Here is a 47,038-nt window from a genome sequence, read left to right on the forward strand (position 1 = left end):
ATAGCGATTTCTGGAAATTTCAATATGTCCCAAAAATTGGGTGCAAAAGGGGTGCATAATTTCACGAACCCCGCTAAGTATATTATTTGCCCTCTTTCAAGAATGCTTTAATTCGCTTGGGTGCTTTTTGGGTAAGGCCAGGAGAAGAAGACGTTTCAAGTTATCCAAATAGAACATTAGCCCCAGCATCTTGCTCAAGAAAATAGCAGGAGGTAATTATACTCGATGACCCAGTCTAATACGATGATCAATGCAAGAATGGAGTGCTCCGCAAAGACTCTTAAGGAGCTAGGGCTGGAAAAGGAGCCGGTGGGATATGGTAGTCTTGAAGTTGATCCTTTCTTCTGCTGGTACGCTCACTTATTCTACCTAAATCGAAAGAAAAACCTGCTTTTCGTCAATAGCCTTACAAGGTATCCGGTTTTAGCAGTCGAAATTTCAAGAAAGGAGATCCATTACCTCAATGCGGTGCTTGGTGAAAGCTTAAAACCGCAACTACATGATGAGGGCGTTTCAGATTATGTCATATCAAGGTTCTTAGAGCATCTCTATAAGCCAGAAATTTCAAAGTCAAAGAATCGCTCAATTATCGGTACAGCCGTAGATTATGAACGTCTTATTCGTGCGCATCTTGAATACTCGCCAGCGTATCATCAAGGAGGAACACCGACTCAGATGAGTTTGCGACTTGCAAGAACTCCAATTTTAGCAATGCGACCACATCCATTCCCAGATCAGGTATTCAGTGCTGAGCTTCTACGCCGCTATGGAGAGACCGGGCATTTCCGGTTTGACCGAGTAGCGACAAAGTCGAGCCCACCAGATTGAGTGAAAGGCGACTCGATGGTATTTGTTGTTTATTGGCAAGTGCTTACGCACTTGCTGTTTATACCATTTACAAAAATCCTTTTTGTAAATGGTATAAATGAAAATCTTTTGCTTTTTTGAGCTGTTACGAGCAGTGGTTTTGACTAAGTTAAAGTATCCCATGGGCTCAGAGGGTTATGGGTGGGGTGCTGTGATTTGGGGTGTTGAGCCAGTAACGCGACGCACCAGAAGCCAAAAAGAAAGGGCAATGCATAAGGAGCTCAAAGCCAAAAGGCTTCGCCGATAAACGCCGGGTCGGGATTTGCATAACGGATTTCATTCCAGTAAGGAAGCATTTGCTCGCAAAGAGCGATTAGTTCATCCAGCGTAAGCTCCACTTCTGCTGAAATTAACTCCGATGGCTCAGGAAGATCCAATAAATCGTCGTCTCGTAAAGTCATTTGTTATTCCAGTCCTGTTTTATTTTCTCAAAAAGCTCACTCGAGGCATAGCGGTTGCATAGCTCTTCGACCTCGCTAAGTGACAACTGTGTTTTGCCAGATCTTAGAAGCCACAACAGGTCATTATAGTCTTTTACATGTCGGTGTGCCTGATAAATTTTGAGAGCGTGTATTTTCATTGTAGCCAAATGGCGAGCGGATACGGCTTTTACTTGAGCTAGACCAATTTGGGCAGCTGTCGCTTGAGACAAAAGTTTTTCGAACGTATTATTGTCAACAAACATCAAGTTTAGAGGCCAAACTCCCAAAATGTCCGATCTAAATCTAGCGAACTTGTCGTCATTTTGGCCTACTTGATACTTAAGTCGCGAAAACAGCTCCAACCACCAATTGCGGTCATCTCGTCGAACGACGAGATCGATATTTCCCGTTTGCCGCGACAAACCGTAGATATTAATGGCATGCCCGCCAATAAGCAAAAACTCCTTGTCCTTTGCCTCGGCATAAAATGAAATCGTTCGCAAGATCTCCATAAGGCATTAATTAGCATTTTGCTATGTTGGAGGTAAAGCGTTGATGCCATATGCGGGGCCTAAAACAAGAAAAAACCTCCCGAACCGCCAAAGTCTCTGCCGTAAAAAGCAAGCGAATCATCAAAGCCGGCGACAAAGCCCTTTCTTCTCTTTTTTGGATTAACTTTTCAAAGTCCTATGCCGCTACTTGTATCAGTAACGCGACGCACCAGAAGCCAAAAAGAAAGGGCTGTGCATAAGCAGCTCAAAGCGAAAAGGCTTCGCCGATAAAACTAGGCAATACCTCGGATCGATGCCACCGTTTGATCTCGGGTGGTAATGAACTTTTGATAGCGCTTAACAGTGCCGTAGATCTCATCCCTAGAGTCCTCAAACTGCGCCTGTTTAATCCAGAGGCATTTATCTTTAGCGCAAACCAACATCTTCCCTCTATCCTTTTTATATACTCTCCCCGCTTCGCCAAAATAGTTTTGCGAAAGCAATTCTGAAGAATACAAATTGACTCGTCTGTTGCAGTAATAAGTAAAGGCGCCTGGATAAGGTGTAGTCAATGCTCTGATACGATTATGAATCTCCTCTGCCGTTAACATATCCCATATTATCAAGCCGTCATCTGAAAACCTAAGAGGATAATAAGAGGCCTCCTCTTCGCACTGTTTCTTAAACACTATTTTATTGCTTCTTATTTGCTCCATCACTTCAAGCAGCATCTCGGGAAATGCTGCATTCGCTGTATCATGCAAATCCTTAATACTGTCATTGGGGCCAATTGGGAACGAGCGCTGCAAAACCACATCGCCTGTGTCTATGCCACCATCCACCTTAATAATTGATAGCCCAAACGAACTTTCGCCATTAATCAGTGCCCAATTAAGAGGAGAAGAACCTCTGTATTGAGGTAATCTACCACCATGAAGATTTAGACAGTATAGACTTGGGACAGATATAAGCTTTTCTCTAAATATCTTTCCATAACCTGCCAAGACAAACAAATCAGGACTAAGTGCGGATAGCTCCTCAATAAAAGCTGGATTATTATTGTCCTCGGGGCATAAAACCGGTATGCCCACTTCCAAAGCATAACTCGTAACTGCCTCGCTCTTATCGTCGCAACTTCCGGGCATTCCGATTACTAGAATAACAGATGCAGAGTTTTCAAGTAATGCCTTTAGGCAGGTTAGCCCACGAGTGCCCTTTCCAAAAAAAACTATCTTCATAGCCCAGCTCTCTCATAATTCATCTAGCCACTGAATAACCTCGTTTCTTTCAGTGTCCAGATACTGCTGAAATTCGTTAAGCCTTTTTGAATCGACTACCATAACATATACTCTGCCCTGCGAGTTTCTAACCAGCGCGGTTTTAAAGCCCTCGTCCTTGAGTCTACCGTTTACTGAAGGCGTTGCGTAATATCCCCATTCCTTAGCGCAAAAATCATAATGTCGCTCATCAGGGTTAATGAATGTAATTTGCTCATTCTCTGCAAGAAAAATTTCACCACAATCCGATATTTCTACCTGCTGCTTAAGACCGACTCTATATTTTCGAGGAGGCTGCTTCTCTATAACTTTCATCGCCAGTGCCAATCCTCAATCAAGAAATCCCTAAGTATCCAGGTTCCCCTTTCTCTATGCCATATATCGGTGTTTCGAAATTTTTCGGCAATCTCCCAGAAGTGCTGCTCGCTAATCCTTAAAAACTCACACAGGCGCTCTATGTCGTCGTATGGCACCTGCTCTCCAGTTTTCCGCACAATCTCAACTGCCTGCTCTCTGCTAATGTTTCCATTTCGGATTTCGAGCGACAGGTTGTCAAACAGTCGGGTAAAACCATATTTTAGCCATTTAAAATAATGATGCACTGATATTAAGTCACAATCAATATCAGCAAAGTTGTAATAACCGACCTTTGGCCCCTCGTCTCGTACCTTAAAACCATGCTTCAATGCTATCTCAAGACTTTCTTGGGGACTCCAGTTAAAATAGTATCCAATAAATATTGACTGTAACCCAACACGGCTAAACTCTTCTTCTGTGGGAAGCTTGTAAATCTCAAGGTCCTTTGAGTCTAGATCTGTATCAATCCAGTCTTCGATCATAGTACCTTGGAGAATTCCATGTGAGATAAGAAATGTCCTATCTAGTGAATTGCTACACCGCTGCTCCTGCGAACCACCATACTCCATGTACGGGCTCTCGCCCCAAACAACTAGTGGCACATTTAAGGCGACAGCAAATCGAAGAGGAATAATGTAGAGGCCGAAGTGCATTGGCACACCTACGCTACCTTTGTTTAATAACGCCTTGTAAGTGAATTCTCTTTCGACATCGGGGTTTACCGAATAATCTATGTGATCCACCCCAAGGCTAATTAAGTTTTCGAGATTTTTCTGTCCGATCTCCGTTCGGCTAGGCGTTTTCCACGTAATTGCTAAGACATGAAGATCATGCTCAAGGCATTTAACGACCTGATATGTGCTATCCTTTCCACCACTAACCGGTACTATGCAGTCAAAGGGTCTATTTAGTAGCTTGACTTGCTGTAGTAGATTCGAAAACTGCCTCGCTCTTGTGTCCCAATCAAAACTCAATTTCTCATCATGGCCCTTACAAGCATTGCATACGCCATCAGTTTCAATAATTAACCCTGGTCTAGTGTTTGGCAATATACATCTTTTGCAATATTTCATCAGACTGCTCCTATATCAATAGAGCTCAAAAAATAATTTGCTATTAATAAAGTTAAACAAGAATTTACTATAGCTATTGGGCAGAGCGTTGTCTTTAAGAAGATTTTCGATACGAGATTTCGAGACTAGGCGGTAAATAGGGCTATCGTCCAGCAGCCAATGCCTAAAGTCCGCCGATCCCAGATCAAAGACGGATTCAACGGATGCGTTAAAGCCTTTCTTTTGCCTGTCGAGCCTAACCTTATCATTAAGCAGTCCATTCATGGCCTCACGCAATAGGTATTTCCCATAGCCATGCTCAATCAAATGCACTGTTGGAATAGAGTAAGCAAAGTTGAATAGCTCCGTATCGAGAAATGGACTTCGGTTTTCCAAGGAATAATACATAGAATTCAAATCATCCTCATGTAGTATCACTGGCACGACCTCCTCAAACAGCTCATTAAGCATGCTGTTTCGAAGCAGCGAATCACAGAAATTGTTTTCGGTAAATTCTTCAAAAAATGGCTCTATAAGAAACTCTGAAAAAACGTCTCTATTGAGATAATGATGCTCTCTTACGGTAGGGTCTTCTACGTAAAGGAGTGGGTTCTTCAAATATGGATTTCTAACTATAGGCGCTAAATATCGCTGCCAGTCAGCTAATGCGGTTTTAAATCTCCAGTCCCGCCTAATTTCGTATAAGTGGAGACTAAAATGATCATAGTACCCAGTAAAAAGCTCATCCGCTGCTGTGCCGGAAATGACAACCTTATAGCCGCATTTCGAAATTTCACGCGACAGAAAAGAGTGAATATAGTACGAAATCGTAGAAATTGGACTATCGTGATACTTAATTAGGGCCCGTAGATTATCTATTGATGTTTCTTTTTCTAGATGAATAAGAGTATTTCTACAGCCTACATCCCTAACGGTTGTTTCTATGTTGTCTAATTCGTTATACCTCTCATCTGGATCGACGATAGAGAAGGAATGAACATTTGTATTGAAGCATTTTTTCGCAATCGATACCAATGCACCTGAGTCGACTCCGCCACTTAGACAAAATGCTATGGGAACGTCGGATCGCAATCGAAGCCTGAGGCTGTTGATTAGCTTATCCCTAATACCGCTTACTGCTTCCTCTCGTGACATCTCGCGCGGCCTAACGGATGGCGCCCAATACCTCTTGCTGGAAATCTCGGAACTAGACGTCACAACTATGTTCGTGGCATAAGGAACTTCCTTAACTGTGCAAAAAAAAGTTTCATTGCCCTTATATAGTGACTTGTATCCATTAACTAAATAGCGAAAAACCTGATTGTTATTTATAGCAAAAGTTTTATTGGCTAAGGATCTGAGAAATTTTATTTCTGAGCCAAAAAAAAATCCATCCTTGTCTTCAACGTAATATAGTGGCTTTTCAGCAAACCTATCTCGGGAGATAAATAGGCAGTGCCTATTGCGATCGTATACGGCGAATGCCCACATTCCCTCAAAATAGTTGACACATTCTTCTCCGAACTCTGCATATGTCGCTAACAACACTTCCGTATCTGATTGAGTAATGAACTCGTGCCCAAGGGTGACTAACCGAGCTCGCAGTTCCAGGTAATTATAAATTTCGCCGTTAAAAATTACAGTAAGCGCATCTCGCGTAAATGGCTGATTTGAGCGGGCCTCTAAGTCTATTATACTCAGGCGTGAGTGCAGTAGATATACTCTAGTGTCATTGTCTTGAATGTCTAGATAGGCCTGATTGTCTGGGCCTCGGTTCTGCATTAGCGCTAGAGTTTGCTCTATGTCTTTCTTTGCAAGCTCGCGTTTACCGATAAATCCAGCTATGCCACACATATGCACCAGATTGCTTTTATGCAATATCCTCGAGAATGATTCTCGTTCCCTTCCCAATGTCACGATTTAGGCGCTTGCCTATTAGTAAATGCTCCTGGCCCGGAGAAAGACCGTCTCGTGGGCGCACCCAGCTTAAGTCGGTCTCCGCAATGATGTCGTCCTTAGCGAGGTCTCTTGCGGCAACGATTGATCGCCTAACTTTATTCTTGTTCTCTAGCTCGCATTCTTGCAAAACCTTGCCCAGATGGCCAAGCATGATCTCGACATTCCTCACTTCTTCTACTAGTGCTTGTAAGTCTTTCGGGTCAGCCGACAGTTGATGATCGCGAAACGAGGAGTAATTCTTATCTATTGTGAAGTGCTTCTCAATAACTCGTGCTCCTAAGGCCACCGCACTAATAGCTGCTCGATTTCCCAGGCTGTGATCGGAGTATCCAACAACATCATGTATCTCTAGCAATTTGGGTATAGCGAGCAAATTTACCTGCTCAGCGGGAGTGGGGTAACTGCATACGCAATGTAGTATCGCTAATCCAGGATTAGCTGTGCCACATTGCTGCCATTTGGAAAGTATGAAGTTCTTTGTGACTTTTATCTCGTTAATGTCACTAAGACCGGTAGAAATGATAATTGGCTTTCCTGTTTGACAAATCTTTTCTATTAACGGGTAAAAATCATTGTCCCCAGAAGCTATTTTAAAGGCTGGAACCAACTCATTTAAGAAATCAACGCTACTCCTGCAAAATGGCGTTGAGAGGAACATGACCCCTAACTGCTTGGCCTTGTCGCTAAGGCTGGCAAACTGCTCGGGCGAAAGCTGAAACTTCGATAGCTGTTTTATTCTAGCGGAATCCTTAACTGAAACTAGTTTATCAGGAACGATTGTCTGAAACTTTACGGCATCTGCTCCGGCCTCGGCAGCCTTTGCGATGAGCTCTTCAGCTAGTGCATAGTCGCCTTCGTGACTATTGCCAATTTCAGCAATGATCAGTACTTTTTTGCAAAGGTCGAAATTAGCTATTTTCACTCGAGATCAATCCTAAAGGGATTTGTACCATTGTATATACTTTTTAAAGCCCGCCTCAATCGGAAACTGAGGGCTGTATCCCAGCAACCGTTTTGCCTTCTCCACTGATAGAGTTCCCCTATCTGGCATCAGGCGGTCTCGCTCTTTGTAGTGGATGTTGAGCTGTGGAAAATATTCCTGCACGACAAGTGCTAGTTCCGACATCGAACGAGATTCACCGTATGTTAGATTAAAGGTTTGGTTGTGAGAGTTGTCGTTCTCGATTACCAAACGAAGGCCCTGCGTCAGATCATCAATATAGGTAAAATCCAAGCGATCTGACCCATCCCCATTTACGGTAATATCGATATTATTTAGGGCGTTTTCAACAAAAATTTGTCCAACTCGCCTGCTCACGCAGCGTTCGCCATACAGGGCCGATGGCCTTACGATAGTATAGTTAAGACTAAACACCTGGTTATAGGCAATAACTATTTTCTCGCCAGCGTACTTGAGCGCACCGTAAATGCCAAGAGGACTACAAACAGTATCCTCCGTAACTTCGCCGGAAATGAAATTTCCGTACACCATGCTCGAGGAGAAAAAAATAAAATGGTTGGTTCTACTCCTAGCTAAATCCAGTGAATTTTCAAGGGTGCGCAAGCTGTGATCGAATGTATTATATGGATCCTTATTGGAGCGATCGGCATGGGCTACTGCTGCTAATAGGATTATTACGTCTGGCTCGATTTTGTCTATTAAGTGACATAGTTGATGATACTCTCTAGCATCTTGGACGATAACTGGAATGTCATATTCTTCCAGGAGGGTTAACCTAGCTCTAAGTAGATTTCTATAAAAGGACTTGTTGGCAATTTCGTTTTCGGCTGACGAAAAAGAAAGAATATTGTTTACCCCTAAACTGTCTATTATATATGGCTGATGACCATGTTCTTTTAGATGTATTGCCAGGTTGTGACCAATGAAACCAGCTCCACCGATAAGAGCTATACTCTTTGCCTTAGCCATTTTTTCAAACCCTTATAATAATGTCCTTTACCGCATTAGCTAGGTTAACAATGTCCTCTTCGCTTAAATGAGGCCCAACTGGAAGTGCAACTGATGAATTGCTAATCCAACTTGCAACGGGAAAACTACTGTCGATTGAATAACCGTACTTCTCACTATAATATGTTAGATGAGGTACTGGGTGTGGGTAGTATACACTAGAGCCAAAACCTCTTGCCTTCAGTCCTTCAATTATGTCGACTCGTTTTGGAGTGAGCCTATCGTTAAGCATGGCAGAGAGGCAATAATGACTACTTACAAAGTCCCCATGCGAGGATTGAAGCAATGTTAGTTCATCGATATCCTTCAGGCAGGATTCTAACAAGTTGTAGTTGCGTTCGCGGACTGCAAGTATGTCTGGCAATCGTTTTAGTTGTTCTATGCCTAAGGCGGCCGCAACCTCGTTCATGCGATAGTTGTAACCAAGCATGGTCACATCGTAGACTCCAGGAACTGCTCGTTCGCCCACTACCCTATCTACTCCAAAAGCTCTTGTATATCGAACGGTAGCGGCTAGCTTATCATCCTTAGTAATTAACATCCCGCCTTCTGCCGTGGTCATGTGCTTAACAGGATAAAATGAAAAGCAGCCAACATCACCTAGAAGGCCAGCATGTACTCCTTTAACATATGTTCCGGTAGCGAGGGCGCAGTCTTCTACTACAAGCAAGTGATACTTTGCTGCAATACTGCAAACGCGCGTCATATCCACAGGCATTCCCAAGAAATGCACGACTGATATGGCTTTAGTCCTATTGGTTATTGCGGCTTCAATCTGGTCTATATCTATATTGCCAGTCTTTCGCTCTGCATCTACAAATACCGGTTTTGCGCCACAGAATTCAACGGCATGTGCTGTAGCAGTATGTGTCTGTGCTGGGACAATTACTTCGTCTCCAGGCTTTAAGCTTGAATAGAAGTAAGTCAAATGCAAGGCTGCGGTGCAAGATGCTACGGAAAGCGAATAGGGCGCCTTAGTGAATAGACTGAAGCTCTCCTCAAATTGCTTGGTTTTTGGACCATGAACGAGAATGCCGCTTCTTAAAACCTCGGTCACTGCGTCTATCTCTTGCTGGCCAATCACTGGCTTGCCAAAGGGTATATTATCCATTTAGTCACCTTATGCTATATTTGTCGAACTACAACGCTATTACCTTCCTTAACTGCTTGCTCAATCGCAAAACATACTGCCATAGCTTGGAACGCATCTTCTGATGTAACTAAGGGCTTTTTCCCCTCATGCAATATAGATTCAATGAAGCTAAAAACTAGTTCGCCTTTTTTTACTCCCGGATAGGCAGTGTCGAGTTGCCTAGGAGATTCGTCCGGATTCCTGGACGTGTAAAAGAGTGCGTGTTTCAAACCATTTACGTAAGTTGCCTTAGTCCCATAAACGTTTAATGTATGAAAATGTGGATATACACAACCGTAATTTGAGCCGACTTTCCCAATTGCTCCAGAGCTGAATTTTAGTAAGGCTATAACAGTATCATTATAGCGATATTGCGTGCCCGCAGAGTGAATTTTATTTCCAAGCGCAGAAACTTCTATCACCTTGTCTCCCGTGAGCCAAAGCATTAGGTCCACCAGATGCAGTCCGCCTCCATAGACAACGGAATAAAACGGAATTTGCCCCCTCCATTCATTGGTAATCTTATGCAGTCGCCCATAGTTGTAGTCTCCCTCTATGTAGGAGATTTGTCCTAATTCCGTATCGCCAATCATCTTCTTTAGCTCAATGAATCTTGGACAACAGCGCAATATTAGGTTAGAAGAAAATCGAAGGTGTGGATTGCTTGTTAGCGATTTTTTAATTGCTCGCGCTTCTATCTCTGAAAGACAAAAGGGCTTCTCCACGAACACATGTTTGCCATTTTCAATGGCAGTGACTGTGTGCTCCATGTGATAGTTGTCAAATGATGCAATTGAAATGACATGAATGTTAGGATCGGTTAAAATGATATTCGCCTGATCGACGCATAAAATATCAGGGTATTTTTCATGTGCTAGCTGTTGCTTTTCGGCCGAGAAATCACAAATAGCCACCACCTCGCATGCAGGATGAGCACGATAGGCCTCCAAATGAGCCTCGCCAACTCCTAAACCTATCACTCCCACTCGTAGCATAAAAAATAACTTTGTATACTTATCGGCTATAGCTCAGCCTAGCTATTAAACTGCTCCTGAGTTACAAAATTTACTGTCTTATGATTAGCAACATCTACTATGAGCCGACCAATATTCTTTTGTCCCTGATAAGCCGAAAAAGGTCGCTGGCCTTTAGCAAACTTATATCCATCATGCTGCCTTTTTAGCCAGTACTCTTCATTATCCAATAAGCCATTAATCTCTGCATTCAATTGCTCATAATCTTGGACGAAGCTACAGTAATTACTCATGATGGTGCAGCCGATAAGATGCGCTCCACGTGGATACATGTGCATAGCGACACATGGACGTCCCGCTGCGCAAGCATCGAGCAATACGCTGGAGTCGGACATGCTTGATACTATTATGTCAGTTGCTGTCATAACGGAGTCTTTCCGATCTGAAATCACTACCAAGTTATTGTAATTAAGTTCTTCTCCAACTGATAATATCGCATTCACATCCTCTATCGCTGTTCGTCCGGGATTTTGCCTAACAATTATTATTGTTGGTTTACCCATTTCTTCACGTGCCTTGGCTACGCTAATAATATTCTCGAGAGTTTCAACAAACTGGAAGGCTAAACAGGAACTAGTCAAGTATAATCCCTCCATAAAAGGACAAGTATATAAAATTATGCTGGCCTTTGGATCGAGTTGCAGAAGCTCTTTCGCCGCTGCTCTTTTCAGTTTATCTTTAGAAACATCTAGAACGTCGTCGGACTCTATTGATGTAAATGGCGTTCCAGTCACATATTTTTTAGTCCCTGATACTGGAAACTGATTGAGTATTTGCAAGCCAAAGTTGTCGGCTAGCGCTACCACATCGCAAACTTCAGGCAATAATATTTCGTTAGTAATCCATGAGCCGTGTTGTAGATGTATGCTTGGAATGCCGTAAACTTTAGATAGAGCCGCTACTGCCTGATATTTGTCTAAGTACGAAGGAGAAAGCACGGAGCAGCGTATGTCGAACTGCTCCAATAGCTTTTTGAATCCGTTGATATAAGTATAATATAGTCTAAGCCCAACCTGAATGCCGCGTGCAATGACATTTTCGGAATCAGTATCCAAATATTGACTATATGGTAAGTCACCTAGATTAGAAAACAGAAAGGAAGATAACTCGTAGCAGCGTTTTTCACTCTCCAAGTTGCCAGCCGCTGTGCATGCCTGCATATCAACGACTTCATCGAGAAAAATAAGCCTGCCATTACATTGTTTCTTGAGATCTGTATCGTTGTTATTACATATTACGTAGCAATCCGACTGACCAATGATTTCTGTTATCACGCTCTTAATGCGATCAAATAACCCAAAGAATACGATAGCTCGAGTTTTCATAAATGTAGCATGATGTAGTTTGAGTTGACTATGATTTTAGTTACGCATTGCCGATTTCTTTGCTATGATCTTAGAATAAACCTCTCCCAGTGCAAGGCGTATTGAAAAATAAAGCATTGAGTAAAGGTTATTTGATGTTTCGGTAATTGACATTTTCGGACAGGGTTTTGGTCTCCACCAGTTATGAACCCATGACCATAGGAGTAGATCTAAGGCATAAAGCTCTTCGAAAGTTCCGATTTTGCTAGAATTTCGTAGATGACTCGCCACTAGTCTAGGTCTTGTAACGCATGGGTGGAAGCACTTGTCGCACGGTATAATATCAAATCTAAATAAGCTACCTTTGATAGAATAACGAAATTCATTTAGGCAACTCTTGCATCGAATAGATAAAATGACATGTATGATGTTATCCTTATTGATGGAATATGCTCTGAGAATATTTGCCTCGAGCTGACTGCTTCTGGACATTTGTAGAACTAAATCTTTCTCATTGCTCTCAACTAATTCATTCGCCCAGCTACTCGACTCAGGATTAACAACTACAAGAGCTCTTAATACTTCCTTAGCGTGTGCTGTCTGTTTGTTGGATATTAACGAAAGCGCAAAAATAGTTAACAGCGGCGCGCTATAGTTAGTTGCGTGCTTGCAAAGTTCAGCAGCTATGTGCTGCGAAAGTTCATAGTTGCCTTCTTTATATATTATTCCACAGGCGTCTATATAACTTTCTATGGTCTTAACGCTTTTAGCATGGGATAGGGCGAGCTGAGATGCTAGGTTGTAATCCAGAGCGGAAAGTGCTTTAGCAATAGAGTCTTGTAATAGTGTCATGAATTTTAGATGCTCACATGTGTAGTTTGTGGCAACTTAATACGTCATGGATAGCTGGAAAAATTTAACCGTGGAATCTTTTAGATCGCTGTTTTCTGACAAATTAGATGTTAAACACGAGCTGACGTGGCTTTATCTCCTACATGAAGGAAGAGCAACATCCTACAGGTACAAGGACGTCATTAGTCGCACTTATGATTATTGTCGATTTTTTCAGGAAAAAGGGATAGGGGAAGGCGATTCCATTCTGATTGTGTTAAAAGAATCGATTGATTTGTTCGCGAGTTTCTTTGCCGGCATATTGCTGGGCGCCAGGCCCGCATATTCCTCTTATCCATCTCCAAAACAAACAATCGACAGGTTTATCGACTCCACGGAAGCCTTGGTTCGCTACAATCGCATAAAGCTGATCGTTTGTTATTCCGAAATATACTCTCTTTTTAGCAATAAGAATGTGATCGCAGATTCGTCTTTTCTCGGGTACTTTACCCCTGAAGAAGTATTTTTGTTAGATCAATTAGACATAGGAGATATTTCAGTTGCAAGGTGCGAGGCGTTTGTTCAGTACTCTTCGGGCACAACAGGTGCCAAAAAGGGCATTCAGATATCCATAGCTGCGCTTTTTAATCAATTAGAAGCGTATGGAAAGTTCCTTTTGCTCGATTCAGATAGCAAGATAGTGTCGTGGCTGCCTCATTACCACGATATGGGTCTCGTTGCGTGCACGTTGATGCCTTTTATTAAGCGGATTCCATTATATCTTATGTCTCCATTTGATTGGGTTCGCAACCCTAAAATACTGTTTGAAGCAATTACAAAGTACCAATGTACGCATGTGTGGCTGCCAAATTTTGCTTTAGGCCATCTAACAAAAAGCATTAGATCATCTGATATACACCTTTATAACCTGGGCTCCATTAAACAAATAATTTGCTGCTCAGAACCTCTACTGAAGGAGACCTGCGATCACTTTGCCGAAAAATTCTCATCGATCGGTATAAACAATTCTAATATCTTTAACTGTTATGCAATGGCAGAAAATACCTTTGCGATGTCATCGACTAGAAAGGGCCCACCGCGTTTTCTTGCAGTTAATCGCAATTCTTTCCAAAAAGATAATCGCATCGTGCCACGGCTCGATAGCTCATTATCTTTCTCGAGCGTTGGAGAGCCACTCGATAATATTGAGATAAGTATAAGAGACGACCAAAATAACATACTTGAGGAGAATACAGCAGGAGAGATCTTTATTAAGAGCAATTGTATGCTCGATGAGTATCTAAACAACGAAGGAGAGACTAAGCGTTCGATCGTTGATGGATGGTTTCACACAGGAGATATTGGTTTTTTTCACGATAGTGAATTATATATATGTGGCAGAAAAAAAGATCTAATAATAGTTGGCGGTGAAAACATCTACCCACAAGATATAGAACTCATTCTAAATAGATGGGAAGGACTGATTCCCGGGAGAAACTTGGTTTTTGGAGTCTGCGATGAAAGAGTTGGAACTGAAAAAATCATCGTCCTGGCGGAAGCGAAAGATCCTTCGGCTAAGATCAATACGCTCGATATTAGGAGTGAAATATTTAACAGTCTAAACGTTTCTGTAGCTGATATAATAATACTTCCTCACATGACGCTAAGAAAAGGGACAGCCGGAAAGATCTCCAGACATCTAAACAAGCAAGCATATCTAGAGGGCGCATATAGTCAAGTAAATCAACAAGGCAAAGAATCAAAGAATCTACGAGATGTCGTACAACGCATAATTCCCTCAGACTACAGTTCTAGGATTCTGGAGGATACGAGCCTCTTTAAATCTGGACTGCTAGATTCGTTTGCATTTATAGAACTTATAGGCGCACTTGAAGAAAATTATGAGCTAGAAATTCCAGAACAATATTGGACTGTGGAAAACTTTGAAACACTGCGTCATATAGAATCGCTTCTAGCAAGACTTCCCATTTCATCAACGGAAACAGACCGTACGGATAGATGTAAACACGAACGCAACGAGAGCTATAATCGATTAAGATCCGTTTCAAGTGGCATTAGTTCTACTGCTCCAATATGGGAACGTATTATTAATATATGGCCAATAAGATCTTCCTTTTGTTATAGTGGGCTCTTTAAACTCGCTGGAATTAGGATAGGCAAGAATGTCAGATTTTTGGGCAAAGTATATGTAAAGCTGAGAGGGATGCCTAGCAATATAGTCATTGGCGATAATGTTACTATTGGTCACAATGTTGACCTGCGGAATCGCGAAAATGGGAAGATAATCCTGGGTGATAGAGTGATATTGGACAGCAGTGTGCGTTTAGTGGCGGCCAGAGAGGGGAGAATTGAAATAGGCTATGGCTCTGAAATTGGTTATAATACTATTATTAATTCTGGTGGCGTAACATTGATAGGGGAGTTTGCACTACTTGCTGGCAACGTAAATGTCAATTCTTCCAGTCATAAGACAGTTAGGAGTGCCTTTGTTCGAGAGCAGGCACATCAGCACGGGAAAATCACAATTGGAGACGATGTGTGGATTGGCTCTGGAGCTTCTATATTGCTAAACACAAATATTGAAGAAGGTGCTATAGTTTCTTCAAATTCGCTAGTAAGGGGCCATATTCCTGCTTTTGCAGTTTGTGCAGGAGTGCCCGCCAAGGTCATCTGTTACAGATGACATGGTAGTGGAAGTCAACAGTTGCACGTTCTCATTTTCGTGCTGCAATCAATAGCATTTTTTCACTGAGCTTTCTTTTATCGAGGCTTAGCTGAAAGTCATTGGCGAGTCCTACGATCATTTCATGCAGCTTGCTTCCTGCAAATGCACTATACAAGAAACTTAGTTGATTTAGTAATTCATAGATATCAGCGCCGAAATGCCAGACAGCGATGATATTGAGTCGACATTCGGAAAACAAATAGATCGCAGATTCTTCTGTAAACAGATGATTAGTGGTTATTCCGTTATAAAAACTTCTCGTTGGCTGTTTCGGAAAAGTTCTAACAGCAGCAGAGGTAAGGGAATTAAAGTTTGATATTTCAGCTGCTATTATTCCATTTGGTTTAAGGGCGACTAATGACTGTTTAAGAAGCTCTAGCGGGTTTACCACGCAATGCAAAACGCCAATAAAGGAAATAATATCAAACTGCCTCCCCGTGCTTAAATAATCTTCGAGAGTTTTATTCAATATATCTATTCCGAAATGTCGCTTGCCAAACGATGCATAGCTATCATTAAGCTCTAAACCTATTCCGTCCCATCCCATATTCTTGGCTGCAAAAAGTATCTCACCCGAACCACAACCTACATCCAGCCAGGCTCCAGGTAAGCTATCTTTTGTATGCTGTAGAATATATTTGACCTTGGGTTTAGCAATATTTTCAACTCTGTAATTAATCTTGTCTACACTGCAATAATTCTTGTCGCTATATTGTTCATCTTTCGCGAAAAATTTGTCTGCATAATCCCTATCTAGCAAGCTCGCAACAAATACATGTTGGCATTGTGGATTATTGCATCTTAGGTAATCGAATTTCGCATAGTTGATTACGGGTACAGTGTCCTCACTATTGCATATTGGACAAATAGAAATTCTGGCTATTTTTCCGTCTCTATTTGCAGCGCACCATAATGCCTCGGCCTTCTCCTGCATGTGTTCCATGAACAACCTATAGTCAGCAAAAGACTTGCCAAGACTGTAGTAATCGATTTGCTTTCCGAAACGACGTTTTGGTTCTGACATAATATTATCTTTTCTTTCCTACAAATAAGTAATGAAAGTTACTTCCTTCGTCAGAGCGAATTATGCAATCGTAGTAACCAATATGTAGCGGTTCGAAAATTCGGAACTTGTTAATTAAGTCTTCTTCTGAAGAAGTAAAATTAATAAAGGAGACGTTATTTTGCCTATTTATTAACTCAACTCTGCTTATGCCATTACCTACGTCTAGGGAGTGGTCAAAAAACCAATTCTTAGTTCCCATCATAGTTGCCACTATGATGCCATTGGCGCCCAGTTGATTTGCCAACGACTCTAAACATAGCTCCAGTGCTCCATCGGATAAATAATAGAGAGTTTGGTTTGATAAAATAAAACGGAATTCAATTCCAAAAAAACTAGTGGAATAACTCTCGGGGTTAGGAGGAACCACCGAAAACTTATTGTGAATACTAGGAAACCTCTCTTTGCATATTTCTATAGCTCCCTTATCGGCATCTACCCCATGCACATCAAAGCCCTTCTCGTTAAAATACTCGCAGTGCGTTCCATTTCCGCAACCGAAATCTAACATGGCCTCCCCAGCGCTACCTGATAAATTAAATTCATATTTTAGTATCCGCTCATATACCCGAATCACATGACTTTCAGGAAAGCGAATGCCGTAACCCGACTCATAAGCTTTCATATGGTGCTCTACGTTCCGTGACAGGTAGTCCATGACAATAATTTTCTCCCCAAGTTTGTATTTGCTAAAGCAAAGTGTCGTAGATTTCGCATTTCTGCTTAAGTGCATAGTAGTAATGCGGTTTATTCAATATATGTATAAACTTAGTCATTCGTTCCATGTCTTCCATAGTGTCTATGGCAAATTTATAGCGGTCGGTATTGTTCAATATTCTTGGAAAACCACTTATCGTATATAACTCCTTGTTCTCATAAAAATATCTCGTAACATGCTCAAAGTGCTCCGGCTTTGCGAAGCTGTTATACGCTTTGATAAAAGTTTCAGATTTAATAACTTCTACATTCATGCCAGATGGTAACGACCCGTTAATAACAGACGATACAATATCCACTTCGCTATTACAGAAAAGTTCTTCTGCTTGTGCAACAAGTCTGTAGTCCAATAGCGGGCTATCTCCATTAATACGAACAAAACAACTCGCCCTAGGGCGTTCTATTAGTATATCTCTGAATCTAGAGGCGACATTTATAGGGTCGCCTCGAAATACATAAACACCACGACTGTTCCCGAATTCTTTTATCTTATCATCTTCGATATTTGTGCTTGTGGCGATAACTAAAGAATCTAGACTTGCGTATTGAATCAATGAATCCAGTAAATATTGTAGCATAGGTTTGCCTTTTATCAGATATAATGATTTCCCTGGCAACCTAGTGGAACCCATTCTAGCCTGTATTATGTGAACAAGACTATGTTTCAGGAGAGGCATAAGGATTTCATTGCTATGCTAATGAATCGGTATCTACGACAAGTTGTTACATGTTAGCTTTCCAGAGGTTAACCAGCTTTGCAACGTTTGTGTGTATATTGAAATCTTGCTCTATCTTTCGTCGTCCCGAGTGGCCCATAGCTGTTCTTAAGGAATCGTCTAACAAAAGCTTGTGAACAGCGCTTGTTAACGCCTTAACATTACCTGGTTCTACGAGAAAACCGTTTTCTCCGTCGTCGACGAGTTCTGGAATCCCGCTTAAATTAGACGATACAATTGGTGTTTCTAGATACATCGCCTCAGTGATTGCAGTTGGAGTGCCGTCACGGTCACCATCGGCCCCAATTACGCAAGGGAGCAAAAATACGGCGGCCTGTCTAATTACTGAACAAGTGGCTTCATTTGTTATATGGGATACAAAACCTACTGTTTCGCCTAACCCTAGGGCTTGGGATTCTTCAAGCAGATTCTGTTTTAGTGGCCCATCGCCCATAATGATATATTTTATATCTGGGATATCTTTTTTTAAGGCCGCGATAGTCTTTAGCGCGTCCGAAAACCCTTTAATCGGATGCAGTCTTGCCGCAGAAACAACTAAATTTCGCATTCTCGGCTTTGCTGGGATTGAATCTAGCATGAGTTTGTTCGGTGCAATGTGAACTATGTGTACCTTATTCTGAGGAGCACCGAGAGCGTTGACTAGGAAATTTTTGTTATATTGAGATATTGTTGAAATGAATGACACAGTTGAAAATTTTTCTTGAGAAAAAGGGAAGTCGACAAATAGGTCAAAGGCATGGGTTTCAAAACTAAATGGAGTGCCGCATAGACTAGATAGAATCATTGCGGCGGTTGCTGGTCTGTTGCCTAGAATTCCGTGAATAAAATCGAATTTTTCGGCCTTTATTTTTTCGGCGATCGGTCGAAATGCACGTATATTATCCCTAAAGTACGATGAATATTTTTCTGAGACTATGGTGTCTCCGTGATTGCTTAATAGATATTCGTCAAAATAATGTGTGTTTCTAAGAAGATCATATTTTATTACATCTTCATTAATGGCGCGATCCATTGAGCGATTGATGGAGAAGATATGAACGGTATGACCTTGGTTAATTAATTCTGTGATCTCATTTAGGATAAAGGTATTGTAAAGCCTAGGAAACACATGCGCAATGAATGCGATTTTCATTGTTTTCCCCCGATCTGAGTTGAGAGATTTGATAAAGGTGACTAATGGTTTTTAGGAGTATCGCAGTAGACGCTCGAAATCAAGGGTGATTATCGCAGTACGAAGAATGGGATCCCCCCGAATAAGTGCTCATTTTTCATGGGGAACATTAAACAATTTTGAAACTACGGGAAAAACTTAGCATTTTATTTTCAATGAGAAGAAGTAATTATGGGCTCGTAAAGCGGGGGATGATTCAATGGTTAACTCTTTTCTTGAGAAGGCTTGCCGCTGGTTACTGGATCCCACCATTAAAGTTGCATTAGGTGAGGAGTTATATTCGAAGCTATTTGGAAAAATATTTAGCGCAAATTTCCATACTGCGGATCTGGAAAAAAATTTGAATGCGGTACCAGGTGAGTTGAGCTCTAGTGAAAAGCTCTTTCTTTATAATTTTCTTGCGACTATTTGGACTGGCAACAGGAATGTGCTCGAAATTGGTCCATTTCTCGGCTCAAGCACAAGAGCGATAGCGCTAGGGATGTTTGCAAATGAAAAGCGCGATCCTAATTGCCAGTTGCACACTTATGACCGTTTCGGGAAATACTATGATCGTCAGGCTCTGTTGCAAACATTGAGCCCACTGTTTAGCTCGGCGATGCTTGCATCTGAGGTTCGAGTTCGTCTGGAAAACGCTGCGGATTTCCCTGATTTTCTGGAGGTTTTTACGGAGCTGCATCGGAATCAGTCGTACTCAAACTTGCTCTCAGTTCACAAAAAGAACCTACCTGGTAGCAGGGAAGGGATCGGATCCCAGGAAAGTCTATTAATATTGGATCCAAATATCAAATTCGAGGTTGTCTTTAATGATGGCTGTAAATCGTGGTACTCGATTAAGTACCTAACCCTAGAAATGAGCAAATGCGTAGAGCCAGGCGCCTATGTTATTTCCCAGGACTACAGATGGAGGTCTTGCTTCTGGTTGCCAGTTTTCTTTTCGTTATTCGAGGATTTTTTTGAGCTTGTTGCGTTTGTGCGAACAACTTATGTGTTTCGGTTAACGCGTAGCTTGGATCCTGGAATCATAGAAGCTCGATTTCCCGACACTCCTATTGGCTTCGGAATTGATAACTTTAACCGTCTCTTCCCTGTTCTGATTAGAAAGGCGAGCGAAAGGGGAGATCTTCAGACAACAGTATATGCCACATTGCAGCACGCAGCAGCTCTTGCGTATGTTGGATGCAAAGACGAAGCGATACGAATAATCGAAGATCTTGAAAAGCAGCCCATAGCACAGTCATTTCTTGCTAACATTAAGAAACATCGCATCAATCCAACTTATTACCCAGATGGACAAGAGATCCTGTTGTCGTAGCAGCCGCTAAGCACCAACAAGATCTTCTGCTCGTCCTTTGTTAGCAAAAACGCCCAAGAACGATTTCTAGGTGCTTAGCTAAGGAATTGACGCTTGACAGGGCTGAATGTTTAGCTGCCTGACGCTTCGCCCTGGCTATAAGTTGTGTTAGCTCTGTAGTCTGTTTTAGCAGAGAGTCTACATCCGTTATGCGTTCCGCTAAAGAAGCCGAATCGCCTACGCGAGCGAGAAATCCGGTTTTTTCTGGTATCACGAGATCGGTAACGCTTCCAACGTCTGTACAAATTACTGGTGTGCCGAGCAACATTGCTTCAGATAACACCGTTGGTATCCCATCTGAGTCGCCATCCACGGATACTATGCATGGCATTATAAGGACGTCGGCATCTTTAATTTTTTGTAAGATTTGAGGATGTGGCGTTTTTGGAGTAAATCTTATGAAAGGGAAATTTTTGGCGTATTGCATGAGAATTGGGGCTAGGTCTCGCTGAAGATCAGAACCAAAAACTATTTCAAGTTCCATTTCGTTGTACCCTCTTAGGTGTAAGAGCCTGAGGGCATCTATGGCCACAAAAAACCCCTTTTTTATAACTGGTCGGCCAACTGCCATTATTTTTTTTACGGAGTTTGCGTATTGTGTTTTAGGCTCGGGGAGGCAGCGCTCGTCTACGCAGTTAGGGGTGACAATAATTTTCTCCTCGGGAACGCCACACCAGAGCAAGTAATTGCGATGTTTACTGCCTTCGCATGCCGCAATGACACAGAGTGGGTGGTTAGCGATGCGATTTATTTCTTCGGGCTCAATCCTCGCTCCGCGTAGCCAAATATCGTAGGCGTGAACCATAAAGCCAAATGGGATGTTTAGGCGCTCGGCCACGGGCAAGGTGTAGCGCTTGGCCTCGGTAATAAAATGACTGTGTAGATAGCGAGGATTTTGTTTTTTTACTTCGGCAGTAAGGTTATCTAATTTGATTGTTGGATCGTCGGACCAAGTAGAGGCAAAGATATGCTCCCGATAAGCGCATTCATTTAAGCACTCTGGAATAATTTTTGGCGTAACGACGGCTACGTCGTAATTTCTCGAATAGAGTTCATTGATTTCAGCGCGAAGAAATGATTCAGTAAAATTGGGGTGCTGTTCCTGAATGTAAACTATGCAATTTCCCATAAAAAGGTTCTTTTATCTATCGTACGTAACGCGCTTTTTTGCTCGAACCTTTTAGATGGTTGGGGGACAGGTATCTTTTCTAATAAAGTGAATTTGCCCTAAGCCTACACCGTTTCCAAAAAGTAAGTTAAATATTTTACTTTTTGGAAACGGTATTTGTTGTTTATTGGCAAGTGCTTACGCACTTGCTGTTTATACCATTTACAAAAATCCTTTTTGTAAATGGTATACACTGCCGCTTTTTTTTCCTACTAAAATCCAAGCTCTTGTAGGCCTTTGTGCCAGGGAAGAGCATGTAGATGGGAGGGATGAGGTGGAGCTAACAGACCGGTTAGTATGCCACAAAGCTATAAGAGCTCGTCGTTCCATAGCTGTTTCATGAAAATGTTCCAAGGGATTATGTCTATCTTGTCGTCGGTGCGCCTAAGTTTGGCATCGAGAGACACTACGATATAGCGTCTAAACAAATGTTCCTCCTTAAAAGCACGGAGTCCCTTGAGGTGTGTATTGTTAACTTTTTCGGTGGATTTTACTTCAATCGCGACCTCTTCATCGCCTAGAACAAAATCGACCTCAAAGCCGCTACTTGTTCGCCAATAGGAGATTGGATAATGCCGTTGTCGGTAGCTCGAATGGGCAATGAGTTGTTGGTAGATGAAATGCTCAAATGCAGAGCCGTATGACGTCGAGCCGCGCTCAATTTTTTGCCTTTTTGCTAGGTGGTTGACTAAACCAAGATCGAAGAAATAAAATTTTGGCGATGCTATGAGTCGACGTTTTGCTCTTTTTTGATACACTGGTAGGTAGCTTCCTATGAGGGTATCTACCAAAATTTGAAAATATTGTTTTACACTTGAGGAGCTTACGCCTACATCGCTTGCGATATTAGTGTAATTTACGATCTCACCATTCATCACTCCCGCAACTTCAAGAAAGCGCGAAAAAGCAGGCAAATTTCGCACTAGTGCCTCAGAGTGAATTTCTTCTTTTAGATAATCGTCTACGTAGGCACGCAAAAGCTGAGGGTAGTGTTCGCTACTATAATGTCGTGGCAATAATCCGCGATTAAGTGCTTGGTCTAAAGAAAAGTTGTCGATTTCGGGAAAAACTAACGGATACAGTTCGTAACGCACTGCGCGCCCACCTAAAAGATTGGCATGTCCGCGTTTTACTTTTCTGGCGCTTGAGCCGCATAGCAAAAACCTTAAACCCTTGTTTTCTATGAGCCAGTGAACGGTATCTAGTAACTCCGGGATTTTTTGAATTTCGTCAATTATTATGGGTTCGACTTGAGTATCGGCGCTAAGTCCTAGGGCCAGGCACTCTTCTCGAAGAATGTCGGGGTCTTGTGTTAAGCGCCGAAATTCCGAAGACAAAAGTAAGTCATATCGCTTTGCCTTGGGAAAAAGTACGCGAAGCAAAGTGCTCTTTCCGGTTTGTCGCGGCCCCCAAAGAAAACAAGTCTCCTTTTGCGACAAATTTAAATCTAAGATTCGTTTATGCATGTATTATTGAAGTAGTAAACTATAATTACATATCTAAGATATTGTAATTATAGCAAATCGATATAAAAAGCGAAAGCCAAACCGTTGCTTTGCTGGAACCCGATCGTTGCGGCAGTTGCAACTTTTGCATTGACCACACTAAAATTTACGGTAAAATTTAGGGTCATGTATGCACGTTTGTTAAAACCTCAAGATAAGGCCTTTTTTTTGTTTGGGCCGCGGGGGGTGGGAAAGAGCACTTGGCTTAAGCAGCAGTTTGGCGACGCTTATTTTGTCGATCTGCTAACGGCAAATACCTCTCTAAAATATGCACGCGATCCCAGTTTGCTTGCCGCAGAAGTTCGGGCCCAGCCGAAAAATCGCTGGATTGTCATCGACGAGATCCAAAAAGTGCCGGCGCTTTTGGATGAAGTTCATGGCTTAATGGAAAACGACGGCCACAAAAAATTTGCACTGTCTGGCTCGTCTGCGCGAAAGCTTAAGCGTGGAGCGGCCAATATGTTAGCGGGAAGAGCAAATACTAAGGCGCTTTATCCACTGACATTGGCGGAAGTCGATTTTCAAGTAAGGCCCGAAGAAGTTTTAGAGTATGGTTTGCTTCCTCTAAGTGTTGGTGCATCGCGAAACTATGATAAGGAAGATTTTCTTAAGAGCTATGTAACTATTTATCTTAGCGAGGAGATTAAAGCGGAAGGTCTAGTGAGAGATATTGGCCACTTTTCGCGTTTCTTAAGTCTTGCGTCTTTAGTTGCCGGGACGCAAGTTAACATTTCCGCCCTGGCGCGAGATGCGGGAATTGGGAGGGATACGGTTGAGGGATATTTTAGCATTTTTGAGGATACGCTACTGGGAAGTTTTTTACCGGCTTATCGGCCGCGCGCCAAAGTAAAGGAGGTCTCTAAGCCAAAGTTTTATTGGTTTGATAGTGGAGTGCTTCATGCTGCGGCGGGTGGTTTTGACGCGCAAATGCCCAAGGATTGGCGTGGCGTACTGATGGAGCACTGGATATATCACGAGTTAAGAGCGTACCTCGATTATAACCGCGTTCGCGGTCAGCTTGGATTTTGGCGCACTCCATCGGGAACCGAAGTTGATTTTCTCTGGTGGTATGGCAATCGCGCTATTGCCATCGAGGTTAAGAGCAGCGAAAGTTTTCGCAGAGAGTTTTTAAAAGGCATTTATTCGCTTGGCGCTAGTATGGACGTAGAAGCGAGCTATTTGGTTTATCTTGGCAAAGACAGGCTGTTAGTGGAAAACGTAAATGTCGTGCCCGTAACTGACTTTTTGCGCGATCTTAGCGAGGGTAGGGTGATATAGCGCTACAAGGTAGCCATAATTCCAGTGGTGCTGTCGTATGTAAACGTATCGCCACTCTGAGCGTGCTTAGACATAGCGGTATAATCCTCCGGATTTGCCACAAAGCTAAAGACAGCCATAGGCGAAGTCCCGTCACTTTTTCTGCTCGCGCTAAATTCAGGTAACACTAGCTCACAGGCGAGTGCATCGGCACAATTGACATAACTACTCGTATCGACATATCGCGCTTCTTGAGCTGTAATGGCATTCCGCAAGTCCGACTGAGCTGTGGCATTGTATGCCCTAATTCGATATTCCTCGAGTTGGCTCACGGCAATGCTCGAAAGAATTCCCACAATGCCTACTACCACCATGAGTTCTATCAAGGTAAATCCATTTTCGGATTTCTTTAACTCTGACATATGGGGCGCTGTATTTGTCTTCACGACTTTGGTTCCTCAGGAGACGCGCAGCTTAGAGATTCTTAATATCAAAACGAGAATCGGCTGGTATTGGCTTTTTCTTTAGAAGTTCAGTCGGTTTTGTTGTTTGCCGGCCGAAAAAAGCCTAAGTGGCGCTAATTGCAACGAAAAACGGCAGTAGAGACTTGCCTTTGGCAGTCCTAGGAAGCAATTTCATTAGCTATTGGCAACATATACGCTCGTTCTCGTTAGGCACTTCATTACGCGTTCAATGGGAATGTGAAAATCTGACTCCTTTATAATGTCGCTAATGAACGATTCGCGGTTGGGGTCAACTGGCAAAAACATTATGCATGACTCAGTGCCTAGAACTGGATCTGTGTAAGCGCTCCCGTCGCATAAAACATATCCCATCGCCTCGTAAAGTCTGGCATAACTCTTTTCAATGTTGATTACATCTATCCCAGCACCTTTTGAAATTTGCTCGCGCCATGCCTCGCGTACTATCTGACGCGACAGACTAATACCAGGAATAAGGGTGGAGGATCTGCGGTATTCTTTCTTGATGCGAAAGCGATAAGCTGAAACTAAACTATCGTGAAATTCTTCTAGGAGTCGAGGTGGACAGTATTCTGCCATAAATATTTCTCCATCCAAGGCTCTAGTAACGCCTAAAGAACCAACAGGCAAATTATCTACATACATGCAGTAGTGATCGGAATGATAATCAACACTGGTTCGCTGATCCGGCCAACGATCGTCAGTTGCATTTCTAACAGTCAAAATATCTCTAAAAAGCTCCTCATCGCCAATCCTGCCAGACTTAAGAACACAGCTTTTCGGCTCCTCGGTCATCCAGATACTTCTTACATCAGACTGACCGTCAGGCCTCACGGTACCGCAATTGCATCCACTAATATTTGACATTATTGCAACTCCTATCGTTCTTTACACGCCGACTTAACGCCCCAACACATAGCATATACCAGTCAGAAAATCCTGTTCCCACGCCCCTTAAACTAAATTGGTTATGACTTTTATGAATAAATGTGTTGCCATTATTATCCATAATCGAATTTTAAATTGTTCAGAATCTCCTTGGCTAGTTGTAAGATGCCAGTATAATTCACAAAACGGCCGCGAATAGCCCAGCAAACTTTTCTTCTAGCTCTACTTCAAGAGCCCTCCTAAGTAAGCAGCCGCTTTCTCATGCGCATGTAAACCCTCTATGGTAGCAAGGCGCTTTGCATCGGCAACGATAGAGGCTGCGGCCGGAACATTGTCAATTCGAAGCCATGTGCGCAAAGAGAGAAAGGAAAAAACGGAAAGCCCACCGCAAGTTCGCGCCATGCCACAAGTGGGCAACACATGATTTGGGCCAGCGCCGTAATCTCCAAGCACTTCAGGCGTAAACTGTCCAATAAAAAGCGCACCGTAATTGCTAAAAGCAGAGGCCATCCTTCCTGCATCAGAAATTACTAGCTGCAAATGCTCAGGCGCAATTTTTTCAGCAATCGCCACTGCCTGTCTAAAATCCTCTACGACTAACGAAAATCCATGCTGCAGTGCTTTGCGAGCAGTGCTTGCGGTGCGGAGTTCGGCAAGCTGATTTGCTAGTTCGCTGTTTACCTTAGCAACGAGTTTGTCGGAAAGTGAAATTAACATCGGCATTGCATCTTCGTCGTGCTCGGCCTGTGCCAGCAAATTCGCCGCAACTAAAGACGCATCGGCACTGTCGTCCGCTACAATGAGTAACTCCGTGGGCCCAGCGAGCATATCAATTTTTACACCTGCCGAAACAATTTGCTTTGCAGCCGTTACCCAGCGGTTTCCCGGACCGACTATGATATCAGAGCATTCAACCGACTCCGTGCCGTAGGCCATTGCTGCTATGGCCTGAGCACCCCCCGCTGTCAAAAGTGCGTCGGCATTTCCTACAAAAGCCGCCGCAAGAGTGTGCAAGGAAGGTTTTGGCGAACACGCCCAAACCTTTTTCACGCCAGCTACTCGCGCAGTTACGACAGTCATTAATACCGATGATGGCAAAGGGAATCTGCCTCCTGGGGCATAACAGCCAGCCACCTTGAGCGGCGCCCATGTGTGTCCGGCCATGCCACCATCTATAAGCACTGATAACTCAGTAGCGCAGCCTAGCTGAGCTTTTGCGAAACAGCGAATTCTATCTGCTACCCGCATTAATAACTCTTGATCGCAGGTTGGTAGCGCCTTAAAAGCCGCCTCTAGTCTGTCTCTCGTAAGAACGTGGCTATCCCCAGAATCGCTTAAATCACCAAATTCCCGAGACCACCGCAACAGCGCCTCGTCTCCGTTTGTTCGCACATCTTCTACTATTTCACTAGCGCGAGAAAGCGTAGCCTCATCGATGACATTTATGTTTCTATCCGCAAGTTGCCCCAGAGATATTCGCCTTAACAGTTGCTCGCTCATGCAAGGCCTCCCTCTCTAACCTTTTCCTGCCTCCTAGTAACCCTTGAGGCCCGCCTAGCAAGGTTGTCCTCAACTTCGCTAAACTCTATCCCCGCCTTAGCGAGCGCTGTTAGAGTAAAATACAAAACATCGCTAGCTTCATCGATTATTTCGCCTCTCGTCCGTGCGCGAGTTAGCTCATTTGCCTCCTCGATTATCTTTGCATTCAAATACTTTTGGTCGTCAATTAACTTCCTCGTATAAGAGCCATCCGGTGCATCCAAAACTCTCTGAGCCAGTCTGCGTGATAAAGTTACCACTCCATCATGTGACTCTCCCCAACAGGTCCTAGTTCCTCGGTGACAAAAACCACTGCCGTGCTGTCTCACTACGAAGCAGAGACAATCGCGATCGCAGTCGATTTTTATCCTTAATAGCTCTTGCTCTGCGCCGGAACTCTCGCCCTTGACCCATAACCCCCTGGAACGCGAATGATAAACTCCCTTTCGGATAGACAAGGCCTTGGCAAGACTTTCTTTGCTAGACCAGGCAAGGCCAAGCGCCATGCCATATTCGTCAGTTATGACCGTTGGCCAAAGGCCATCCGCGCGATCCGAATTAAGAACGGCGCAAAATGCATCCGCTAGCGACAAGACGCCGGTATAAAGAGCCATCCCAACTTGAGCATCCGCACCTAGTCTGTCCAAAATGGCCACCTCTTCTGCCGCGGCAACCCCGCCTGCGATAGTCAACTGAATCCGTCGGCCTTCAAAATCTCTTAGAAGCTCGACTAAGTCTTCGACTCTCTTGATTGAGGTTCCCTGCATGCGACCCTCTAGTTCAACGAAGGTGATAAGAAAATTGTCGACAAACTCAGCGAGTTCTAAAAGCCGATCCTTAATACTTCTACCCGTAAACTGAGTCCACCCATTTACAACCACCTCGTCATTTTGGGCGTCGAGCGCCACTACTACGCGATCGCGTGGTAACTCCCTTAGGAATTCAGGATTAGCGGCTGTTCCTATCATAACCTTCTTCGCTCCCGCATCGAGCCACTGAATCGCCGTCTTAACGTCTCGTATGCCGCCACCGACTCGACAGGGAGCCAGCCTAATTAACTCCTTGATGATGTTTTCATTACTGCCCCTGCCCATGGCGGCATCTAGATCAACTACCGCAATTTCGCCGATGAGCCCAAAAGTCCTAGCTATCGAAACAGGGTCGCCAGCTTCAAGAACTTTCTCCCTTCCGCCCACCAGCTGAACGGCCTGACCTTTGCTAATGTCTATCGATGGAATAATCACAATCTAACCTCCACGCAATTGTCTCGCAAATAGTTCTTTATCGCTTTAACGCTGAGTACGCCCTCGTGAAAAACCGAGGCAGCTAGGATTGCATCTGCTCCAGCCCGGATAGCCTCAAGAAAATGCTCAAGCGTCGCAGCGCCACCCGAAGCAATTACGGGAATCGAGACTGCTGCGGCTATGCACTCAAGTAACGCAATGTCGTAGCCGAGCCGTGTGCCGTCTCTGTCCCAGCTGGTAAGCAATATTTCGCCTGCTCCCTTCGCTTCGGCGAGGCGTGCAAACTCAAGAGCATCGATGCCGGTGCGTTTCCTGCCTGAGTTAGTGACAACCTCCCACGTAGTTGGACTATTAGCGGCCGCGTCGAGGGCAACAACAGTGCACTGGCGTCCAAATGTCTCGGAAATATCTCGCAAAAGTTGTGGTTGGCTTACCGCCGCAGTATTAATGGCGACGCGATCCGCCCCTGCTACGAGTAGTGCCTCCGCATCGCCAACCGATGTTACGCCACCACCGACCGTTAGTGGGATACAAAGAACTTCTCGTACGTCTTTAATCGTCTGAATCTGTGTGCAACGTCGCTCTAAAGTAGCAGATATATCGAGAAGAACAATTTCGTCAGCGCCCTGAGACTGATACTCGGCGGCAAGTTCCGCCGGAGAGCCCGAATCGCGCAGGTTGGAAAAACAGACTCCCTTTACTACTCGAGCGTCTTTGACATCCAGGCAGGGAATAATTCGAATAGCTAACATATTACGCCGCTCCATTTAATGGTTGCCACCGAAAAACCGCTTAAAAACTACTTAACCACCTCTTTAGCAAACTAACACCCCAATCCCCAGACAATTCCGGATGGAACTGACACCCAAGCACAGCACCACTCTCAATAGCCGAAACAAAAGTGTTCCCATGCGTTGTCGCTGCAACATTCCAGCCTGGGGGTTGCTCCAGTATGCGATAGGAATTAGCAAAATAGGCATATCCAGATTGCAAAAGTCGACACTGCGAACTAGCTTCTACCATGTTCCAACCTAGGTGAGGAACGGAAACAGAATTTGGGAAACGCCGCGCACACTGACTGAGTATACTAAGCCCATACTCGCCAGGAGACTCTTCACTAGTCTCACACAAAAGTTGTAAGCCTAGGCATATTGCGAGCGTTGGCCGCTTGGCCAATATGCGTGTCTTTAGCACCTCGACAAGGTTACGGGCTCTAAGCTGAGTCATTGCGGCAGAAAATGTTCCCACGCCAGGGAGCACAACGGCCTGAGCAGTCGCTATCTCCGATAAGTTGTCAGTAACTCTGGAGGTGGCTCCTGCCCTGGAAAGAGCACTGATCACCGAAGCAAGATTTGCAGTCGATGTGTTTACTATAAGCACTGTGGCGCCTCTCATACGAGTCGCCCCTTAGTGCTGGGGACGGAATCGTTGGCGGTGACCAAGACGCTTTGCCTAAGTGCTAGGGCAAAGGCCTTAAAAGCTGCCTCCGCGCGATGGTGATCATTATAGCCCCTAAGAACGTCTATGTGGATGGCAGCCTTTAGACCTACGGCGATCGAGGAAAACCAGTGCGCTATGTTTTCACTAGCAAGCGAGCCCAAGAGGTCGCGCTTAAGGTGAAGATTCACCACCGAATACGGTCGCCCCGATAAATCGATTACAGCTCGGGCCAAAGCCTCATCGAGCGGAGCATAGGCATAGCCAAAGCGCACAATCCCACGGCGCTCGCCTAATATGTCGGAGAGGGCCTCGCCGAGCGCGAGGGCGCTATCTTCAACCGTGTGGTGATCATCGACCAATATGTCGCCCTTTGCCGATAGCGTCAAATCAAAGTTCGCATGGCGAGCGAGGGTCGATAACATGTGGTCTAAAAAACCAATTCCAGTGTCGATCTTACTTAAACCACCACCGTCAATATTTAACTCTAAGTCAATTGTCGTTTCTAATGTAGCTCTACGGTTACTTATCGTTCTCTTGTTCATGGCAATAGTTCCCTTAACTTATCGAGCGACTCAATTATGCGTGCCGCACCGGCATTTAGTAGTGCCTCCGATGCAAGCGGAGCCTCTGCGCCGGGAGGTATTATGCCGATGGGAACGACAGCCGCACTGCGTGCCGCCGAGATGTCTGCAATATTATCTCCGACCATCCAGGCTCTCGATACACCTAGTTCAGAAAGAACCTGAAGGACACCAGCGGGGTGAGGTTTTGAAGGCGCGTCTTCCATGCAACTCATAGCGGAAAAATACTCTCTAATGCCGCTCACTTCCAAAAAATACTCCGCATCAGCCCTTGGCCTTCCGGTAACTACGGCGAGTGGCAAATGCGACGCCAAATCGCGAATTAACTCAACGCTAGGGATGAGCGACTCGGTATACTTTAAACCATTAAGCCTATCAGTTCCTTGATAGAATGTCTCAAACACCTCTGTGACTTCCTGTAGAGAAGTGCCTATGCCAGCGCGCGATATTAGGCGCGTAGCGACAACCCAATCGTTATTAGAGTTTGGCTCGGACTTTGCGCTGTCGACATCGCTAGGAGAGAGGGTAAGTCCAAAGTGCGACGCAGTGCTGATAATTGCAGTCCTGTATGAATGTGAAACATCGGCCAAGACACCATCCATGTCAAAAACAATTGCTTCGGGAGCAAGGCAGGTCGACAAAGCAGCAAGCAAGCGCTTAAAATCTCCATTGTCGGCTGGAACCGTGATTCGTACCGAGTTAAGTAAGGAAGCATTATTGGGAAAAATGCGGATTGCTATTCCCAATCCCGCTAGGCCGTCTCGAACCCATTTTGCGTCCCTAAAGCGCGCAAATGCAAAATTTCCTTGCGAGTGCGTAACAACCGCACCTAAGTCGCTGAGCGCAGTTTCTAACACGCGTCTATTCGCTCGAATCTTGCCGATAAATTCCCCAACATGAGCATGGCTACTCTCTAATGCTTGGCGTGCCATAGCAAGAGACAGTTGCGATACGCTATAAGGGCCACCGGCAGCTCGCATCCAGTCAATAATTTGCGGGTGAGAAATGGCGTATCCAACGCGAAGCCCAGCAAGCCCCCAGGCTTTTGAAAATGTTTTTAGCGTCACCGTATTTGGCATGGAAATAGCGGTCTCTAGCAGGCTTTTCTCCGCAAATTCTTCATACGCTAGATCTACAATTATAAGCGCATTAGGCGCAGCTTTAGAGAGTTCAATTAAATCGCTCCTAGAGGCTATCTTGCCATCTGGGTTGTTGGGACTTACCAGGGCAATTAATGCGGTGTGTTCATCAATGGCCGCTAACACCTCGTCTAGTGGGTAGTAAGGACTAGTCCATGGAATGCTCACAATATCCCCGCAAGCAAGAGTAGCATAGCGTCGAATCATCTCAAAAGTCGGTTCTGGAAGAATTATAGTTCTTCCAGGGGCGAGCGCAAGTCGACATATGCGGTCGAGCGCCTCATCTGCGCCCGCAGTGACAATTATGCGCTGAGGCTTAACACCTAGTTCTTTAGCGATTAATTGCTCGAGCTCGGCCGCACTTGGATAGCGCCGAATGTCATTGTCAAGTGTGTCAAAAACGCTGTTAAAAAGGCCCTGCGGTAAGCATTGGCCCTCGTTGCTGTCGAGATTTAGATCTGTAATAGCACGGTGCTTGGGAACACTATAAGACGTGACTTCAGCAAAGCCCGAGCGTGGCAGAAAGCTTACAGATGTAGGAAATTGAAGCTTCGCAGTGTTTTTCATTGTTACGTCTCTCCAAGCTTATTGTAGGGCCATTTATGGAACAATTTGTGCAAGTTTCGTAATCACTATATCTGTTCCGCCAAGCTTTTTTATCTGTGGAATTAAATCGGGCAGTAAATGTTTTGGAACAGCGGACTTGATTGCATATCCTTCATTCCCCTGTAGTGGAGATACCGTAGGTCGCCGCATGCATGGGAGCATCTTAGCCATTACTTCTAGTTTGTCGATAGAGACGTTAAGTTCTATCATTACGCGCGTTCTAGCTTCTAAGGCAGATTTGACGAGAAGAATAAAGTGCTCTATGGCTTCGCGTTTGTGCGGAATATCGAGCGCTCTGGGATAAGCATACAGTCGAGTGGATGAGACCATTAGCTCGTCGACTATCGCTAAATTATTTGCTTTAAGCGTAGAGCCAGTGGCTGTGCAGTCTACGATGCAGTCAGCATCTTCGGGGGGAAATGCCTCAGTAGCTCCAAAAGACCTCACGAACGTAGCCTTTAAGCCCTTAGCTGCAATCCACTTGCGCGTTAGGTTTTCGTATTCCGATGCAACTACCAAAGGTCTAGTTGAATCAAAAATACATTCACTTAGTTCAGTAAGCGTTGCCGCGACTATTCTTACCGGATCGAGCGCAGTGTCGAGCAGCTCTACTACTTCAGCACCAATCTCTGCTACCCAATCACCACCGGCAAAGCCAATATCTCGGGAACCCATTGCTAGCATCTCGACGATGTTTTGAGGTTTTAGCAGCTTTGTTTCTACGCCAGGCAGATTAACACGCGGCCGATAAGCCCGTTCTCCGCTACCAGCCTGAATATCTATTCCCGCATCGGCGAGCAGTGCAAATACGCCTGCCTGCATTCTCCCCTTGGGAAGCGCAAGGCGTAACTGTGATAGAGCGTCGAATTGCATAAAGCTATATACTCCTTTTTTAGTAGTGGCCTAAGAATTAGCGAAGATTGCTGGTTGTGGGCAACGCAAAAACCGCTAGCTCTCGGCCAGCGTCTTTTGGTTTTAGAATGCTTTAAGCTTGCAAATCTACACCATCAGCCTGCCTAGAGAGCGGCTACGTGAAAACTATGATGGCGATGGTGTTTTTCGCAGCGAAAAATCATAAGAAAAAATATATTTCACCAGTGAGAGAATTTGTCAAGCGAAAAAGCGCAGCGTTTATATTGTCCAATTGGCTACTAAATTACTGCATGCTTGAAATGGATTGCGGGCTAGTATGGCAGAAGAGATTGTTGCCACTCCGCTAGCACCAGCTTGGCGGCAGAGTTCGGCATTCTCGTTCGTTATCCCACCTAGTGCAAATACAGGGATTTTAACTTGTTTGCATGTAGCGGCGAGAGTCCTAAGACCGAGTGGAGGAGTGTAGCTCTGTTTAGACCGGGGAGAAAAAATAGGGCCAAGCAGGACGTAGTTTGCACCAGCCTTTGAGGCTTTAACTGCTTCTTCCTCTGAATGTGCAGAATAACCTATGTGTTTTTCAGTACCGATAAGCTTTCTCGCATCCTCAATGCCGATTGACCGAGCGCCAAGTTGAACGCCATCTGCTCCAACAATGCGCGTTAAATCTGCGCGTCTATTAATTATGAGTTTCGCAGAATGGCTATGGCAAATAGGCAAAAGTGTTCTCGCTAGCTCTATCACTTCTCTATCCGTAGCGGCAGTGTTGGGACTAACTTGTTCTCTCAATTGAACATAACTAACTCTACCTTTTGCGCCACATAATGCCTCTTTAACATGTTCGATCAATTTGTTAGATAAGCGAAGAGCTGAGCCATCGGTAATTATATACAATGGTTTAGTAGGGGCGTCTTCCATGTATTATTTGCGCGCAATAGATAGAAAATGCCGTCGCAGTTAAATAATGCCCTCTAATGGACTCGATGCGGTCGCGTAGAGTTTTCTAGGTATGCGTCCTGCACAAAATGCCAAACGTCCAGCCTGAACGCCGAGTTTCATAGCAAGCGCCATTTGAACGGGATTTTTCGCACACGCAATAGCAGTGTTTGTTAGTATCGCCGCCGCGCCCAATTCCATACAGCGCGTAGCATCTGAAGCAGTTCCTACTCCAGCATCTACTATTACGGGAACCGACGACTGTTCAATTATTATGCGAAGGTTATAGGGATTTTGTAGTCCAAGGCCACTTCCAATAGGTGCTGCTAAAGGCATCACCGCTGCTGCGCCCGCATCCTCGCATTTCTTTGCAGCCACCGGGTCGTCCGTGATGTATGGCATGCAGATAAAACCTTCATTGCTTAAAATTTTACAGGCTTCAATTGTTTTTTCATTGTCGGGGAACAACGTCTTTTCATCACCTATGACCTCTACCTTTACAAAATCGCCCACACCTGCCTCGCGAGCCAGACGAGCCGTGCGTAGGCAATCTTCAAGTGTGTAGCATCCAGCCGTATTAGGAAGAACTGTAAGGCCAGCGAGATCTCCAATGTAGTCGAGTAGAGATTCCCTATTGCGATCCGTAATGTTTACTCTGCGCACAGCTACCGTTATCATTTCGCTGCCAGACGCAATTAAAGCTTCTCTGGTGGTCGCAAAGTCTGGATATTTCCCAGAGCCTATAATGAGACGCGATGAAAAGGTTCTATTGCCAATCGCATAAGTATCGCTCGCCGAAACGTCACTTGGTGTCATACTGCTCTTGAAGTGATAGGGTGGATATCAAAAAAATTCGTCAATCTCGCAAACAACAAAAGACTAGCCGCCTCCCACGAAATGGACGATTTCTACCTTATCGCCATCGCTTAGTTGAGTAGTTAAATACTTGTCCTTTGAAATAATAGCAGAATTTATCTCGACGGCAATTCTAGCGCTTTTAACGGATAGCTCGTCGAGAAGTTCACTTATGGTTTGACTATTAACCTCGGCAATCTCGCCATTAAATCTAATTTTTCTCATGCTATTAACAACAAAACTGTGGTGTGGCATTGTTCACAACAGCTTTTCTATTGCATTTACAATATCTTGCTTAGCAACAAAGCCCACAATTTGATCCTCCATGTTCCCGCCCTTAAATAAGACTAGGTTTGGAATACCGCGTACCTGGAAGTCTGATGGGGTTTGCGGATTTTCATCGACGTTCATTTTAACTACTTTTACCCGTCCATTGTATTCTTTCGCAATTTCATCAATAACGGGTGCAATACTTCTACACGGTGCACACCACGGCGCCCAAAAGTCCACCAAAACAGGAATATTGCATTCCAAAACCTCACCCTGAAAGTCTACATCACTTATTTCTGAAACGTGGTCACTCATAGTTGCCTCTTTTTGTATTAATTCTATATATAGTAACTTTCTGTGTATCTCGCATAATTCTGCCAGGTTTAAAAGGCGTTGCCAATATTGAAATTAAGTCGCCCTAAGCGTTCGCCGAATTCTCGATTTAACACGAAGCCGTATTCAATGCCAAGAGCCCCGATAGGCGTTTTATACCGAAGTCCAATGCCCGGAGAATAGCGAAGTTCGCTTAAGGAAGCATTATGCGCATCGAAATCGTTTGACTCCTTTATGACTGACTGCCCCGCATCGAAAAATGCCGTCCAGATTATGCTCTCAGTTATGCCAAATTGTAACTCCGTATTTAGGACTAAGCTAAGATCGCCTCCAGCTATGTTTCCATTCAGTCCACGTGGCCCAACTGAGTTAGGAGAAAAACCTCTTAGTGAGTTTCTCCCCCCTAGGAAAAGTCTATGACTGAGCGGAATGACATCAGTATCGCCAAAAGGCTCGAGATAATGAATGCGTGCGCTGTTGGCCCAAACGAGCCATTTCCGTAGCGGGTAGAAGATTGACTGGCTAAAAGAAACGCCCCAAAAACTCGCCTCCGAAAAAATCGCGTCGTGGCTGAGTTCAAATTGCAAAACGCTCTTTCCGCCAGAGGTGGGATTGTATAGGTCGTCGCGAAAATCTAAATCGAACTCAGTGTTGGCAACAGTGAAGATGGTATCTCCGACATCGCGCTCGCCGATAATGATGTCTTCTGGCACATCGGAGAGGTTCTCGTAATATGCAGTATATCCTAACTTATATTTTAAATGTTCGGACAATAGGTATCTAAGCTGCTGAGCAGCACCTAGTCTATCATAGCTAAAGGTATGGACGTGCTGAAAGGAAGCGAGAGCAAATAGTTCATTGTACAGTTCCAATTTGCGAGCCAAAAAGTATGGCACTGTAAATGTCGACCTTGCGCGTCCCGTGTCGAAAATTCGATGTCCACTCTTAAAATAAGCATCGAGCCCTACCCCTAGCGAGTTGCCAGTACCTGCAAAATTTCGCTGGCGTGCTTCGGTAATTACGTGAAGGCCATCCTCGCTGCTAAGCTCCCCACCGAACTCAAAGCTGCCTGTATCCCGCTCCCTAACGTCTACATACACGTCCTCGACTTGAGAGTCCAAAGCGTTGTCTAGTGGACCAATGGAAACAGTCCGAAAAAAACCCAATTGATAAAGAGCCTGTTCGGATTGCTGAACTTTTAAAGGTGACCAAAAGTCTCCACTGTCTACTTTTAGCTCGCGCCTAATGACATAGTCATGTGTGAACACATTGCCACGCGTTATGACTTTCCCAATTTTAATTCTCTCTCCTGGGTATATTTCGTAACGCGCAAAACCAGCGCTTTTGTCGACGAATAACTCGACCCGAACATTTGGATACCCGAGTTCAGCTATTGAGTTGCTTAAAATAGCGCGTTGGTTTTTTAAAACCTCGACATTTAGAGGACTCCCATGTTTGATGGGGACTCGAACAGTTAGCAAATTTAAGGCGTCATAGCTATCTTGCTTGGTGGCTAAATTTTTCCAAACTAGGTCTAAGGAGTTAATTAATTGCCTGGGGTTTTCCCTAATCTCAATGCTTAGCTGCAAACCCTTGTCGTTCTTTAGCTGCTCAATCTGGTGTAAAATCTCAACCTGGGTGAATCCCAGTTGTTGATAGAGCTTCTCGATTTCCTGTATGTCCGTGCTAAGATCGCTTTGCGTAATAAACCCATGACGCCACCGCTTTAAGATGCCAAATCCAGCCGGCTTCACTTTCATTGCGTCAAGGATATCGCCTGTTGGAACCGAAAAATTTCCGGAAACCTTTATATTTTCTAGCCTAACGAATGGCGACTCATGAATGATAATTTCAAACCGCCTTCTTTGCCCAATGTCTGGCAACCTCCGATAGCTAGCAGTGGTAAGAAAATATCCATGCTGCTGGTAAAAATGAACTATTCTCTTAGTTAAACTTGGTATTGCGCTATCCGTGAATGGCACTGCTCGAGTTTTCATCTGCAGGGGGGCCAGTAACTCCTCGGCAGTAAAACGCGTATTGCCTAAAAAAATAATAGATAGTGGATCTCCCACCGTCGCTTCCATGGTGACTTCGACATCTCGAGTCTCCTCATTCACCTTAATCTTGTCGACCTTAACGTATGCCTCGAGGTAACCTTCATTCCTCAATGCTTGCAATAATTCGTTGGTCAAAGTTGTGAGTTTTTCCGTTGATGCGACTGCGCCGCTGGCTTTTTTAAAAAACGCTTTCTTTAAGTCGGCAATATCATTGGGAAAAACTTCCTCGAGAACTATGTCTTGTATTCGTGACCGCCGTCCCTCATCAATGTGAAACGTTAGAGATACATAAGGCGAGATCCTACGCTGGACGATCTCCACTGCTACTGAAGTATCGAAGTGACCAGCATCGATATAGCCGCGCTGAAGTTTTTGCTTGGCCTTGCTAAGAAGAGCAATGTCGAGCTGTATGCCTGGGCGAAGCGCAGTCATCCTACGCAAGGCTTTTTCGTCCAGAGAAACGTTGCCGACGAATTCAATTCCAGAAATGATAAGAGCAGGGCTTAGCAAAAATTCCACTTCGACCCCATCTCTCGTTGCATAAATAACGGCATCGACATGTTGAAAGATGTTTCGAGCATAAAGCTCGCCAATGGCTCTCTGTAGAACGGATGGTGACAAAATATCACCACGGCGAATGGACAGTGGAAGACTTAAGTCGTCATAATTTAGGTTAGTCCAATTTCTAAAAGATATTTTAGTAATTCTTGCATCCGTTGCTTCGCTTAAAGGCTCGAAAGTGGTTTGCGCAACAGTGTATGTATCAGCTAGAGCGAGAAAGACAAACAGCAGTAATAGAATATGGCGAATTGACATTTATCACCTAAAGCTCATTCTTCCGATGAATCTGACAATTGCGGCGGAATGAAAGTTATGCCAGGAAACGTTCGCTTGTAAGTAACTCCACCAGAGAATTCTCCCGTTGCCGAGTCAGGAGAGGTAACTGCACGTGACTTCCAGCCCGAAATAAGGCTTAGATATTCAGTTAGGCTATATTTAAGCTGTGCTGAATTGACTTGCTCGCGGCCAAGTTCGGTTTTTAATATTAGATCCAAATCGTCGACTACCGGGCGCGTGGCCGTGATTATAGGGACGAATTCGCCATTCTCGATAGAAGAGCGTGAATCGAGTTGAACTTCTCTAAGCCCAGTTAAGCCAGAAAGGCGATCTTGGAGGCTGAGATCGGATTTTGGATCTAGCAATTCGGCAAAACTAAGCTGAGAAGTTTTTGATTTTATCTGCAACAGTGAAAGTTCTTCTACGCGTCCACCAAAAGCTAGAAGTGAAACGATATCGCTTTCGCCTAAACCACTATCCGACGAAAATCTAATAGTGGGCGAACTGAGCGTCCCAGAAATTGCAAGTTGAACCTGATAATCCTCGCCGGTAGCACTGCTAACTTGAGTTTCGCCGATAATGTCTATATTGGGATCCATCGCGATCTGATTTTTTGGAAAAACCATTTTTCCAGTAATGATTTCAAACTCGTTTGACCTAAATCCAAATTGCCCGTCAATGGTCTCGATTTGGCCGTCTAAACGCGGTTGTCGTGTTGTCCCACCGAGGTTGATATCTCCTCGCATTTCAGCGCGAGCAATGTTAGTTTCAACGAGCAACGCGTTATCGGCGCGGAGGTCGATATTTAAGGTCATTAAATCATCTGCTCCCTCAGTCACCGCAGTTATGGCGCTAGTACCTACATCAACGGGCGTAGCGCCAGCTATTTTGCTAGAAATCGCCTTAAGAACATCTGCAAGATTTACGGTATCCTCGTACAATGCGTTATGAATGTCGAAATTTCCCGAAAGATGAGGTGGCCTCTGAGCACTCTGAGTTACGTGCAAAATGCCCGTCCCATTAACTGTGAGCTTTTCTATCGGTTCTAGGAGTATATCGGAAAATTTAAAATGGAGGTCAGTTTCTCTGGTGCTGGCATCGAAAATATTCTGAATTCGACCGATGCCAAATACGTAACCTTGCCCAATGCGCGCAGTAAGCTCGTCAAGCAGGAGAGACTGTTTAGCAAAAATGGCTTTAGCATTTATTTTAGTCGCTCCTAAAAGTGAATTGCCTATCGGAAAGGACAGGGTAGCCCCCGCAAGTTCTAATGGGCCGCTAATAACCGGCGTATCAACTGGTCCGCTAATGTTGAGACTTGTATTTAGGTTGCCGGCCAACTGCTCTAAGTCGGGCCAGAGGGCTGCAAAATGCGCTAAATTCCAGTTAGCGTGAATATTAGCATCCCATCCCGTCCGATGATCGAGATAACCCGATATGGATATTTTGTTATTAGCCGCTAAAAGGTCAATATCGGCGAAGGTAAGTCGCCCGTTCTCAATTGCTGCTCTTAATGGCTTGTCATGCGTTATCTCATTGCCATCTAGGGCGAGATGAAACCTGCTAAGCAACAGTTCGCCTGTTCCCAGTAGAGGCGCATGGGTAGTACCTCTATATCGCAAGGAACCAGAAGCCACGCCCATAGTCAAAGGATTAAAATCATGGTTAGCGCTTGAGGAAGTATCCGATGCTATAAAAATGTAGAGTGGAAATTGTTCGAAATCAAGAGATAGCTCGAGTTTCGCCGCCTTTTGCGGCATTATTGGATATTGGATATTTAACAAAGCGGATTTGTTGAACAGATCCCCCTTGACCTTAAAAAGTATTGCGTTTCCCTCTATCTCGAGGTGAGATTTAGGAACTGGGATAACCGGGGACGTATTCGGCATCTGATCTAAATCTACAGAAACGCTGTAATGCGGATCATGGTAAGTCCCACTGAGTGTAGCGGTAACGCTTGCCGAGCATGGATAGGAGGGAAGATATTTCTGCCAAAATGGCACGCTGCTAAGGTTAAAATTCCGCGTCGATAATTCAGCGCCAATTTCGCCCCCAATCGCGACGCTGCCGCTTCCTAGAACCTCGCCATGCTGCGAGCGAAAAATGGCATTTTTAGCGAAAATGTTTTTGCCGCTAAACGACAAAGCGGTTTCAAAAAAGGAATCCTCGAGTCCAGAGAAGTCCGACAAGAAGAGGTTGCCAGCTCCCGAAAGGGATGGCACGGCTGGCTGATAACGCACATCTGAGAGCGTAGCTGATAGGAGGCTATTCTTTGTGCTTACTGCCGTAAGCGTTGCTAGTTGAGATTGGCTAAGCAAAGGGCTAAAGAAGGCTATAAGCTTTTCTAGCGGATAGCGCACAAAGGATATATTGGGAGCAAAAAACTCCCCAGTCTTAAGGCCGATAGAGAAAAAAGCCGTCAATTTTGAGTTTATCGCCGTCCTAAAGGTGGTAGCATCTGTAGTCGATGATTCTGGAGGCCTAGAGGAAGTTACGGGATCATCTTGAATTTGTGGCATGGCTCCGCGTTCCGCTACCTCGATATTTAGCCTATCCTCGCGCGTATTAAAATTAGCAACTAGCAATGAACTAGCCATAATGTCGCTTTGTCGGATATTAGCAGTTAATGAGCCCGAAATGCTTGGCTCCTTTAGAGAGCCGCTTGCCTTAATAAGTGCGCTTGAGTCAAGCAAGGCGCTAGCTAGTGCCGAGGTTTTTGAAATGTGCTCCACCGTGGGTGAGGAGTCGAAAGGTTGTTCCGCAGTAGCGAGTTGGGCTGACATATCCAAGCATCTTTTTAGTAGTGGATTATCTCGTCCCAATGCTAAACTAAGTTCAGCGGAAAAAGACATTAATTCGTCAAAGGTTAGCTCAACTGACCCACGCTCTGCCAAGTCTGCAATTTGAAGATTTTCAAGCTTAATGCGATTCGAATCGATAAAGAAAACACTGCGCGCAAAATCCGGCAAACATTCCTTTCGTCTAATAGGGCCGAAAGGCCTAGCTAGTTTCAGTTCTATTGAACCAACTGCCTTGGGCTCAAGTAAAGGCCCGGATATTTTGGCGTTAGCAGAGATTGCCGCTTCGGAGTTATTAATGGAGTCGCCATATCCTGGTATGAGATTGGAGAGATACTTGTGTGGAAGAAGAGTGCTCACGTCTAGAGCGTATTGATTGGCAATGCCGGCGTTAAAGTTTATTACTCCGCCAATGCTAATGTAGTCGTTAGTAGGGCGGCTGCTTTGGTCTGAATACTTGCCTAAGCTCGCGCGACGAACTCGCAGAACTCCTTTGTTTAAACCAGCGTCGAGAATCGTTTCTCCAAATTTCGAGGCAGGCTGGTTGCGAGGCTCGAGCTCCAAAAACTTTGCCTTGGCTACGATTGCCGTATCTACTAATGAGTTTGAAATTTCTAACATCTCAAGTGAGAGATCGCTCATAGCTATTCTTCCCCGTTTGCCGATAAGTTCCAAATGTGGGCCTATGCGCTTATCTGAAAAAACCACTAGATCGCTTAAGGCAATTGACCACCCATCGGTTAAAAAGGAGTGCCATGTAGGTTGTCTCTTCTCATTACTGTTGGCTTCGCGACTGCGATGTGGCGTTACGAATTTAATAGTGCGCCAAAAGCCACTATCTGGCCCCTTGCTAATAGCCTTAGCCTCCTCGAGCCTCAGGTGTCTAAGGGATACGGTTTTAGAGAGCAGTTTGGCTAGCTCTAATTCTACCGACACTTTTTTAGCGAAAAATCCTCGAGAGCGCTTTTCCTCTAGGTGGCGAATCCGAACGTTTTCTATAGTTCCGCGAAATGGGAAAAAATGTATCCAAGGAGACTCGAATCTCACATTGCATCCCGTACCTTGAGAGAAAAGTTCCTTTAATCCTAAACCCAGTGCAGCATTTAGGCCTAACTGAAGGCATGCGATGAGAATGACAACTATAAACACGAGGGAAATGAAACTTTTTCTGTTAGTGCTCACAAGCCAGCCTGAGATTCACGTAAAAAGCGTTTATCCAGCTTGGTCTGCACATGTTTCCAAGCATGATACGAACTTCTGACAAAAGGGCCCGATTCGACGTGCGAGAAACCCCGCCTAAATCCCTCTTCTTGGTAGTCTACAAATTCTGCTGGCGTAATGTACTCTTCTACGGGACTTTGTTTAGGCGTCGGTTGGAGGTATTGCCCAAGTGTAAGAATGTTACAATCTACCTCTCGCAAGGCATCCATTGCTGCCAATACTTCGGTCCTTGTCTCGCCGAGTCCTAACATTATACTGGACTTAGTGGGCAGGATTGGATCTAGCTCCCGAGCCCATTTAAGGATGTTTAGCGATCTCTCAAAATTACTTCCTGGGCGAATAGTTCTGTAAAGACGACTAACGGTTTCAATATTGTGGTTTAGAACGCCAACGTATTTATCGCGCAATATAGTTTCTAGCAAATGTCGCCGACCGCGCAGGTCTGAGATGAGTAGCTCGATCATGCAATCTGGATTCTCTAGGGCAATTGAGCGAGCTGTGGCGTAGAAGTGATTTGCTCCCATGTCTGGCAAGTCGTCTCGGTTGACGCAAGTGATTACCACATGGCGAAGCCCCAAATTCTTTACAGCTTTAGAGATGCGATATGGCTCTAGTGGGTCGAGTGGCTTTAGGTTGTCTAAGGAGCCATCTTTAACTGAACAAAAGCTGCAACGCCGAGTGCAGAGCTCCCCCATTATCATGAAAGTTGCAGTCGAATGGGCCCAGCACTCGGCAATGTTTGGACAAATGGCTTCTTCGCAAACAGTGGCTAAGCGATGTGTCTTTACTACTTTGCGCGTGGACATAAACCCCTCAGAACCTGGTGCTTTTACCTTTAGCCAGTTTGGACGCGCTTCGCGGCTTTCCGCTGGATATGCACTCATAGAAGCGCAACTTAGGTCAAACGCCTCAATGAATGCCTCTACAATTGCAGATTTAACACTCTCCATGGCGTTCTCTGCCTCGAGGGAAGCATTTGGTAGAAGTTCTTGCATGGATGTCATGACGTCAGAGTCGAGACCACAAGGAGATATGGAGCGAAAGTAATTTAGATTTGTAGAAACATTTAGTGCAAGGCCGTGAAAACTAATCCACTTTTTTACGCCAATTCCAATTGAAGCAAGTTTTTTCAAGCTTCCAGCACGTTCTACCCACACGCCTGTGAGTCCAGAATTTTGCCTGCCTTGGATGCCGAATGTTTCCAAAGCTCTTATTGTTGCAAGTTCCAGTGTTCTCAAGAACAGATGTACATCGCTTCCATGGCGATCCAAGTCAAAAATTGGATATGCCACTAGCTGACCGGGTCCGTGAAAAGTGTGTTGGCCACCCCGATTTACTTCGATTTGCTCAATTGCCTTAGCGGCAGGATGTGCGGGTATCAGGGGTTCTGAGGCTCTTCCACGGGTATAAATTTTCTCGTGCTCGACGAGCACGAGAAAATCTGGCAGAGAACGATTGTTAATTTTCGCATCGACGAGCCCGTTTTGAAATTTCAAAATCTGCGAGAAATGCTCGGGCCCTTTGCGATCGATTACTCGAAGTCTTCTCATTGCACCCGCGCTAAATTACTAAAAGAACGGGATTTTCTAGTAGGCGCTTTAGTTCAGCATTGAATTGCCCCGCCACAACGCCGTCGATTATGCGGTGATCTACTGATAGGCAAACTCGCATAACCGAGCCAACGCTAAACTTCCCATCGACTACTAGCGGTTCATCTAAAATACTGCTGATTGCCAATATTGCTCCCTGACCAGGATTAATAATGGCATTAAAGCTTTCAACCTCGTACATCCCGATATTAGATATGCTAAACGAACCGCCCGTTAAGTCGTCGGAGCGCGGTTTGCCGCTTTTTGCCCGCTTTACCAATCCAACTGCTTCGCTCACTATGTCGGCGAGTGAGAGCCTATCGGCTTGTTTTAACACTGGGATGAGGAGCCCCCCAGTAACCGCTGTTACGATCCCTATGTTTATATCCTGCGGTCGTATAACATTACCCTCCTTATAGGTGGAATTTATTTCGGGATATTTCTTTAACGCAAGAGCAGCCGCTTTTAAAATGAGGTGGTTAAAGGTAATGCCTTCAAACTGTGGTTCCTCTTTTAATGAAAGGCGCAGTTTTTTAGCCGCGTCCATGCAAATTTTTGTAGTTACGTAGAAATGAGGAATGGTGGTTTTGCTTTCTAGCATTCGAGCAGCAATTGTCTGCCGCATTTTTGAAAGCGATGCAGTTTCGGCAATTGCAGTTGCTTGTGTGAGGGGCGTTGTCTCCGAGGGTTGTGGTGGAAGGCTTGGAATAATTGGAATAAGAGGCGCTTTGGCGCTTTCTGGCATATCGCTTAGGGATTGACGTGTTGGCGAAGAAGCAGTGGATGTGGGCACAGATACTAACTTTTCTATATCTTTTTTAACAATCCTGCCGCCTTCGCCACTGCCAGGGAGATCGCCATAATTTATGCCGTACGACTTCGCCAGGTTTCTCGCTAGCGGTGAAATTTTTATTCGCTCACTCTGATTTCCATTTTCTTGGCTACTTTGGTCTGCTACTTGGGAGGAAATTGATTGCGTAGATACAGTTGGCTCTTGTGATAAAGCATGCTGTGGTGCTGCGCGAGATTTAGAATTATCTACAACCTCATCACTGCCACCGATAACTGCTATAGGTGTGCCAACGGTGGCCACGGTGCCAGCAGGTGTTAGTATTTTTAGAAGTGTGCCTTCGTAAAAAGATTGGACTTCTAAATCTGCCTTATCAGTGCCAACTTCGGCAATCGCGTCGCCACGACTCACATGCTCTCCCTCTGACTTAAGCCAGGTTAAAATTTTTCCCTCGCTCATAGTGTCGCTTAGCTGAGGCATTGTGACTTCAGTGGCCATAAAAACAAACTCTCCTATCACTATAAAAAAACAATTAACCTTGGTTTGCTACTAAACACCCGATGAATTTGCTCTGATATTTATCGATCTGCCTGTTCTCCTCTCAAAGGGAGCTTAATTACAATAGCATTCAGTAAACAAAATGACTTATAGTTCAGCGTGAACATGGTGGCAATAATTGAGCCTACATAGAATGCAGTGTAAGGTTTTTATGAATAAATTACTAGTCATTCTTGGCGCGTTTGAGCCGGAATTAAAGTATTTTAGAGAGCATTTTAATGCATCTAACTGCGTTAAGGTTTTTCCTAGTGGGATTGGTTCTGCGAGTGCTGCGGCTCGTTTGGCAAGTATCATTTCTAGCTTAAGGAGAGAGTATAATGAGGTCGAGCTGTCAGTGTTGTTTGTTGGCAGTGCTGGTGTGGTAGACAGCGGTGTGTCTCTTTTTAGTTTGGTTAGTGCCACAGAGGTTCGTTTGGCGGACAGTGCAGTGGCATCGGGCCTAGCTCATTTTCCGAGCGCACTCCCAACGGAGTTTTGTGCAGATCCACTACTATCGTCTAGGTTAACTCCTTCGCTGGCTGGCAAGTGTTATAGAGAAGCAGTGTATAGCACGACTTCTGTAACGCTAGATGTTTTATTAGGCGAGACTTATGCAAGACAAACTAAGGCGCGTTTTGAGAATCTGGAGCTTTTTGGGATAGCTGAGGCTTGCGCTGCGAGTGGTGTCAGTTGGGCTAGCTGTTCAGTAGTTACAAATCATGTGGGGCCACGGGGGCATGAAGAATGGCAGGCGAATTTTCAGCGGGCGGCGAAAGTAAGTGCTGAGGTTTTGATTCCGCAGCTCGATAAAGTAGTTGGCAGTTAGTATGGTGACTAGCCTGCTAAGAGTTTTGCAGAAGGCTTGCCAGGAGTGGCTTTGGCTTCTCGAAAGCGGTGAGAAATGATGTCTTCTTTGCGGCCCAGACTTTCTATTATTGTTCCCATTGGCAGAAGCGAGATGGCCTGGGGCACTTTACTCCCGCAGCTATTGGCTATAACAGTTCCCAATGAAATCATTCTTGCAGCCTCACTTGAGGATGCTCGTAGTGACGAGGAATTTCAGAGTGCTATCAGTGCTCCGATAAGAATCTGTCGCTCTTCTCAGGGGCGCAGCACTCAAATGAACTTAGCTGCCACACTCTCGCGTGGCGAAATGTTGTGGTTTATTCACGCCGACTCCGTGCTGACCGCACAACTGCTTAACCGCATGAATTCCGGGCTCGAGGAGCTTGAGCGAGGACTGTATTATTTTAGTCTTAAGTATCAGAAGGATGGGCCATGGCTTTGTGCCTTTAATGCATGGGCTGCTAATCTGCGCTCCCAGATGTTTGGACTTCCATTTGGCGATCAAGGGTTTTTGATTGCTCGAGAACTCTTTTATGAGCTAGGCGGATATCCGACACATTGCAGTTACGGAGAAGACCATTTATTTGTATGGAGAGTCCACCGCGCTGGTCTTCCGGTGCGCTCTCTAAGCGTCCCACTATACTCAAGTGCAAGAAAGTACGCGAAGGGCGGTTGGTTTAGAGTGACGCTTCACCACTTGCGCCTTTTTCTTTTTCAATTCGTAATGGAGTGTCTAAAGAGACATCGCCTATGAGCTGCTGCTTTGG

41 protein-coding genes are annotated in these 47,038 nt (G+C 44.6%); 6 read left to right on the forward strand and 35 right to left on the reverse strand.

Annotated features, from left to right (window positions below; all coding sequences use genetic code 11):
* Window positions 1–258: 258 nt before the first annotated feature.
* A complete protein-coding gene (locus IT291_08565; protein MCC6221275.1) occupies window positions 259–828 on the forward strand; it encodes a hypothetical protein in 570 nt (189 codons plus the stop codon).
* A gap of 260 nt (window positions 829–1,088) precedes the next feature.
* On the opposite strand, the gene IT291_08570 is transcribed toward IT291_08565, so the two are convergent.
* From IT291_08570 to IT291_08625, 12 genes are all read right to left on the reverse strand, one after another.
* The gene (locus IT291_08570; GenBank protein MCC6221276.1) at window positions 1,089–1,268 is read right to left on the reverse strand and encodes a hypothetical protein; all 180 of its coding nucleotides are present in this window, start codon (window positions 1,266–1,268) and stop codon (window positions 1,089–1,091) included.
* The gene (locus IT291_08575) at window positions 1,265–1,792 is read right to left on the reverse strand and encodes a nucleotidyl transferase AbiEii/AbiGii toxin family protein (protein ID MCC6221277.1); all 528 of its coding nucleotides are present in this window, start codon (window positions 1,790–1,792) and stop codon (window positions 1,265–1,267) included. The genes IT291_08570 and IT291_08575 overlap by 4 nt, the downstream gene beginning before the upstream one ends.
* A 281-nt stretch (window positions 1,793–2,073) precedes the next feature.
* Window positions 2,074–3,018, reverse strand: coding sequence for a methionyl-tRNA formyltransferase (locus tag IT291_08580; GenBank protein ID MCC6221278.1), 945 nt, complete (start codon window positions 3,016–3,018; stop codon window positions 2,074–2,076).
* A 12-nt stretch (window positions 3,019–3,030) separates the two neighbouring features.
* Window positions 3,031–3,372, reverse strand: coding sequence for a hypothetical protein (locus IT291_08585; protein MCC6221279.1), 342 nt, complete (start codon window positions 3,370–3,372; stop codon window positions 3,031–3,033).
* Window positions 3,369–4,487 (reverse strand): N-acetyl sugar amidotransferase, encoded by a 1,119-nt coding sequence (locus IT291_08590; protein MCC6221280.1) that lies wholly within the window; start codon window positions 4,485–4,487, stop codon window positions 3,369–3,371. The genes IT291_08585 and IT291_08590 overlap by 4 nt, the downstream gene beginning before the upstream one ends.
* 15 nt (window positions 4,488–4,502) lie before the next feature.
* Complete coding sequence (gene asnB, locus IT291_08595; GenBank protein ID MCC6221281.1) at window positions 4,503–6,320, reverse strand: asparagine synthase (glutamine-hydrolyzing); 1,818 nt, start codon at window positions 6,318–6,320, stop codon at window positions 4,503–4,505.
* A gap of 16 nt (window positions 6,321–6,336) precedes the next feature.
* Window positions 6,337–7,347 (reverse strand): N-acetylneuraminate synthase family protein, encoded by a 1,011-nt coding sequence (locus IT291_08600; protein MCC6221282.1) that lies wholly within the window; start codon window positions 7,345–7,347, stop codon window positions 6,337–6,339.
* Window positions 7,348–7,359: 12 nt separating this feature from the next.
* A complete protein-coding gene (locus IT291_08605; protein MCC6221283.1) occupies window positions 7,360–8,355 on the reverse strand; it encodes an NAD(P)-dependent oxidoreductase in 996 nt (331 codons plus the stop codon).
* A 4-nt stretch (window positions 8,356–8,359) separates the two neighbouring features.
* Window positions 8,360–9,505 (reverse strand): DegT/DnrJ/EryC1/StrS aminotransferase family protein, encoded by a 1,146-nt coding sequence (locus IT291_08610; GenBank protein ID MCC6221284.1) that lies wholly within the window; start codon window positions 9,503–9,505, stop codon window positions 8,360–8,362.
* A 14-nt stretch (window positions 9,506–9,519) separates the two neighbouring features.
* Entirely contained in the window at window positions 9,520–10,521 is a 1,002-nt protein-coding gene (locus IT291_08615) for a Gfo/Idh/MocA family oxidoreductase (protein MCC6221285.1), read from the reverse strand.
* A 38-nt stretch (window positions 10,522–10,559) separates the two neighbouring features.
* On the reverse strand, window positions 10,560–11,885 hold the full coding sequence (locus IT291_08620; GenBank protein ID MCC6221286.1) for a hypothetical protein: 1,326 nt from the start codon (window positions 11,883–11,885) through the stop codon (window positions 10,560–10,562).
* Window positions 11,886–11,921: 36 nt separating this feature from the next.
* Window positions 11,922–12,716, reverse strand: coding sequence for a hypothetical protein (locus IT291_08625; protein ID MCC6221287.1), 795 nt, complete (start codon window positions 12,714–12,716; stop codon window positions 11,922–11,924).
* 70 nt (window positions 12,717–12,786) lie between these two features.
* On the opposite strand from IT291_08625, the gene IT291_08630 reads away from it, so the two are divergent.
* Complete coding sequence (locus IT291_08630) at window positions 12,787–15,399, forward strand: AMP-binding protein (protein MCC6221288.1); 2,613 nt, start codon at window positions 12,787–12,789, stop codon at window positions 15,397–15,399.
* 31 nt (window positions 15,400–15,430) lie between these two features.
* On the opposite strand, the gene IT291_08635 is transcribed toward IT291_08630, so the two are convergent.
* The 4 genes from IT291_08635 to IT291_08650 form a co-directional block, all read right to left on the reverse strand.
* On the reverse strand, window positions 15,431–16,465 hold the full coding sequence (locus tag IT291_08635; protein MCC6221289.1) for a class I SAM-dependent methyltransferase: 1,035 nt from the start codon (window positions 16,463–16,465) through the stop codon (window positions 15,431–15,433).
* Window positions 16,466–16,469: 4 nt separating this feature from the next.
* Window positions 16,470–17,129 carry a class I SAM-dependent methyltransferase gene (locus IT291_08640; protein MCC6221290.1) on the reverse strand — a complete coding sequence of 220 codons (660 nt, stop codon included), beginning with the start codon at window positions 17,127–17,129 and terminating at the stop codon, window positions 16,470–16,472.
* Window positions 17,130–17,193: 64 nt separating this feature from the next.
* Window positions 17,194–17,838 carry a hypothetical protein gene (locus IT291_08645; GenBank protein MCC6221291.1) on the reverse strand — a complete coding sequence of 215 codons (645 nt, stop codon included), beginning with the start codon at window positions 17,836–17,838 and terminating at the stop codon, window positions 17,194–17,196.
* Window positions 17,839–17,944: 106 nt separating this feature from the next.
* On the reverse strand, window positions 17,945–19,090 hold the full coding sequence (locus IT291_08650; GenBank protein MCC6221292.1) for a glycosyltransferase: 1,146 nt from the start codon (window positions 19,088–19,090) through the stop codon (window positions 17,945–17,947).
* 238 nt (window positions 19,091–19,328) lie between these two features.
* Here IT291_08650 and IT291_08655 point away from each other — a divergent pair, with 238 nt between their 5' ends.
* On the forward strand, window positions 19,329–20,444 hold the full coding sequence (locus IT291_08655) for a hypothetical protein (protein MCC6221293.1): 1,116 nt from the start codon (window positions 19,329–19,331) through the stop codon (window positions 20,442–20,444).
* A 40-nt stretch (window positions 20,445–20,484) separates the two neighbouring features.
* Here the strand turns inward: IT291_08655 and IT291_08660 are convergent, their stop codons facing one another.
* Window positions 20,485–21,612, reverse strand: a complete 1,128-nt coding sequence (locus IT291_08660; GenBank protein MCC6221294.1) for a glycosyltransferase — start codon at window positions 21,610–21,612, stop codon at window positions 20,485–20,487.
* A gap of 347 nt (window positions 21,613–21,959) precedes the next feature.
* Complete coding sequence (locus IT291_08665) at window positions 21,960–23,117, reverse strand: ATP-binding protein (GenBank protein ID MCC6221295.1); 1,158 nt, start codon at window positions 23,115–23,117, stop codon at window positions 21,960–21,962.
* Between the two features lie 165 nt (window positions 23,118–23,282).
* On the opposite strand from IT291_08665, the gene IT291_08670 reads away from it, so the two are divergent.
* Window positions 23,283–24,434 carry an ATP-binding protein gene (locus IT291_08670; GenBank protein ID MCC6221296.1) on the forward strand — a complete coding sequence of 384 codons (1,152 nt, stop codon included), beginning with the start codon at window positions 23,283–23,285 and terminating at the stop codon, window positions 24,432–24,434.
* A 2-nt stretch (window positions 24,435–24,436) separates the two neighbouring features.
* Here IT291_08670 and IT291_08675 read toward each other — a convergent pair whose 3' ends face one another.
* The 17 genes from IT291_08675 to IT291_08755 all read right to left on the reverse strand — a co-directional run bounded on the left by IT291_08675 (window position 24,437) and on the right by IT291_08755 (window position 45,386).
* Window positions 24,437–24,835: a prepilin-type N-terminal cleavage/methylation domain-containing protein gene (locus IT291_08675; GenBank protein ID MCC6221297.1), complete on the reverse strand. Its 399-nt coding sequence runs from the start codon at window positions 24,833–24,835 to the stop codon at window positions 24,437–24,439.
* A 216-nt stretch (window positions 24,836–25,051) separates the two neighbouring features.
* Window positions 25,052–25,762, reverse strand: a complete 711-nt coding sequence (locus IT291_08680; protein ID MCC6221298.1) for a hypothetical protein — start codon at window positions 25,760–25,762, stop codon at window positions 25,052–25,054.
* Between the two features lie 243 nt (window positions 25,763–26,005).
* Window positions 26,006–27,283: a histidinol dehydrogenase gene (gene hisD, locus IT291_08685; protein ID MCC6221299.1), complete on the reverse strand. Its 1,278-nt coding sequence runs from the start codon at window positions 27,281–27,283 to the stop codon at window positions 26,006–26,008.
* Window positions 27,280–28,566: a phosphoribosyl-ATP diphosphatase gene (gene hisE, locus IT291_08690; GenBank protein ID MCC6221300.1), complete on the reverse strand. Its 1,287-nt coding sequence runs from the start codon at window positions 28,564–28,566 to the stop codon at window positions 27,280–27,282. Before hisE ends, hisD begins: the two co-directional genes overlap by 4 nt.
* Entirely contained in the window at window positions 28,563–29,318 is a 756-nt protein-coding gene (hisF, locus tag IT291_08695; protein ID MCC6221301.1) for an imidazole glycerol phosphate synthase subunit HisF, read from the reverse strand. The genes hisE and hisF overlap by 4 nt, the downstream gene beginning before the upstream one ends.
* 40 nt (window positions 29,319–29,358) lie before the next feature.
* Window positions 29,359–29,961, reverse strand: coding sequence for an imidazole glycerol phosphate synthase subunit HisH (gene hisH / locus IT291_08700; protein ID MCC6221302.1), 603 nt, complete (start codon window positions 29,959–29,961; stop codon window positions 29,359–29,361).
* The gene (hisB, locus tag IT291_08705; protein ID MCC6221303.1) at window positions 29,958–30,548 is read right to left on the reverse strand and encodes an imidazoleglycerol-phosphate dehydratase HisB; all 591 of its coding nucleotides are present in this window, start codon (window positions 30,546–30,548) and stop codon (window positions 29,958–29,960) included. The genes hisH and hisB overlap by 4 nt, the downstream gene beginning before the upstream one ends.
* Window positions 30,545–32,293, reverse strand: a complete 1,749-nt coding sequence (locus IT291_08710; protein MCC6221304.1) for a TIGR01548 family HAD-type hydrolase — start codon at window positions 32,291–32,293, stop codon at window positions 30,545–30,547. Before IT291_08710 ends, hisB begins: the two co-directional genes overlap by 4 nt.
* A 33-nt stretch (window positions 32,294–32,326) precedes the next feature.
* The gene (gene hisG / locus IT291_08715) at window positions 32,327–33,205 is read right to left on the reverse strand and encodes an ATP phosphoribosyltransferase (GenBank protein MCC6221305.1); all 879 of its coding nucleotides are present in this window, start codon (window positions 33,203–33,205) and stop codon (window positions 32,327–32,329) included.
* A 258-nt stretch (window positions 33,206–33,463) separates the two neighbouring features.
* Window positions 33,464–34,120: a thiamine phosphate synthase gene (gene thiE, locus IT291_08720; GenBank protein MCC6221306.1), complete on the reverse strand. Its 657-nt coding sequence runs from the start codon at window positions 34,118–34,120 to the stop codon at window positions 33,464–33,466.
* Window positions 34,121–34,159: 39 nt separating this feature from the next.
* Window positions 34,160–34,954 (reverse strand): thiazole synthase, encoded by a 795-nt coding sequence (locus IT291_08725; GenBank protein ID MCC6221307.1) that lies wholly within the window; start codon window positions 34,952–34,954, stop codon window positions 34,160–34,162.
* A gap of 63 nt (window positions 34,955–35,017) precedes the next feature.
* Entirely contained in the window at window positions 35,018–35,218 is a 201-nt protein-coding gene (gene thiS / locus IT291_08730; protein MCC6221308.1) for a sulfur carrier protein ThiS, read from the reverse strand.
* A gap of 33 nt (window positions 35,219–35,251) precedes the next feature.
* Complete coding sequence (gene trxA, locus IT291_08735; protein MCC6221309.1) at window positions 35,252–35,578, reverse strand: thioredoxin; 327 nt, start codon at window positions 35,576–35,578, stop codon at window positions 35,252–35,254.
* Between the two features lie 68 nt (window positions 35,579–35,646).
* A complete protein-coding gene (bamA, locus tag IT291_08740) occupies window positions 35,647–38,469 on the reverse strand; it encodes an outer membrane protein assembly factor BamA (protein MCC6221310.1) in 2,823 nt (940 codons plus the stop codon).
* Window positions 38,470–38,483: 14 nt separating this feature from the next.
* Complete coding sequence (locus IT291_08745; protein ID MCC6221311.1) at window positions 38,484–42,470, reverse strand: translocation/assembly module TamB domain-containing protein; 3,987 nt, start codon at window positions 42,468–42,470, stop codon at window positions 38,484–38,486.
* Entirely contained in the window at window positions 42,467–44,059 is a 1,593-nt protein-coding gene (gene lipA, locus IT291_08750; protein MCC6221312.1) for a lipoyl synthase, read from the reverse strand. Before lipA ends, IT291_08745 begins: the two co-directional genes overlap by 4 nt.
* A gap of 10 nt (window positions 44,060–44,069) precedes the next feature.
* Window positions 44,070–45,386 carry a 2-oxo acid dehydrogenase subunit E2 gene (locus tag IT291_08755; protein MCC6221313.1) on the reverse strand — a complete coding sequence of 439 codons (1,317 nt, stop codon included), beginning with the start codon at window positions 45,384–45,386 and terminating at the stop codon, window positions 44,070–44,072.
* Window positions 45,387–45,597: 211 nt separating this feature from the next.
* On the opposite strand from IT291_08755, the gene IT291_08760 reads away from it, so the two are divergent.
* Both IT291_08760 and IT291_08765 read left to right on the forward strand, forming a co-directional pair.
* Complete coding sequence (locus IT291_08760) at window positions 45,598–46,251, forward strand: hypothetical protein (protein ID MCC6221314.1); 654 nt, start codon at window positions 45,598–45,600, stop codon at window positions 46,249–46,251.
* 75 nt (window positions 46,252–46,326) lie between these two features.
* On the forward strand, window positions 46,327–47,025 hold the full coding sequence (locus IT291_08765) for a glycosyl transferase family 2 (GenBank protein ID MCC6221315.1): 699 nt from the start codon (window positions 46,327–46,329) through the stop codon (window positions 47,023–47,025).
* The last annotated feature ends 13 nt before the right edge of the window (window positions 47,026–47,038 follow it).

This window comes from Deltaproteobacteria bacterium (assembly GCA_020845775.1).
Classification (GTDB): domain Bacteria; phylum Bdellovibrionota_C; class UBA2361; order SZUA-149; family JADLFC01; genus JADLFC01.

What these genes read in the sequence shown, in the direction of transcription:
- hisB (MCC6221303.1), bottom strand. Translation starts at nt 30,548, where the DNA reads ATGAACAAGAGAACGATAAGTAACCGTAGAGCTACATTAGAAACGACA.
- IT291_08610 (MCC6221284.1), bottom strand. Translation starts at nt 9,505, where the DNA reads ATGGATAATATACCCTTTGGCAAGCCAGTGATTGGCCAGCAAGAGATA.
- thiS (MCC6221308.1), bottom strand. Translation starts at nt 35,218, where the DNA reads ATGAGAAAAATTAGATTTAATGGCGAGATTGCCGAGGTTAATAGTCAA.
- IT291_08640 (MCC6221290.1), bottom strand. Translation starts at nt 17,129, where the DNA reads ATGAAAGCTTATGAGTCGGGTTACGGCATTCGCTTTCCTGAAAGTCAT.
- IT291_08635 (MCC6221289.1), bottom strand. Translation starts at nt 16,465, where the DNA reads ATGTCAGAACCAAAACGTCGTTTCGGAAAGCAAATCGATTACTACAGT.
- IT291_08680 (MCC6221298.1), bottom strand. Translation starts at nt 25,762, where the DNA reads ATGTCAAATATTAGTGGATGCAATTGCGGTACCGTGAGGCCTGACGGT.
- IT291_08615 (MCC6221285.1), bottom strand. Translation starts at nt 10,521, where the DNA reads ATGCTACGAGTGGGAGTGATAGGTTTAGGAGTTGGCGAGGCTCATTTG.
- IT291_08765 (MCC6221315.1), top strand. Translation starts at nt 46,327, where the DNA reads ATGATGTCTTCTTTGCGGCCCAGACTTTCTATTATTGTTCCCATTGGC.
- hisD (MCC6221299.1), bottom strand. Translation starts at nt 27,283, where the DNA reads ATGAGCGAGCAACTGTTAAGGCGAATATCTCTGGGGCAACTTGCGGAT.
- IT291_08620 (MCC6221286.1), bottom strand. Translation starts at nt 11,885, where the DNA reads ATGAAAACTCGAGCTATCGTATTCTTTGGGTTATTTGATCGCATTAAG.
- IT291_08665 (MCC6221295.1), bottom strand. Translation starts at nt 23,117, where the DNA reads ATGCATAAACGAATCTTAGATTTAAATTTGTCGCAAAAGGAGACTTGT.
- hisH (MCC6221302.1), bottom strand. Translation starts at nt 29,961, where the DNA reads ATGAGAGGCGCCACAGTGCTTATAGTAAACACATCGACTGCAAATCTT.
- IT291_08660 (MCC6221294.1), bottom strand. Translation starts at nt 21,612, where the DNA reads ATGGGAAATTGCATAGTTTACATTCAGGAACAGCACCCCAATTTTACT.
- IT291_08675 (MCC6221297.1), bottom strand. Translation starts at nt 24,835, where the DNA reads ATGTCAGAGTTAAAGAAATCCGAAAATGGATTTACCTTGATAGAACTC.
- IT291_08625 (MCC6221287.1), bottom strand. Translation starts at nt 12,716, where the DNA reads ATGACACTATTACAAGACTCTATTGCTAAAGCACTTTCCGCTCTGGAT.
- IT291_08590 (MCC6221280.1), bottom strand. Translation starts at nt 4,487, where the DNA reads ATGAAATATTGCAAAAGATGTATATTGCCAAACACTAGACCAGGGTTA.
- hisF (MCC6221301.1), bottom strand. Translation starts at nt 29,318, where the DNA reads ATGTTAGCTATTCGAATTATTCCCTGCCTGGATGTCAAAGACGCTCGA.
- thiE (MCC6221306.1), bottom strand. Translation starts at nt 34,120, where the DNA reads ATGGAAGACGCCCCTACTAAACCATTGTATATAATTACCGATGGCTCA.
- IT291_08570 (MCC6221276.1), bottom strand. Translation starts at nt 1,268, where the DNA reads ATGACTTTACGAGACGACGATTTATTGGATCTTCCTGAGCCATCGGAG.
- IT291_08650 (MCC6221292.1), bottom strand. Translation starts at nt 19,090, where the DNA reads ATGAAAATCGCATTCATTGCGCATGTGTTTCCTAGGCTTTACAATACC.
- IT291_08605 (MCC6221283.1), bottom strand. Translation starts at nt 8,355, where the DNA reads ATGGCTAAGGCAAAGAGTATAGCTCTTATCGGTGGAGCTGGTTTCATT.
- IT291_08710 (MCC6221304.1), bottom strand. Translation starts at nt 32,293, where the DNA reads ATGAAAAACACTGCGAAGCTTCAATTTCCTACATCTGTAAGCTTTCTG.
- asnB (MCC6221281.1), bottom strand. Translation starts at nt 6,320, where the DNA reads ATGTGTGGCATAGCTGGATTTATCGGTAAACGCGAGCTTGCAAAGAAA.
- IT291_08760 (MCC6221314.1), top strand. Translation starts at nt 45,598, where the DNA reads ATGAATAAATTACTAGTCATTCTTGGCGCGTTTGAGCCGGAATTAAAG.
- IT291_08655 (MCC6221293.1), top strand. Translation starts at nt 19,329, where the DNA reads ATGGTTAACTCTTTTCTTGAGAAGGCTTGCCGCTGGTTACTGGATCCC.
- trxA (MCC6221309.1), bottom strand. Translation starts at nt 35,578, where the DNA reads ATGAGTGACCACGTTTCAGAAATAAGTGATGTAGACTTTCAGGGTGAG.
- lipA (MCC6221312.1), bottom strand. Translation starts at nt 44,059, where the DNA reads ATGAGAAGACTTCGAGTAATCGATCGCAAAGGGCCCGAGCATTTCTCG.
- IT291_08565 (MCC6221275.1), top strand. Translation starts at nt 259, where the DNA reads ATGGAGTGCTCCGCAAAGACTCTTAAGGAGCTAGGGCTGGAAAAGGAG.
- bamA (MCC6221310.1), bottom strand. Translation starts at nt 38,469, where the DNA reads ATGTCAATTCGCCATATTCTATTACTGCTGTTTGTCTTTCTCGCTCTA.
- IT291_08670 (MCC6221296.1), top strand. Translation starts at nt 23,283, where the DNA reads ATGTATGCACGTTTGTTAAAACCTCAAGATAAGGCCTTTTTTTTGTTT.
- IT291_08755 (MCC6221313.1), bottom strand. Translation starts at nt 45,386, where the DNA reads ATGGCCACTGAAGTCACAATGCCTCAGCTAAGCGACACTATGAGCGAG.
- IT291_08585 (MCC6221279.1), bottom strand. Translation starts at nt 3,372, where the DNA reads ATGAAAGTTATAGAGAAGCAGCCTCCTCGAAAATATAGAGTCGGTCTT.
- hisG (MCC6221305.1), bottom strand. Translation starts at nt 33,205, where the DNA reads ATGCAATTCGACGCTCTATCACAGTTACGCCTTGCGCTTCCCAAGGGG.
- IT291_08725 (MCC6221307.1), bottom strand. Translation starts at nt 34,954, where the DNA reads ATGACACCAAGTGACGTTTCGGCGAGCGATACTTATGCGATTGGCAAT.
- IT291_08580 (MCC6221278.1), bottom strand. Translation starts at nt 3,018, where the DNA reads ATGAAGATAGTTTTTTTTGGAAAGGGCACTCGTGGGCTAACCTGCCTA.